The 55,073-nt window shown below is 72.0% G+C and carries 43 protein-coding genes; 26 read left to right on the top strand and 17 right to left on the bottom strand.

Going from position 1 to position 55,073, the window contains the following annotated elements; all coding sequences use genetic code 11:
- Window positions 1-337: 337 nt before the first annotated feature.
- Window positions 338-1,186: an SMP-30/gluconolactonase/LRE family protein gene (locus AB0H86_RS12825; protein ID WP_362436494.1), complete on the bottom strand. Its 849-nt coding sequence runs from the start codon at window positions 1,184-1,186 to the stop codon at window positions 338-340.
- Window positions 1,183-1,956: an IclR family transcriptional regulator gene (locus AB0H86_RS12830; RefSeq protein ID WP_362436496.1), complete on the bottom strand. Its 774-nt coding sequence runs from the start codon at window positions 1,954-1,956 to the stop codon at window positions 1,183-1,185. The genes AB0H86_RS12825 and AB0H86_RS12830 overlap by 4 nt, the downstream gene beginning before the upstream one ends.
- 248 nt (window positions 1,957-2,204) lie before the next feature.
- On the opposite strand from AB0H86_RS12830, the gene AB0H86_RS12835 reads away from it, so the two are divergent.
- Window positions 2,205-4,082: a glycine-rich protein gene (locus AB0H86_RS12835; protein ID WP_362436500.1), complete on the top strand. Its 1,878-nt coding sequence runs from the start codon at window positions 2,205-2,207 to the stop codon at window positions 4,080-4,082.
- Between the two features lie 85 nt (window positions 4,083-4,167).
- Here the strand turns inward: AB0H86_RS12835 and AB0H86_RS12840 are convergent, their stop codons facing one another.
- Window positions 4,168-5,415, bottom strand: coding sequence for a helix-turn-helix domain-containing protein (locus AB0H86_RS12840; RefSeq protein WP_362436502.1), 1,248 nt, complete (start codon window positions 5,413-5,415; stop codon window positions 4,168-4,170).
- Between the two features lie 3 nt (window positions 5,416-5,418).
- Entirely contained in the window at window positions 5,419-5,571 is a 153-nt protein-coding gene (locus AB0H86_RS12845; RefSeq protein ID WP_362436504.1) for a hypothetical protein, read from the bottom strand.
- A 176-nt stretch (window positions 5,572-5,747) separates the two neighbouring features.
- Between AB0H86_RS12845 and AB0H86_RS12850 the strand changes: the two genes are divergently transcribed.
- The 10 genes from AB0H86_RS12850 (at window position 5,748) to AB0H86_RS12895 (ending at window position 17,898) form a co-directional block, all read left to right on the top strand.
- Window positions 5,748-6,737, top strand: a complete 990-nt coding sequence (locus tag AB0H86_RS12850) for a DUF3068 domain-containing protein (protein ID WP_362436506.1) — start codon at window positions 5,748-5,750, stop codon at window positions 6,735-6,737.
- A gap of 198 nt (window positions 6,738-6,935) precedes the next feature.
- On the top strand, window positions 6,936-8,126 hold the full coding sequence (locus AB0H86_RS12855; RefSeq protein WP_362436508.1) for a glycosyltransferase family 4 protein: 1,191 nt from the start codon (window positions 6,936-6,938) through the stop codon (window positions 8,124-8,126).
- Between the two features lie 128 nt (window positions 8,127-8,254).
- Entirely contained in the window at window positions 8,255-8,980 is a 726-nt protein-coding gene (locus AB0H86_RS12860; RefSeq protein ID WP_362436510.1) for a class I SAM-dependent methyltransferase, read from the top strand.
- Window positions 8,977-13,182 (top strand): DUF3367 domain-containing protein, encoded by a 4,206-nt coding sequence (locus AB0H86_RS12865; RefSeq protein ID WP_362436512.1) that lies wholly within the window; start codon window positions 8,977-8,979, stop codon window positions 13,180-13,182. The genes AB0H86_RS12860 and AB0H86_RS12865 overlap by 4 nt, the downstream gene beginning before the upstream one ends.
- Window positions 13,183-13,262: 80 nt before the next feature.
- Entirely contained in the window at window positions 13,263-14,585 is a 1,323-nt protein-coding gene (locus tag AB0H86_RS12870) for a condensation protein (protein ID WP_362436514.1), read from the top strand.
- The gene (locus tag AB0H86_RS12875; protein WP_362436516.1) at window positions 14,582-15,334 is read left to right on the top strand and encodes a class I SAM-dependent methyltransferase; all 753 of its coding nucleotides are present in this window, start codon (window positions 14,582-14,584) and stop codon (window positions 15,332-15,334) included. Before AB0H86_RS12870 ends, AB0H86_RS12875 begins: the two co-directional genes overlap by 4 nt.
- A gap of 24 nt (window positions 15,335-15,358) precedes the next feature.
- On the top strand, window positions 15,359-16,264 hold the full coding sequence (locus AB0H86_RS12880) for a DMT family transporter (RefSeq protein ID WP_362437332.1): 906 nt from the start codon (window positions 15,359-15,361) through the stop codon (window positions 16,262-16,264).
- On the top strand, window positions 16,261-16,485 hold the full coding sequence (locus AB0H86_RS12885; RefSeq protein ID WP_362436518.1) for a Trm112 family protein: 225 nt from the start codon (window positions 16,261-16,263) through the stop codon (window positions 16,483-16,485). Before AB0H86_RS12880 ends, AB0H86_RS12885 begins: the two co-directional genes overlap by 4 nt.
- Window positions 16,482-17,315 carry an FkbM family methyltransferase gene (locus AB0H86_RS12890; RefSeq protein ID WP_362436520.1) on the top strand — a complete coding sequence of 278 codons (834 nt, stop codon included), beginning with the start codon at window positions 16,482-16,484 and terminating at the stop codon, window positions 17,313-17,315. The genes AB0H86_RS12885 and AB0H86_RS12890 overlap by 4 nt, the downstream gene beginning before the upstream one ends.
- Window positions 17,290-17,898, top strand: a complete 609-nt coding sequence (locus tag AB0H86_RS12895) for a hypothetical protein (RefSeq protein ID WP_362436522.1) — start codon at window positions 17,290-17,292, stop codon at window positions 17,896-17,898. The genes AB0H86_RS12890 and AB0H86_RS12895 overlap by 26 nt, the downstream gene beginning before the upstream one ends.
- Before the next feature lie 61 nt (window positions 17,899-17,959).
- Here AB0H86_RS12895 and AB0H86_RS12900 read toward each other — a convergent pair whose 3' ends face one another.
- Complete coding sequence (locus AB0H86_RS12900) at window positions 17,960-18,829, bottom strand: hypothetical protein (protein WP_362436524.1); 870 nt, start codon at window positions 18,827-18,829, stop codon at window positions 17,960-17,962.
- 176 nt (window positions 18,830-19,005) lie between these two features.
- Complete coding sequence (locus tag AB0H86_RS12905) at window positions 19,006-19,713, bottom strand: FadR/GntR family transcriptional regulator (RefSeq protein WP_362436526.1); 708 nt, start codon at window positions 19,711-19,713, stop codon at window positions 19,006-19,008.
- Window positions 19,714-19,906: 193 nt separating this feature from the next.
- On the opposite strand from AB0H86_RS12905, the gene AB0H86_RS12910 reads away from it, so the two are divergent.
- The 8 genes from AB0H86_RS12910 (at window position 19,907) to AB0H86_RS12945 (ending at window position 33,237) form a co-directional block, all read left to right on the top strand.
- Window positions 19,907-21,274 (top strand): SLC13 family permease, encoded by a 1,368-nt coding sequence (locus AB0H86_RS12910; protein ID WP_362436528.1) that lies wholly within the window; start codon window positions 19,907-19,909, stop codon window positions 21,272-21,274.
- Window positions 21,275-21,359: 85 nt separating this feature from the next.
- Window positions 21,360-22,826 (top strand): acyl-CoA synthetase, encoded by a 1,467-nt coding sequence (locus tag AB0H86_RS12915; protein WP_362437334.1) that lies wholly within the window; start codon window positions 21,360-21,362, stop codon window positions 22,824-22,826.
- A complete protein-coding gene (locus tag AB0H86_RS12920; RefSeq protein WP_362436530.1) occupies window positions 22,819-24,174 on the top strand; it encodes a carboxyl transferase domain-containing protein in 1,356 nt (451 codons plus the stop codon). Before AB0H86_RS12915 ends, AB0H86_RS12920 begins: the two co-directional genes overlap by 8 nt.
- 85 nt (window positions 24,175-24,259) lie before the next feature.
- The gene (locus AB0H86_RS12925; protein WP_362436532.1) at window positions 24,260-24,724 is read left to right on the top strand and encodes a CU044_2847 family protein; all 465 of its coding nucleotides are present in this window, start codon (window positions 24,260-24,262) and stop codon (window positions 24,722-24,724) included.
- Window positions 24,721-26,418 carry a trypsin-like peptidase domain-containing protein gene (locus tag AB0H86_RS12930; protein WP_362436534.1) on the top strand — a complete coding sequence of 566 codons (1,698 nt, stop codon included), beginning with the start codon at window positions 24,721-24,723 and terminating at the stop codon, window positions 26,416-26,418. The genes AB0H86_RS12925 and AB0H86_RS12930 overlap by 4 nt, the downstream gene beginning before the upstream one ends.
- Window positions 26,419-26,531: 113 nt before the next feature.
- On the top strand, window positions 26,532-27,554 hold the full coding sequence (locus AB0H86_RS12935; RefSeq protein WP_362436536.1) for a MoxR family ATPase: 1,023 nt from the start codon (window positions 26,532-26,534) through the stop codon (window positions 27,552-27,554).
- A complete protein-coding gene (locus tag AB0H86_RS12940; RefSeq protein WP_362436538.1) occupies window positions 27,544-32,034 on the top strand; it encodes an SAV_2336 N-terminal domain-related protein in 4,491 nt (1,496 codons plus the stop codon). The genes AB0H86_RS12935 and AB0H86_RS12940 overlap by 11 nt, the downstream gene beginning before the upstream one ends.
- 165 nt (window positions 32,035-32,199) lie before the next feature.
- Window positions 32,200-33,237, top strand: a complete 1,038-nt coding sequence (locus AB0H86_RS12945) for a rod shape-determining protein (protein ID WP_362436540.1) — start codon at window positions 32,200-32,202, stop codon at window positions 33,235-33,237.
- Between the two features lie 239 nt (window positions 33,238-33,476).
- On the opposite strand, the gene AB0H86_RS12950 is transcribed toward AB0H86_RS12945, so the two are convergent.
- Window positions 33,477-34,490, bottom strand: a complete 1,014-nt coding sequence (locus AB0H86_RS12950; protein WP_362436542.1) for an anti-sigma factor RsbA family regulatory protein — start codon at window positions 34,488-34,490, stop codon at window positions 33,477-33,479.
- Window positions 34,487-34,840: an STAS domain-containing protein gene (locus AB0H86_RS12955; RefSeq protein WP_362436544.1), complete on the bottom strand. Its 354-nt coding sequence runs from the start codon at window positions 34,838-34,840 to the stop codon at window positions 34,487-34,489. Before AB0H86_RS12955 ends, AB0H86_RS12950 begins: the two co-directional genes overlap by 4 nt.
- 187 nt (window positions 34,841-35,027) lie before the next feature.
- Between AB0H86_RS12955 and AB0H86_RS12960 the strand changes: the two genes are divergently transcribed.
- The gene (locus AB0H86_RS12960; RefSeq protein WP_362436546.1) at window positions 35,028-35,705 is read left to right on the top strand and encodes an ANTAR domain-containing protein; all 678 of its coding nucleotides are present in this window, start codon (window positions 35,028-35,030) and stop codon (window positions 35,703-35,705) included.
- 718 nt (window positions 35,706-36,423) lie between these two features.
- Entirely contained in the window at window positions 36,424-37,482 is a 1,059-nt protein-coding gene (locus AB0H86_RS12965) for a cellulase family glycosylhydrolase (RefSeq protein ID WP_362436548.1), read from the top strand.
- Window positions 37,483-37,597: 115 nt separating this feature from the next.
- On the opposite strand, the gene AB0H86_RS12970 is transcribed toward AB0H86_RS12965, so the two are convergent.
- The 5 genes from AB0H86_RS12970 to AB0H86_RS12990 form a co-directional block, all read right to left on the bottom strand.
- Window positions 37,598-38,890, bottom strand: coding sequence for a glycosyltransferase (locus AB0H86_RS12970; RefSeq protein WP_362436550.1), 1,293 nt, complete (start codon window positions 38,888-38,890; stop codon window positions 37,598-37,600).
- Between the two features lies 1 nt (window position 38,891).
- Complete coding sequence (locus AB0H86_RS12975) at window positions 38,892-39,056, bottom strand: hypothetical protein (RefSeq protein WP_362436552.1); 165 nt, start codon at window positions 39,054-39,056, stop codon at window positions 38,892-38,894.
- A gap of 114 nt (window positions 39,057-39,170) precedes the next feature.
- Window positions 39,171-40,442 (bottom strand): nucleotide sugar dehydrogenase, encoded by a 1,272-nt coding sequence (locus tag AB0H86_RS12980; RefSeq protein WP_362436554.1) that lies wholly within the window; start codon window positions 40,440-40,442, stop codon window positions 39,171-39,173.
- A 690-nt stretch (window positions 40,443-41,132) separates the two neighbouring features.
- Window positions 41,133-42,155, bottom strand: a complete 1,023-nt coding sequence (locus AB0H86_RS12985) for a hemolysin family protein (RefSeq protein ID WP_362436556.1) — start codon at window positions 42,153-42,155, stop codon at window positions 41,133-41,135.
- Window positions 42,152-43,486: a hemolysin family protein gene (locus AB0H86_RS12990; RefSeq protein WP_362436558.1), complete on the bottom strand. Its 1,335-nt coding sequence runs from the start codon at window positions 43,484-43,486 to the stop codon at window positions 42,152-42,154. The genes AB0H86_RS12985 and AB0H86_RS12990 overlap by 4 nt, the downstream gene beginning before the upstream one ends.
- 535 nt (window positions 43,487-44,021) lie before the next feature.
- On the opposite strand from AB0H86_RS12990, the gene AB0H86_RS12995 reads away from it, so the two are divergent.
- The 3 genes from AB0H86_RS12995 to AB0H86_RS13005 all read left to right on the top strand — a co-directional run bounded on the left by AB0H86_RS12995 (window position 44,022) and on the right by AB0H86_RS13005 (window position 47,089).
- Window positions 44,022-45,533 (top strand): UDP-N-acetylmuramoyl-L-alanyl-D-glutamate--2,6-diaminopimelate ligase, encoded by a 1,512-nt coding sequence (locus AB0H86_RS12995; RefSeq protein WP_362436560.1) that lies wholly within the window; start codon window positions 44,022-44,024, stop codon window positions 45,531-45,533.
- Window positions 45,534-45,785: 252 nt separating this feature from the next.
- Window positions 45,786-46,409 carry a chloride channel protein gene (locus AB0H86_RS13000; RefSeq protein ID WP_362436562.1) on the top strand — a complete coding sequence of 208 codons (624 nt, stop codon included), beginning with the start codon at window positions 45,786-45,788 and terminating at the stop codon, window positions 46,407-46,409.
- A complete protein-coding gene (locus AB0H86_RS13005) occupies window positions 46,376-47,089 on the top strand; it encodes a chloride channel protein (protein WP_362436564.1) in 714 nt (237 codons plus the stop codon). Before AB0H86_RS13000 ends, AB0H86_RS13005 begins: the two co-directional genes overlap by 34 nt.
- Here the strand turns inward: AB0H86_RS13005 and AB0H86_RS13010 are convergent.
- From AB0H86_RS13010 to AB0H86_RS13020, 3 genes are all read right to left on the bottom strand, one after another.
- Window positions 47,040-48,857, bottom strand: a complete 1,818-nt coding sequence (locus tag AB0H86_RS13010; RefSeq protein WP_362436566.1) for a glycoside hydrolase family 15 protein — start codon at window positions 48,855-48,857, stop codon at window positions 47,040-47,042. The genes AB0H86_RS13005 and AB0H86_RS13010 overlap by 50 nt on opposite strands.
- 133 nt (window positions 48,858-48,990) lie before the next feature.
- Entirely contained in the window at window positions 48,991-50,577 is a 1,587-nt protein-coding gene (locus AB0H86_RS13015) for a GMC family oxidoreductase (RefSeq protein ID WP_362436568.1), read from the bottom strand.
- A 168-nt stretch (window positions 50,578-50,745) separates the two neighbouring features.
- Window positions 50,746-51,678, bottom strand: a complete 933-nt coding sequence (locus AB0H86_RS13020; RefSeq protein ID WP_362436570.1) for a cyclase family protein — start codon at window positions 51,676-51,678, stop codon at window positions 50,746-50,748.
- 124 nt (window positions 51,679-51,802) lie between these two features.
- Here AB0H86_RS13020 and AB0H86_RS13025 point away from each other — a divergent pair, with 124 nt between their 5' ends.
- Window positions 51,803-52,765 carry a DUF389 domain-containing protein gene (locus tag AB0H86_RS13025; RefSeq protein ID WP_362436572.1) on the top strand — a complete coding sequence of 321 codons (963 nt, stop codon included), beginning with the start codon at window positions 51,803-51,805 and terminating at the stop codon, window positions 52,763-52,765.
- Here the strand turns inward: AB0H86_RS13025 and AB0H86_RS13030 are convergent.
- Entirely contained in the window at window positions 52,749-54,101 is a 1,353-nt protein-coding gene (locus AB0H86_RS13030; RefSeq protein WP_362436574.1) for a hypothetical protein, read from the bottom strand. The two genes, AB0H86_RS13025 and AB0H86_RS13030, sit on opposite strands and share 17 nt — an antisense overlap.
- Before the next feature lie 221 nt (window positions 54,102-54,322).
- On the opposite strand from AB0H86_RS13030, the gene AB0H86_RS13035 reads away from it, so the two are divergent.
- The gene (locus AB0H86_RS13035; protein ID WP_362436576.1) at window positions 54,323-54,709 is read left to right on the top strand and encodes a DUF6325 family protein; all 387 of its coding nucleotides are present in this window, start codon (window positions 54,323-54,325) and stop codon (window positions 54,707-54,709) included.
- Window positions 54,710-55,073 lie beyond the last annotated feature (364 nt).

A 55,073-nucleotide genomic window follows, 5' to 3' on the forward strand; every position in this document is an offset into this window, starting at 1 on the left:
CCGGCCCCCCCCCCCCGCCCCCCGGGGCGGCCGTGACACGCGGCCCGGAGCCCGCAGCGGGCGGGTCGCGTGACCCGGTGCCCGCAGCGGGCGGGGCGCACGGCCCGGTGCCCGCAGCGGGCGGGTCGCGTGACCCGGTGCCCGCAGCGGGCGGGGCGCACGGCCCGGTGCCCGCGGCGGGCGATGACGGGGCGCACGGCCCGGTGCCCGCGGCGGGCGGGGCGCACGGCCCGGTGCCTGCGGAGCGCCCGCCTTTCGCGCTCTCGGCTTTCCCGATCGGGGGGATCCCCATCGCCCCGGCGGCGCGGCTGTCCGCGGCCGGGGCGGTGTAGGTCGGTCAGCCCGCGAAGGCCGGCTGTGGCAGGCCCTTGCCCGCGCCCGGGACCACCAGCAGCGACCCCGCCACGGGGTGGGGCGCGTCCAGGCCCACCCGGGCCGTCGTGATGTACAGGTCGGTCAGGTCTGCGCCGCCGAACGCGCAGGCCGTCACCCTGGGCGTCGGGAGTTCGATCACGCGGTCGAGGTCGCCGGCGGGGGTGTAGCGGCGTACCGCAGCGCCGTCCCACAGAGCCACCCACACACAGCCGTCGGCGTCGACCGTGAGGCCGTCGGGGAAGCCCGCGCCGTCCTCGATCTCCACCAGGGGCCGGCGGCCCGCGGCCCGGCCGTCCGTGAAGTCGAAGACGTCCACGCGACGGGTCGGCGAGTCGATGTAGTACATCAGGCGGCCGTCGGGGCTCCAGCCCGTGCCGTTGCTGACGGCCACGTCGTCGAGGACCACATCGACCGTGCCGTCGCCGGTGGTACGGGACAGCGTGCCGCCGCCGGGAGCCTCGTCGTAGCGCATGGTGCCGGCCCACAGGGAGCCGTCGGGGGCGACGGCGGCGTCGTTGGCCCGGCGGCCGGGGACGGGCTCGTGGCGCAGCCAGCGGAACGTGTCGTCGGGGTCCAGGAGGCCCACGCCGTCACGGAGGTTGAGGACCAGGCCGCCCGTCGCACGTGGCTTCACCGCGCCGACGTGCTGCTCGGTCGTGCGCGTCGTGCGGTGGCCGGACACCGGATCGTACGTGTTGATCCGGGAACCCAGGATGTCGATCCAGAGCAGCCGGCCCGCCGCCGCGTCCCAGGTCGGGCCCTCGCCCAGGGTCGCTTCCGCGCGGACCGCCACCTCGTACGCGTACGTCATCCCACCCTCCGGTGACCGAGGCGCTCCGACAGTTCGACGGCGCCCTTGGCGGCGAGCTGCTCCAGCTCGACGCGGCGCTCGTCGCTCCAGCGGATCATCGGGACGGAGATGGACAGCGCGGCGACGACCCGGCCGGTGCGGTCCTGGACCGGCGCGGCCACGCAGGAGACGTCCGGGTTGGACTCCCGGCTCTCCACGGCGATCCCGCGTTGCCGGATCTCGGCGAGGGCCTCGCGCAGGGCGTCCGGGTCGGTGATGCTGTTGGCGGTCATCGCCATCAGGGCGGTGTCTTCCGGGATGCGCGCGGAGAGTTCGTGCTCGGGGAGCGAGGCCAGCAGCATCTTGCCGACGGAGGTGCAGTGGGCAGGCAGTCGCCGTCCCGCCGCGGAGACCATGCGCACGGCGTGCGTGGAGTCCACCTTGGCGATGTAGATGACGTCGGTGCCCTCCAGGATGGCCACGTGCACGGTCTCGTCGCAGGTCTCGGCGACGGAGCGGGCGACCTGCTGCCCCTCGGCGGCGAGGTCCAGCTGCTCGGCGTACCGGCTCCCGAGCTGGTACGGGCGCACTCCGAGCCGGTAGCGTCCCGGCTGGCCCGGCACCTGGACGATGTAGGACCGGGCGGCGAGTGTGGTGACCAGCTCGTGCACGGTGGTGCGCGGCAGCTGCAGTCTGCGCACGATGTCGGGGGCGGAGAGCGTCCCGTCCCCGTCGAGGAAGAGCTCAAGAATGTCGAGAGCCCGGGTCACCGCAGGTACAAGGCGTCCCACGACCGGTCCCCTCCCTTGTTTCTCAGGCGCCTGTGTTCGAGATTTCAACAGACGATCGGCATGACGAACACAGGCTAGTCATAGAGCTTTACCCGGGCAATGGGCAGGCGGGTCACTTCCGCCCCACTGGTACAACCTTTTCTCCGCTCCACGGTCTCACTCGTGGAGATGTGGTGATGGTCTTTGATCACCTTCATGAGCTCCTTGGGCGGAGCTCGCCGAGCCGTCGTCGAGCTGTGGAGTGGTTGATGAAGCGGGATTCCCTTGTACTGCGCCGGGTGCGTCTGAGACATGGCGTGGCGACGGTCGCTCTGGTGGCGCTGAGCACCGGCGGCGGCTGGGCGGCGGTGCCCGCAGCGGCCGGCACCGCGGCCGCGGGCGCGGCGTGCGAGCCGACGGCGGGCTTCGCGGGCTGCCGGCTGTTCGACTTCACCGGCGCCAAGGCGAACTTCCAGGTCCCGTCCGGTGTGAACTCCCTGGACGTGCGGGCGTGGGGACAGGGTGGCTGGGGCGGCCACAGCGTGACCGGCGGCGCGGGCGCGTACACCGCGGGCACCCTGAAGGTCGCGCCCGCTGAGACGCTGTCCGTCGCGGTCGGCGGGTACTCCTACGGAACGACGTTCGGCGACGCGCTCGGCGGTGCCGGTGGCGGCGGCGACGCCAAGGCCGGCGGCAACAGCAGCGCCATCCGCACCAGCGGCGGCGAGGCGCTCCTCATCGCCGGCGGCGGAGGCGGCTCCGGCAGCACCCTGCCGGGCCCGGCCTACGGCGGTGCCGCCGGCGGCGAGAAGGGGCAGGACGGCTCCGAGCCGGGCTTCGGCGGCAAGGGCGCCGACAAGGGCGTCGGTGGTGCGGGGGCCGGCAACGGCGCCGCGGGAGCCGACGCCACCGCGGGCGGCCGCGGCGGTGACGGCGGCAAGAGCCGTTACGGCGGTGGCGGCGGCGGGGCCGGCTACGCGGGCGGCGGCGGTGGCGCGGGCTCGGAGGACGAGAAGGCCAGCGGCAGCGGCGGTGGCGGCAACAGCTACACGAACCCCGCCCGGGTGACCGACGCGCGGCTGACGAGCGGTGTCCGCAACACGCCGCCCGCGAAGGACGACCCGTTCTGGTCGAAGGCGTCGGAGCCGGAGACCCAGGGGGTGGCCGAGGGCGGCGTCAATCTCATCGGCGGTAGCGGCCGCGTGGTGGTCCAGTGGAAGGGCGCCGTCGCACCCGCCGCGCTGAACCCGGCCTCCGCCGCGGAGCAGTCCGTGGAGCCGGGTCACGAGGTCCCGCCGGTGGCCGCGGTGGTCCGGGACAAGGACGGCGGCCCGGTCGAGGGCGTCTCGGTGAAGCTCGCGATCGACGACCCGGCGAACCTGGGCCCGAACTTCGGCGAACGCGAGAACACCAGGTCCGTCGTGCTGGCGACCGACGCCGAGGGCCGCGTACAGACGCCGCCCATCTACACCAGCGGCAAGAAGGGCGACTTCACCGTCCACGCGACGGCAGCGGGTCTGGCCACGGACTTCACCGTGCACGTGAAGAACCTGGCCGACGAGGTGGAGGCCGTCGCGGGCGACGAGCAGCAGGCCGAGGCGGGTCAGCCCTTCGCCGAGGCGCTGGAGGCCCTGGTGACCGACTCGGGCAAGCCCGCCGCCGGCGCCAAGGTCGACTTCATGGTCGAGGACGACAGCATGACGGGCCCCCGGTTCGAGAACGGCGGCATCGGCGTCCAGGCGGTCAGCGACGCCGAGGGCAGGGCCACGGCGCCGGAGCTGGTCGCCGGTGCGGCGACGGGCACGTACACCGTCACCGCGAAGGTCGGCGGCGGCGCCTCCGTCAGCTTCACCGTCGAGGTGGTGGAGAAGACCGACGACGACCCGTCCGCCTCGCCCAGCCCCAGCCCGTCCGGCTCCGCCGGCAACGGGACCGGCGGCACCGGCGGCACGGGTGACGACGGCGGCTCCGGCACCGGCGGCTCCGGCGGCGACGACTCGACGCAGTTCATCGGTGACAGCCTGGCCTCCACCGGCGCCGACGGCATCGGCCTGCTGCTGGTCGCGGCGGCCGGCCTCACCGCGCTGGGTGTCGCCGCGGTCCGTTTCTCGCCGCGGCTGCGGGTGAGGTTCCAGAACCGCCGGTGATCGGCTGACGCCGACGGTCCTACGGCGACCGGGGCGCGGGGTGCGGGGCGCGGGGTGCTCGACAACGCCCCGCACCCCGGTCGTCTCACGTACCGCCCAACGTCCCCCGCAACCGCTGTGCCCGCAGCACCAGTTCGAGTTCGAAGCGCCGGTCGGGGTCGTCGATCTCGGCGCCCCACAGCTCGCGGATCTGCCGGAGCCGGTAGCGGACCGTCTGCGGATGGACCCCCAGCCGGGCCGCCACCTCGGGCGCCCCGCCCCGCGTCTCCAGCCACGCCAGCAGGGTCTCCGCGAGCCGTCGGCCGTGGGTGGGGCCGCAGTGGGCGAGGGGGGCGAGGCAGCGCAGGGCGAGATCGTCGAGGAGTTCCTCGGGCTGGAGCAGGACCAGCGCCTCCGTGTGCTCGGTGCAGTACAGGACCTCGCCCGCCGGAAGCAGCCGCCGTTCCATCAGCCGTACGGCCGCCTCGGCCCAGTGCAGTGACTTCGCCGCGTCCGCGAGGGGCACCGGGGGGCCGATCGCTCCCGCCCACCCCGTCAGCGCCCGGTGCAGCAACTCGGGGCGGCCGGCCGCGTCCGGCTCGGGTACGACCATGCGCGGCTGCTCGTACTCCATGTCCAGCAGCACGCCCTGCCCCACCCCCTGTCCCACGGCGGGCGCCACCGCTTCCCGGGCCGGCCGCAGCAGCACGCCCACCGCGACCTTCTCCGGCAGCGGCCAGCCGATCCGGGCGGCGCGTTCGGTGAGGGCGTCGGCCGGGTCGCCCCGGTGGTGCTCGGCGAGCAGCAGCTCCATCAGGCGGCGCTGCAGACGTAATCGTTCCCCCGCCTGGCGGGCCGCCGCCTCCGCGTAGCCCCGTACGGACTGGTCGACCAGTCCGTCCAGGTACTCGTAGCCCGCGTCCACCAGTTCGTACATCGCGGGCGGCGGGATCTCGACGCGCTGGCCGATGTCGGCGAAACAGCGCCAGGCCAGCCGTACGCCCATGCGGTAGATCGCCTGGAGGGAGTCCAGGCTGCGGCCGCCCAGTCCCTCGCCCCGGCCGAACTCCTGGAAGACGCCGGGCGGGACCGTCGGACGGCCCGCCGAGTAGTCGGAGTTCTCCAGGTGCTGGACGAAGACCTCGATGGCGCGGCGGATGCCGACCAGTGCCATCGGCTCGCCCGACTCGTCGAGGACGACGGGCAGATGAGGGTACTCGTGACGGATCTCGCGCAGGATCTCCTCGGCGAGCGCGGGCGCCTCGGCCAGCGCGATCGCCGCGAACCGGCGCACCTGGGGCCGGGGGACGTCGTGCCAGGCCGAGCGGGTGACGGTTGCCGGGCGGGCCGTCACGGGTCAACTCCCTTGGTCTGTCTGCTCGTAGGTGACCAAGGGGGTGTTCGGCTGGTCCGGTGTCGCTTCGAGCAGCGCGACGATGCCGAGTGCCGCGCCCACGGCGAGGGCGGCGCCGAGCGCCATGGTCAGTGCGGCGGTGAGGAGTCTGGACATCGCAGGGTCAGCCTCTCTGTCCGGTTCGATCCGGAGGTCGGTGCCCACCCCGACGTCCCACCCTGCCTGTCGGCCCCAGTGTCGACAGGACATTGACACTCCGTCAAGGGGCGCCTACGGTCCTCGGCCCATAGAGCGGCCCGAACTCCGTCATCTCACGCCACTGGAGTGCCCGGATGCGCCGTACCGTGTCACCTCTTTCTCTGATTCCGCTGGGCCTCGGCACGTTTCTGCTGGTCCTGGCGCCTCTGCTCGTCTGGTACGTCGAGCCACGAGCGGCCGTGAACCCCCTCGACATCGACACCACCGCCGTCTACGAGGGCACCGGCAGCGTCTTCGACACCGAGGAGCTGGAGACCGTGTCCGACCAGCGGATCACCGTCACGCAGCGGGTGCGGGGCAACGTGGCCGAGAGTGAACGCAGCGGCCGGGCCGCCGTGTGGGACGTGACGACCACGGTCGACACCGACAAGTCGCTGCCGGCCGCCGATCCGCACGACGCCCTGGAGTTCGTCCCGCACCGCTGGGTGATGGACCGCAGGACCACGAAGCCGGTGCACTGCTGCCAGGAGAAGCCGTACATCGAGGGCGAGGCCTATCTGAAGTTCCCCTTCGACGTGCACAAACGCTCGTACCAGTGGTGGGACAACTCCCTTGGATCCACGGTCACTTTGCGCTACCGGGGTACCGAGAAGGTCCAGGGGTACACGGGTTACCGGTTCACCGGCACGGTCCCGCCGTCGAAGACGGGCACCAGGCTGGTGCCCGGCAGCATCGTCGACCAGCCCGGCCGACCGCAGGTGCTGGCCGAGGAGTGGTACTCCAACCACGGCATCGAGCTGGTCGTCGACCAGACCACCGGCCGGGTGATCTACGCACAGGTGGGCCCGAAGCGCACCCTGCGGGCACCCGGCGCGAAGAAGGACGCGGTGGTGCTGCTGGACAGCCCGAAGCTCGCCTTCACCACCGGCACCCAGAAGGAGGCGGTGCGGCAGGCCGAGCGGGACAGCGGTCAACTGCGCGCGGTGGGTGAGACCTTGCCGATCGGTGCGGCTGTGGCCGGATTCGTCCTGGCGGCCGTGGGGGGCGTTTTGGCGGTACGGGGACGTAAGCGCCCTGATTCCCGGGAAACACCTGATACGTCCCGAGTTCCTCTCACGATGTGATGTGACGTCAGCTCTGACAAAGCCAGAAATTGTCACCTCCGTGAGTAGCCGTGGCGAACGGCTGGGCGAAAACTGTCCACCCCACCCGAGCACAGCCCACCCACACCCTTCTCGCAGAAAACCAGGAAGCCCCCTCCACAGGAACAGCGCTTCAGCCCCCACGATCGGTTCCACACCCTCAGACGAGTTGGAGCGCTCATGCCCCAGCACGTGCCGTCTTCGCTGCGCGCCGCCCGCCCCAGGGCGTCGCAGCACCCCTCGGCGCTCCCCCCACCTCCGCGCCGAATCGTTTTCCTCGCCCATCGAGATCTGGACAACCCCGCCGCCGGCGGCTCCGAGCTGCTGGTCGACCGGCTCGCCGACGGACTGACCCGGCTCGGCCACCAGGTGACCCTGCTGTGCGGAGGACCGGCCTCCCCCACTCTCGGCTCCGCCCGAGCGGGAGGGGCCCCCGTCCGCGACTACCGGGTCGTGTCGGCGGGCGGCGAGTTCGGCCACTATCTGCGCGCCCGTTCCGCCTTCGCCCGTCAGGTCGGCGACTGCGACCTGCTGGTCGAGGTCTGCGACGGGATGCCGTACCTGGCGCCGCTCTGGCATCGCGGCCCCACCCTGTGCCTGGTCAACCACGTCCACACCGACCTGTGGAAGATGCGGTTCGGCGGCCCGCTGGCGCCCGCCGCCCGGATCGGCCGAAGACTCGAACACTGGGCGCTGACCGGTACCGCCCGGCACCAGGGCCTGCTGGTCGCCGTCTCCCCCTCCACGGCCCACGCGCTGCGCGGGATCGGCGTCGAACGCGACCGCATCCGCGTCGTGCACAACGGGGTGGAGGAGCCGGGCCCGCGATCCGAGCGCTCGCCCGAACCGCTGTTCGTCGCGGTGGGCCGGCTCGTCGAGTACAAGCGGATCGATCTGCTGCTGAGGCTGTGGGAGCGGGTGCGGCCGGTCACCGGCGGCCGGCTGCTGATCGTCGGCGACGGACCCGAGCGGCAGCGCCTGGAGCAACTCGCCGGTCCTGGCGTGGAGTTCACCGGCCATGTCTCCGAGGCGGAGAAGCACCGCCTGCTGTGCGCGGCCTGGCTGCTGCTGCATCCCTCCGCGGTGGAGGGGTGGGGCCTGGTGGTCACCGAGGCGGCGGCGCGGCAGACTCCGTCGATCGCCTTCGACGTGCCTGGTCTGCGGGACTCGGTGGTGGACGGTGAGACGGGTGTCCTCGCGCGGGGGGAGTCGTCTTTCGCGGCGGCCTGGTGCGTGTTGACTCTGTCGGTTCGGCGGCGGGAGCGGATGGGCGCGGCTGCCCTTGAGCGGGCGGGGCGCTATCGCTGGGATCGGACGGTGAGACAGTTCCGGTTTGTCGCCTCCGAGGCGGTGCGGGGTGGCGGGCCATGACGCCTATGCGGCGGAGCGGTGAGGCCGTGTCGCGAGTGCGGGGCCGTCGTGGCTGGTCGCGCCCACGCGGCGGAGCCGCAAATGTCACAGCCCCGCGCCCCTATCGGGGCGCTGTGCCGCGCCGGGGTTTGAAAGATCCCTCTGTTCGGCGTTCGGTCGCTCTCTTTCGGGCTTTTCTGCGCGAGCAGGACGAGCCCGACGCCTGTTACTCGTTGCTCGCTCGGGATGCTGTCGATCAGGTCGAGGCCTACGGCGGGGTGGTGGCCGGGCGTACGGTCGTGGATGTCGGGGGTGGTGGTGGCCACTTCACCGAGGAGTTCCGCAGTCGTGGTGCCTTTGCGCACCTCTTCGAGCCGGACGTCCGGGAGTTGGGGGAGAAGCCGCCCGCTGGGACGGTGATCGCCGACGGGTATCTGCTGCCGCTGTACGACGGGGTCGCGGATGTCACCTTCTCGTCCAACGTGTTGGAGCACGTGGCCGATCCGCAGACCTTCCTGAGCGAGCTGGTGCGGGTGACCCGGCCGGGCGGGCTGATCTATGTGTCGTTCACCAACTGGCTGTCCCCGTGGGGCGGTCACGAGTGGGCGCCCTGGCACTACCTGGGTGCCGAGCGGGCCCGCGCCCGCTATCGGCGCCGTACCGGAAGGGCCGCCAAGCACACCCTCGGCGAGAACCTGTTCGCCGTGCACATCGGCCCGACCCTGCGGCAGGTGCGCGCCCGCGACGACGTCCAGATCGTCTCGGCGCGCTCCCGCTACTGGCCGTTCCTCGCGGAGACCGTCGTGAAGGTTCCCGGGATCCGCGAGGTGGCCACCTGGAACCTCCTCCTCATCCTCCGGCGGTGTCCACCATGACGACGTCCACGGTCCAGACCCCTCCTCCGGCGGCCGTCCCCGCCACCGCGATCATGTCGGGCCCGCCTCAGGGCCCGAGGTCACGGCGCTGGCTGCTGGGGTTCTGGGCCGTGGTGTTCGTGCTGTTCCTGGCGGTCCACCCGGGCCGGCAGACCTTCGACACCAAGCTCGGCGTCACCACCGACCCGGGCCGGTTCCTGGGCGCCCTTGGCCAGTTGTGGCACGACCAGGGCTCGTTCGGCGGGATCCAGGACCAGTACGTCGGCTACGTCTGGCCGATGCTGCCGTTCTACTGGCTGGGCCACGCCGTGCGGTTGCCGGTGTGGCTGGTGGAACGGCTGTGGCTGTCGCTGATCGTGTCGGTCGCATTCTGGGGTGCGCTGCGGCTGGCCGAGCGGCTGCGCGTGGGCACCGGGGCGTCCCGACTGCTCGCAGCCGTCGCCTACGCCCTGTGGCCGGTGTTCACCATCGTCATCGGCTCCACCTCGGCCGCCGCGCTGCCCGGCGCGTTCCTGCCCTGGGTACTGCTGCCGCTGGCCGACGAGCGCCACAGCGCCCGGGTCGCCGCCCTGCGTTCGGCGCTGGTCGTCCCCTTCATGGGCGGCGTCAACGCGTCCTCGACACTGGCGGCCCTGCTCCCGGCCGGTCTCTACCTCCTGTCCCGCCCGCCCGGCCCCAGACAGCGCAAGCTGATCGCCTGGTGGGTGCCGGGCGTGATCCTGACGACGGCCTGGTGGTGGATCCCGCTGCTGCTGCTCGGCTTCTACGGCGAGAACTTCCTGCCGTACGTCGAGAGCGCCCGGACCACCACCGAGACCATGTCGGCGACGGAGGCGTTGCGCGGCGGCGGGAACTGGGTCGCCTATCTGCACCTGGTGGAGGCGTGGCTGCCGGCGGGCTGGACGGTCGCCTCCTCGGTGATCGTGATCCTCTGCTCGGCGTTCGCGGCCGGCCTTGGCCTCGCGGGACTGGCCCGGCGGGACATGCCGGAGCGGCGCTGGCTGGTGCTGACCGTGCTGACGGCCGTACTGGTGCTGCTCGCCGGGCACGGCGGCGCGTTCGGCGCGCCCTTCCACGGGGTGGTGCGGGACTGGCTGAACGGCGGGCTGGCTCCCTTCCGCAACATCTACAAGTTCCAGGTCGGTCTCGCCCTGGCACTGGTGCTGGGCCTGGCCCATGTGGTGGGCGTGGCGGGCGAGTCGCGCGGTGCCCGTCAGATCCGGGGCCGCCGGTTCGCGCCCCTGATCGCGGCGGTCCTGATCCTCCCCGGCCTCATGTGGCCGTATCTCAACGGTTCGATCCTGAACCCGGGTTCCTTCCAGCAGCTCCCCAAGTACTGGCAGGCCACGGCCGGTTGGCTGGAGAAGTACTCCCCCGACTCGCGCGCCCTGGTCGTCCCGGCGACCGCGCACGGCATCTACGCCTGGGGCTCCCCCATCGACCAGCCCCTCGACGTGCTCGCCGACTCCCGCTGGGCGCAACGCGATTACGTCCCCTTCGGCACCCCCGGAAACCGGCGCGCCATGGACGCGGTGGAGGAGTCCCTGCTGACGGGCGGTCAGGTTCCGGGGCTGGCCGACTACCTGAGCCGGGCCGGCGTGTACTACGTCGTGGTCCGTAACGACCTCGATCCGGACCAGATCGGCAACGTGCCGACGTCGACGGTGAAGCGGACCCTGGAACAGTCCGGCTACGAGCGGGTGACGGGTCTCGGCCCGCTCATGACCGGCGGCCGGATCGCCCCCGGCACCCCGCTCCAGGTGGAGGGCCTGTATCCGAGGCAGCGGGCGGTGGAGATCTACCGTCCGGCGAGCGAGGACGTGCCGCGTCCCGGGCAGGCCGGGCTGACTCCGGTCGCCGACACGGCGGTGGTCTCCGGCGGACCCGAGGCACTGCTGCCGCTGGCCTCCGAGCTGCGCGGCCGGGCGAGCGTCCTGACCGGAGACAACCACCCCGGGCTCGGCACCCCGCCGCTCCAGGTGGTCGGCGACGGGCTGCGCCGCGCGGACACCCGCTTCGGCCTGGTCAACGCCAACACGTCGTACACGTACACCCGCGACGAACGCAACGCGTCCGGTGCCGCCCAGGACGCCGGCGAGAAGCCGCACCAGATCCTGCCCACCACGGGCCTGGACCACCAGACGGTCGCCGAACTGCGCGGCGCCCGCGCGGTCACCGCCTCCTCGTACGGCAACTGGCTGTTCCACCTCCCGCAGTTCGACCCGGTGAACGCCTTCGACGGCAACCCGGACACGGCGTGGGCGGAGGGCGTGGCGGGTTCACCGGACGGGCAGTGGCTGCGGATCGCCTTCACCGACGACGCGTACGACATGCCGTCGTCCTTCAAGGTCACGCCGCTGCCGCAGGAGAGCGTGCGGTCGGCGGCGACCCGGGTGCGGGTGGAGACGGAGAGGGGGTCGCGCGACAGCTTCCTGCGGCCGGACGGCTCGACGCAGAGCGTCAAGGCGCCTCCGGGCGCGACGAGTTGGATGAAACTGACGATCACCGACTCGGTGGCCCGCCGGGCCGGTCTCGCGGGTGCGGGCTTCTCGGAGATCGACCTGCCGGACGTCCAGGTGACCCGTCTGCTCCGGCTGCCCACGGACGCCGCGCGCACGGACGCCTCCGCCGAGGTCGTCTCCCTGCACCGCACCGCCGACCCGGCCGGGTTCTCCCCGACGGGTACGGAGGCGGGCCTGCACCGCGCCTTCTCGACGGCCACGGCGGGAACGTACGAGGTGAGGGCGAGCGCGGTCCCGGTCGCCGGCGAGGAACTCGACGAGCTGCTCTACGAGGTCGCGCCCGACCAGCGCGACCGCGTCACGGCGACCGCCGACTCCACCGCGATGCTGGGCGCGGGTCTGTCGGCCCGCAACCTCACCGACGGCGACCTGACCACGGCGTGGATCGCGGGCGACCGTCCGACCGTCCATCTCCGCTGGACCGGCAAGCAGCCGATCAGTGAGATCGTCCTGGCCCCCGCGGGCGGTCTGTCCAGCCGGCCCACCGAGGTGGACATCAGCTCCCCCGACGGCGCGGCGATCGCCGGGGTCGACGAGAACGGCGCGGTCCGCTTCCCGGCGATCACCACGGACCGCCTCGACATCACGATCACCGAGACGGCCCCGATGACCCTGCACAACCCGGTCGCCGACGAGGACCTGCAACTGCCGGTCGGTCTCACGGAGGCGTATCTCCCCGCCCTCGACCGCTATCGCACACCTCAGCCGAAGGCCGACCGGACGTTCTCACTGCCGTGCGGCAAGGGGCCGGTGCTGGCGGTGGACGGTGAGCTGTACCAGACCGGCGTGAAGGGACGGGTGCGGGACCTGACGGAACGCCGACCCGTGCAGGTGACTATCTGTCAGTCAGGGGATTCTAAAGACCAGTTGGAGCTCACTTCGGGTTCGCACCGAGTCGAGGGCGGGGACGCCGGGCCCCTGGCCCTGACCGACGTGACCCTCACGCGCGGCACGGTGACGGAGCCCGCGCCGGCTAGTCGTGAGCTTCGGGTACGGGACTGGCTGGGCGACCGGCGCGAGCTGACGGTCGGCTCGGGAGCCGCGTCCTATGTGACGACGTACGAGAACTACAACGACGGCTGGCGGGCCACCCTGAACGGCAGGGAGCTCACCCCGCTGCGGCTGGACGGCTGGCAGCAGGGCTGGCGGATCCCGGCGGGAGCGGGCGGCACGGTGAAACTGTCGTACGAGCCCTCGACCACGTACGACGCCGGGCTGATCGGCAGCGGGGTGGCGCTGGCCGTCCTGCTGGGCCTGGCCCTGTGGCGGCGCCGCGCCCCCAACCCGGACGAACCGCAGCCGCTGCCGCCGCCGCCCGGCCTGTGGCTCGGCACGGTGGCGCTCACGCTGGTCGCAGCGGTGATCGCCGGGTGGTTCGCGCTGCTGGTCCCGGCCCTGGCGCTGCTGGCGCATCGTCGGCACACGCTCCTCGTCCCGATCGCGTTCGTCGCCCTCGCGGGGGCGGGGATCGCGGCGGCGACGGGAGCCGGAGAACCGGTGGGCACCGAGCAGGGGGCGTTCGGGCACACGGCCCAACTGCTGGCGTTGATCGGGCTGTTCGCGGCACTGGTGAGTGTGCGGGAGCCCAGTGACGGAGGCGGTCCGCCGCCTGAGTCGGAGGCGCCGACCCGGCAACTGCCGCCGGTCCGGGTCGAGAAGGGGAAGGCCGAACCCGTATGACGTCCCGAACCCGTACGACGTCCCGAACCCGGACGACCACATCCACGCGCACCGCGTTCCCACGCGTCCCGTTCCCGGTCGTGGACGAGGTCGCACGGCACTGTCTCCAGGAGGAGGAGCCGGAGACGGTCCACATCGAGGTGCATCTGCCGGGGCGACTGGATCCGGCGCGGCTGCGGAAGGCGTTCACTGAGGCGCTGCACCGGCATCCGCGGATCCTCATGCGGGAGGCCGCGGGGCACTGGTACCGGCGCCGGTACGAGTGGGAGCTGACGGCGGAGCCGGACCTGGAGGTGGTGAGCTTTCCCGCGCCGGGCAGGGACGCGTTGCGGGACGCGCGGACCCGGGCACTGGTGCAGGCGCCGCCGCTGTCGTTGTCGCCGCCGATCCGGCTGGAGGTGGTGGAGGGGGCGGGACGCGCGGAGGGCAGTGAGGCGACGGACGTGGTGGGCCTGACCCCGGGCAGTCGTGCGGCCGGGCCGCAGGCCGTTCCCCGGCGCGAGGCGACGGTCCTGTTCCTCACCATCAACCACACCGCCCTCGACGGCCCGGCCTGCCTCCGCGTGCTCGCCACCGCCGCCGAGCTGTACGGCGGCCGGGACAACTCCCCCGCCGCGCCCCCCACCCGAGCCCCCGAACCCCCGCGGCCTCCCGAGGACACCCCCTCCAACTGGTCCCGACCCGCTCGGGTGGCCGCCGGCGCCCCCGAACTCTCCCCCGGCAACGGCCTCCTCGTCGCCGAACTCCCGCTCCCCCACCGGCCCAAGGGCTCCCCCTACACCGTGAACGACCAGCTGATGGTCACCACGGCCCTCACCATCGCCCACTGGAACAGGGAACACGGCGCCCACCCCCGCCCCCTGCGCATCACCATGCCCGTCGACGACCGCCCCCGGGACACCACCATGCCCATCGGCAACGGCACCCGACTGGTCGAAGTCCCCTTCACCCCGGACGAGTTGACCCGGCCCACACCGGCCGACATGCCGGCGCTCCTGCACCGCACGGCGACCCGTACCCGCGCCCTCAAGTCCCTCCCCCGCCCCCAGCTCGGCCACGGCGCGTCCCTCCTCACCGCCCCGGTCACCCCCGTGGCCTGGCGCGCCGCCCTCACCCGGGGGCTGCGCAGGGCCGCCGCGCCCTGGACGTCGACGACCCTGCTCAGCAACATCGGCCGCGTCCCGTACCCGCTGGACTTCGGCGCGGAAGCGGGCCGCGCGCACGCCGTCTGGTTCTCCGCGCCGGCCCGGATGCCCCGCGGCCTCACCGTCACCACCGCCTCCACCGCGGGCCGCCTCCATCTCGCCCTGCGCTGGTCGCGCTCCCTGCTCGGCCACGGCGACGGAGCCCACCTCCGCGACCTCTTCGAGCACTACCTGCACACCACGGAGGTCAGCACATGACCACCACCGCCCGCCAACACCCCAAGGACCTACGGGACTTCTACGAGAACCCCGACGTACCCGTCGCCTCCGGCGCCCCCCGCTCACTGCGCCAGGCCCGCATGCTGGCAGCCGCCCTCGGCCCGCCCAGCGGCACCGACGCGACCCGCACGACCCGTACCGTCCTCGACATCGGCTGCGGCGACGGCACCGCCGCGGCCACCGCCGCCCCCTTCCTGGCGGGCCACCGTGTCATCGGCGTCGACTGGTCCCAGGACGCCCTCGAACGCGCCCGCGCCCACCTGACGAACCCGATCCGCGGTGAACTCACCGGCCCCGGGCTCCCGTTCGCCGCCGACTGTGCCGACGCCGTGCTGTTCAGCGAGGTGATCGAGCACCTCGTCGACCCGGACGCCGCGCTCGACGAGATCCGCCGCGTCCTGCGCCCGGGAGGCCACCTCATGCTGTCCACCCCGAACCTGGCCGCCTGGTACAACCGCGCCCTGCTGCTGGGCGGGGTGCAGCCCGTGTTCTCCGAGGTCAGCCTGCGGGCCGTGCACGGGCGGCCGGGCCGGGAGGTGGTGGGACACCTGCGGCTCTACACCGCCCGCGCCCTGCGGGAGTTCGTCACCGCCGCCGGCTTCGAGGTCGTACGGCTCGAAGGCGCCCCCTTCCACGGGGTACCGCGCCCGCTGCGCCCGCTGGACCGGCTGGCCTGTGCCAGACCCGCCCTCGCGTCGATCCTGCTGCTGCACGCGCGAAAGACCTAGGGGGCACGGGCGATGTGGTGGGGAGTGGCCGCGGCCCTGCTGGCGAACGTCCTCTACAGCACCGGATTCGTCCTGGAGAAACGGGCCCTGGCGGCCCTGCCGGAGGTGAGCGTCCGGCGACCCGCCCGGCTCCTCGGGCTGGTGCTGCGCAGCCCGCTGTGGATCGGCGGGTCGCTGGCACTCGCCTCCGGGTTCGCCGCGCAGCTCGCCGTGTACCGCACGCTGCCGATCGCCGCCGCGCAGGGCATCTTCGTCTCCGGGCTGGTCCTGCTCGTGCTGCTGTCCGCCCGGCTGCTGGGCGAGGAGACCACCGGCCGCGAGAAGTACGCGCTGGGCGCGATCCTGCTCGCGCTGCTCATGGTCGTGCTGTCGCTGAACGAGGACTCCGACCGGGTGAGCCAAGGAGCGCCGTACCCGTTGATCCTGCTGGTGTGCGTGCCGTCACTGGCGGCGGGCGTGTGGCTGTACAACGCGGCCGAGCGCCGCACCCGGCACCGCCACCGCGCGCCGACCACGGGCGTGGAGTACGGCGTGGCGGTGGGCCTGCTCTACGGCGTCAGCTCGCTCGCCATCAAGGGCGTGTCGAGCCGTCTGACGTCGAGCGGGCCCGGGGGCGCGGTCCTCGACCTGCTGCGCTCCCCGTACCCGTATCTCCTGCTCTTCACGGGCGCGTTCGGCCTGGTCATGTCGCAGGCGGCGCTGCAACGCTGCCGGGCCTCGCTGATCGTGCCGGTGTGCACGACGGTGACCTCTCTGTTCACGGCGGTGCTCGGCACGCTGTCGTTCGGCGAGGCGCTGCCGCACGACCCGCTCAGGCTCGCGCTGCGCCTCGCGGGCACCGCGCTCGCCGTCTCCGTGCTGCTGAGCATGCCGAAACACGACACGGTACGCCAAACCCCCGTCACCGCCAAGGAGTTGACCCCACCATGAAACCCGACGACCCACTCCTGAAGATCCTGGCGTGCCCCCTCGACAAGGGCCCGCTGCACCTCGTCGTACCGGACGATCCGGCCCGCGGCGAGGCCCTCTACAACCCGCGGCTGCACCGCCGTTACCCGATCGTGGACGGCATCCCGCAGCTGCTGCCCTCCTCCGGTGAGCAGGTCACGGACCACGAACACGAGGACCTGCTGAAGCGGATGGCCCCATGACGGGCCCCGCGCGCACCTGGGCGGCCCGCCTGGCCCCCCATCTGCCCACCCGGCTGGTCGCCGCGGCGGCCGGAGCCGTCTACCCGCGCTTCGAGCCGGAGCTGGCACGGCTCGCCGACCTGTGCCCGCCGGGCTGCGGCACGGCGGTGGACGTCGGCGGCTGGTACGGGCCCTGGACGCGGCGCCTGGCCGGACGCGCCCGCCGGGTGGTGACGGTGGAGCCGGTGCCGCATCTGGCGCGGCTGCTGACCTCGGCGGCCCCGGCGAACGTCCGGGTGATCCAGGCCGCGGCCTCGGACCGTCCCGGCACCGCCCGGCTGTGGCTGCCGTCGGACGACGCGGGCGACCGGGGGGTGTCGTCGCTGGTCCGCCGCGACATCCACGGCCGTGCGCTGGACGTGAGCTGTGTGGTCCTGGACGATCTGGGGCTGCGTGACGTGGGCTTCATCAAGGTCGACGTGGACGGCGGCGAGCTGCCGGTGCTGCGCGGGGCGACCGGTCTCCTGGCCCGCGACCGCCCCGCCCTCTTCGTCGAACTGGAGTCCCGTATCCAGCCGATCGCGCCGGTGGTGACGTATCTGACCCTGCTCGGCTACGACGGCTGGGTGCTGCCCCGCGACACCTGGGTGCCGCTCGCCGGGTTCCCCCTGGAGTCCCACCAGTCGACGGCCTCGTACGTGGTCACGCACGGTCTGCTGCGCCGCGTCCTGCCCTTCCGGGACCGGCCCCGGTACGTCAACTCGGTGCTGTTCCTTCCCGACGGCCGCCGTCCCGGTGAACGGCCGGTGCGCGACGATGAACGGCATGCCCTCAGGAAACAGTCCGAGTAGTCCTTTCACCCCGCTCGACTTCCAGCTGGTCCTGCTGCGCCGCATGGCCGACCACAATCCGGACCTGGTCGAGGACGCCCGCCATGAGCTGGGCGTCTCGATCGCGGACATGCGCGAGGCCAACAAACGGTGGCAGGCGATGATCCGCTCCCCGCGGACCCGCGCCGCCGCCTCTCGCTACCGCTCCATCCTCGGCGAACCGGAGTCCGTGCTCACCCGCACGGTGGGCGACCTGAAGTGCGAGGCCCGCCTTTGGCCCCTGCCCCTGTGGCCCGGCCTCCGCTTCGAGATCCTGCTCGCCCCCGACGGCACCGTCTGGAACGAGTGGCTGATCCGAGCCCCCGGCACCGAGGGCCCCGAACCGCGCACCCTCGACGACCTCACCCCCTGGTCCTGCACGGTCGACGAGACCGCCCGCGCCTTCCCCCCGGCCCGCCCCCTCCAGGGCACGGCCCCGACCCGCTGGGGCCTGGCCTTCACCGCGCCGGACGCGCGGGGCGTGCGATGGGAGTGCGCCGCCGAGTTCACCTGGGGGTTGTTGCAGCGGGTGGCGGTCAACGACCGGGCGTCGGCCGACGGCTAGGCGCGCCTGATGGCGCCACGGTAGACCACGGGCCGCCACGGTCCAGGGGCAGTTGGGACGGCTATCCGGCCGCCGTGAGGATCGCCGCCACGACCGCCGGCACGGACCGCGGATGCAGGTCCAGGAACAGGTTCGGTTCCACCAGCTCCAGCTCCATCACCCGCGGCTCCCCGTCCTCCCCGTCCACGAGGTCGACCCGGGCGTACAGCAGCTCGGGGGCGTCCGGTACGGCGGCCAGGGCGCGTTCGGCGACGGAGAGTTCGGCCGGGGTCGGGGTCCACGGCTCCAGTCCCGGGTGGGCGACCTTGTCGGCGTCGTAGGCGGTGCCGGAGGCGAGGACGGCCCGCTTGCGGCTGGCGTGCAGCAGCCGCCCGCCGTAGAACTGCAACGCACGCTCGCCGTGCCGGTCGATGCCCTTCATGTACGGCTGCACCATCGCGGTGAGCCCCTCCTCGTGCAGGTGCGCGAGATGTCGTACGGCGGTGTCGTGCTGCTCGGGCGTGTAGCGGGCGGCGAACCGGGCGCCGGCCCCGGACGTGGGCTTGACGACGTACTCGGCGTCCGCGGGGAGGTCGACGGGGTCCCCGGGAGCGAGGTACCGGGTGGGGACGACGGGCACTCCGGCCGCCGCCAGCTCCCCGATGTACCGCTTGTCGGTGTTCCACCGCACCACCTGGGCCGGGTTGGCCAGCCGCGTCAGCGCGCCGCACTTGAGCGCCCACGCCACGAACTCGGCGGCCCGCCAGCTGTAGTCCCAGGTGGACCGGATCACGGCGAGGTCGAAGCCGGCCCAGTCGACCCCGGCGTCGTCCCAGATCACGGCCTCCGCCTCGGCCCCGGCCGCCCGCAGCGCCGCCAGCAGCACCGGCAGATCACGATCCTTGCTGGGCTTCGGCCGGGGGTCGTAGGTGACGAGGGCTATGCGGGGCACGGCGGGCTCCTTCTCGTACGGTGCGCGACTGGCAGGCTATCCGCCGCCCCCGCAACCGCGACCACCCCGTTGACCTTCCCGCGGATCTCCTCGGCGGCGGCCCACAGTGCGCGAGCTGTTCCGGCGGCGGCGACCCTGGTGATCTGACCCCGCCAGGCCGCCCGCTCCCGCTCGCTCTACCGTTCCTCCTCCGGCTCCCAGTCCAGCAACCGCACCTTCGCCACCGTCCGCACATGCTGGCGCATCGCCGTCGCCGCCTGCCGCGGCTGCCGCGCGGCGATCGCGTCCAGGATGGCCTGGTGCTGGGAGAGGGACCGGGTGGGGCGGCCGGGCTGGCGGAGGGATTCGGTGCGGCTCTCGGCGATCTGGTCGGCGATGGAGCGCATGAACTCGGCGAGCAGGCTGCTGTGGGCGGCCGCCGTCACCGCCGCGTGGAAGAGGCGGTCGCCCTCGATCCCGTGGCCCTCCGACTCGATCTCCCCGGCCATGTGCGCGAGCGCGGACCGCATCGCCGCCAGGTCCTCCTCTGTGCGGCGCTCGGCGGCCAGTTCGGCGAGCTTCGTCTCCAGGGCCTCGCGGGCCTCCAGGACGTCCGGGAGACGCCGGCGCCGCTCGACCATCCGCTCGACGGGCTCGACGTCCAGGCTGTCGCGGACCAGGTAGGTGCCGCCGCCGTGCCGTGCCTCCACCAGGCCCTGTACCTCCAGGACCACGATCGCCTGCTTCACCGAGGCCCGGCTGACACCCAGCCGCTGGGCCAGGTCGCGTTCAGGTGGGAGACGGTCGCCGGCCTTCAGACCGCCCTCGGCGACGTACTGCCGCAGCCGGTCCAGCACCTGCTCGTAGAGGCGCTGTTTCGTCATGGGGCGCAGGGCGTCGGTCACGGGTCCCCCTCTCGTCGGGAGCGTAACACCGGTGCACTCGTGGCCGAGTGGCTGAGCCAATTTCCGCGCGACCCCTTGACGGGCGCCCGGAGCGCACCCACTCTGATCGCCAAACGCCCTCCAAGTGGCTCAGCCACTCAGCCACCTTTCCTGTGCCCCGCTACCGCTCCGGGACCCAACGACGGGAGCCCGTATGTCCCCCGAACTCGTCTCGATCCTTGTTCTGGTCGTGGTGTTCGTCATCGCCACCACGCGCTCCGTCAACATGGGCGCGCTGGCCTTCGCCGCCGCCTTCGCGGTCGGTGAACTCGTCGCCGACCTCGACGCGGACGGCATCTTCGCCGGCTTCCCCGGCGACCTGTTCGTCGTTCTGGTCGGCGTCACGTACCTCTTCGCCATCGCCCGCGCCAACGGCACCACCGACTGGCTGGTGCACGCCGCGATCCGGCTGGTCCGGGGACGCGTGGCGCTGATCCCCTGGGTGATGTTCGCCCTCACCGGCACGCTCACGGCGATCGGCGCGGTCAGCCCGGCCGCGGTCGCCATCGTCGCGCCGATCGCCCTCAGCTTCGCCACCCGCTACGGCATCAGCCCCCTGCTCATGGGCGCGATGGTGGTGCACGGCGCCCAGGCGGGCGGGTTCTCCCCGATCAGCATCTACGGCACGATCGTCAACGGCATCGTCGAGCGCGAGAACCTCCCCGGCAACGAGATCGCCCTCTTCCTCGCCTCGCTGTTCACCAACCTCGTCATCGCGGCTGTCGTGTTCGTCCTGTTCGGCGGACGGGCGTTGTGGGCACGGGGGGCGGTGGCGGCGGACGAGGCCTTCGGGACGCAGGACAGCGCGGAGAAGGAGAAGGGGACCGCCGGGGCCGAGAAGGGGACCGCTGGGGTCGAGAAGGGAGCAGTCGGGACCGAGAAGGGCGCAGTCGGGACCGCTGTGGACGCCCCCGACCCCGCCCGCCTCACGCCCGCCCGCATAGCGACCCTCGCCGCCCTGGTCGCCCTCGTCGTCGCCGTCCTCGTCTTCGACCTGGACGCCGGACTGACCGCGATCTCCCTCGCCGTCGTGCTCAGCGCCGCCTGGCCGGACGACAGCCGCGCCGCGGTGGGCCAGATCGCCTGGTCGACGGTGCTGCTGATCTGCGGTGTCCTGACGTACGTCGGTGTCCTGGACCAGATGGGCACCATCAAGTGGGCCGGTGAGGGCGTCGGCGGCATCGGTGTCCCGCTGCTGGCCGCGGTGCTGCTGTGCTACATCGGCGCGATCGTGTCCGCCTTCGCCTCCTCCGTCGGGATCATGGGCGCGCTGATCCCGCTGGCCGTGCCGTTCCTCGCGCAGGGTGAGATCGGGGCGGTCGGCATGGTGGCCGCGCTCGCCGTGTCGGCGACGGTCGTGGACGTGAGCCCGTTCTCGACGAACGGCGCGCTGGTCCTGGCCGCGGCCCCGGACGTCGACCGCGAGCGTTTCTTCAGGCAGTTGATGGTCTACGGAGGCATCGTGGTGGCGGTGGTACCCGCGGTGGCGTGGCTGGTGATGGTCGTGCCGGGCTGGGGGTAGGCCGACAGACCGCGACAGCCGGTGTCCGTTCAGCAGTTAAGGAGTACGACGCGTGTCCTCTCTCTTCCCGGCCCTGACCGACCGCCTGACCGGCGGCTCGACCGACGGCTCGGCCCACGGCCCGACCGACCGCCCCGCCCTGCGGTTCGGCGACCGCTCCCTGACGTACCCGGAACTCTCCGCCGCGGCCGACTCGCTGGCGCGCCGGCTCACCGGCCACGGCCGGGTGGCCGTCTGGGCGACTCCGGAACTGGAGACCGCGGTCGCCGTGGTGGCCGCGCTGCGGGCCGGTGTCGCCGCCGTACCGCTCAACCCGAAGTCCGGGGAGAAGGAGCTCGGGCACATCCTGACCGACAGCGCGCCCGCCCTGGTGCTCTCCGCGCCCGGCGACGAACTCCCCTCCGCCCTACGGGACTTGACTCGCGTCGATGTCGGCATCGACCTCGGCGCCGACGGGGCGACCGGCGGCCCGCTCCCCGACACCCACGCGTCCGACGAGGACCCCGCCCTCGTCGTCTACACCTCCGGCACCACCGGCCCGCCCAAGGGCGCGGTGATCCCCCGCCGGGCGATCGCCGCCACCCTGGACGCCCTGGCCGACGCCTGGCAGTGGACCGGCGCCGACGTGCTGGTGCACGGGCTGCCGCTGTTCCACGTCCACGGCCTGGTCCTGGGCATCCTGGGCCCGCTGCGGCGCGGCGGATCCGTGCGCCACCTCGGCCGGTTCACCACGGAAGGCGTGACGCGCGAGCTGACCGACGGCGCGACCATGCTGTTCGGCGTTCCGACGATGTACCACCGGATCGCGGAGACCCTCCCCGACGACCCCGCGCTGGCCAAGGCCCTGAGCCGGGCCCGGCTGCTCGTCTCCGGCTCCGCCGCGCTGCCGGTCCACGACCACGAGCGGATCACGACCGTGACGGGGCAGCGCGTCGTCGAGCGGTACGGCATGACCGAGACGCTCATGAACACCAGCGTCCGCGCGGACGGCGAGGCACGCGCCGGAACCGTCGGCGTCCCACTGCCGGGCGTGGAGCTGCGACTGGTGGAGGAGGACGGCTCACCGATCGCGTCGTACGACGGCGAGACCGTGGGCGAGATCCAGGTGCGCGGCCCGAACCTGTTCACCGGCTACCTCAACCGCCCCGACGCCACGGCCGCCGCGTTCACCGCCGACGGCTGGTTCCGCACCGGGGACATGGCGGTGCGCGACCCCGACGGCTACGTCCGTATCGTCGGCCGCAAAGCCACCGACCTGATCAAGAGTGGCGGTTACAAGATCGGCGCCGGGGAGATCGAGAACGCGCTGCTGGAGCATCCCGGCGTCCGGGAGGCCGCGGTCACCGGGGAACCGGACGCCGACCTGGGCGAGCGGATCGTGGCCTGGGTGGTGCCCGCCGACCCCCAATCACCCCCAGGACTCGCGGAGTTGGCCGACCATGTGGCCCGGCGCCTCGCCCCGCACAAGCGCCCCAGGGTCGTCCACCACCTGGACGCCCTCCCCCGCAACGACATGGGGAAGATCATGAAGCGGGCGCTGAGCCGTGGCTGAGCGACTGACCGCACGCGAGACCCTGACCCTCGTCACCGACCAGGGCACCTTCACCGAACTCCCGTACCCGGCACGGGATGGCGGCCCCGACGGGCCGCTCGGCTGGCAGGGCTACGACGCCTCGCGCGAGCGTGCCGCCGAACGCACCGGCGAGCAGGAGTCCGTCGTCTGCGGCACCGCGCACGTCGAGGGCGTCCGCGCCGTCCTCATCTCCTTCGAGTTCGGCTTCCTCGGCGGCTCGCTCGGCGAACGCACCGGCGACCGGCTGGAGGCGGCGTACACGTACGCGCGCGAACACCGCCTGCCGGTGGTCCCGTTGATCGCCACCGGCGGCAGCCGGATGCAGGAGGGCATGTTGGCGCTGACCCAACTCCAGCGGGTGGCACGGCAGTCGACACTCACCCGGGAGGCGGGCCTGGCGCAGATCGCGGTCCTGCGGGACCCGACGACGGGCGGCGGCTGGGCCACCCTCGGCGCGGGCGCCGACGTGATCCTCGCCCTGCCCGGCGCCCAGGTCGGCTTCGCGGGCTCCCGGGTCCGCCCCCCGGACGCGGACCCGGCGGCGTACACGGCCGAGGCGCAGGTGGCGGCGGGCTCGGCCGACGCGGTGGTGGCACCCGAGGAGCTGCGCGGCACCCTGGGCCGGTGGCTGCGCCTGCTGACGGCACCGTCCCAGGAACCCGCGCCGGTCCCCGCCCCCCTCTGCGCGACGGACCTCCCGGCCACCGGCTGGGACGCGGTACGAGGCGCCCGCGCGCCGGAACGCCCGTGCGCCGAACGCTACTTGGACGCCTACTTCACCCATCGCCTCCCGATCAGCGGCGACCGCTGCGGCGGCACCGACCCCGAGGGCGTGCGGTGCGGCTTCGGCGAGCACGCGGGCCGTACGGTCGCGTACGCCGCGCAGACCGGGACGGCGACCCGCCCGGCCGGTTACCGCACCGCCGCCCGGCTGATCCGCCTCGCGGACCGGCTCGGCATCCCCGTGCTCACCCTGGTGGACACCCCCGGCGCGGCCAACGACGCCGAGGCCGAACGGCAGGGCGCGGGCGCGGCGATCGCGGATGTGTTCGGCGCGGTGGCCGCCGCGCGCACGCCGGTCACCACGCTACTGATCGGCGAGGGCGGTTCCGGCGGCGCCCTGGCCCTGGCCGCACCCGGCAACACCTGGGCCACGCCGGACAGTTACTTCTCGGTCATCGCCCCCGAGCTCGCCGCGGCGATCCTGAAGCGTCCGGAGCGGGAGGTCGAGTCGACGGCGGACCAACTCCGCATCCGTCCACAGGACTTGGCTGAACTGGGCGTGGTCCGGCATGCGCCACGCGACAACGTCACGTACCGTCCGTAACAATGGAGGCGCTCAGCGCTGCGAGAGCGGCGCGGGCACGGTACGGGACGTACGACAGGACGACGGGGGCGCCGTGGAACGCTTAGTGGAGTTCGAGACCGCCGATGGTGCCGTGGTGTCGGTCGAGTCCGCCGAGGAACGGTCCGGCTCCCGGCTGGTGTCCCGAGGGGACGGCACGGTCCAGGCGACCCGCACCTTCGAGAACGCCCTCGAAGGGGTGCGCTCCGCCGCCTCCTCTGCGCTGCGCGTCTTCCGGGACGGCGCGCTGCGGCCGGACGGGATCGAGATCGAGTTCGGGGTGAAACTGTCCGCCGAGGCCGGCGCGATCATCGCGAAGGGGACGACGGAGGGACACCTGGTGGTGAAGCTGAGCTGGTCGCCGGGGGCGGCGGCGGAGACCGGCACGTCCGCATCCACGGCGGCGACGGTCACGTCCACGGCCGCAACCGATACGTCCGCGTCCACGGCGATCGGTTCGACCCTTCCCCCGCCCTCCTCGCCACCCTCCCGAACCTCCCCGTCCGTCCCGGAGCCCAGTACGGCCTCATGAACAGCGCCGAGTGGCACGCCCGGATCGAGTGCGGGGGCGAGGTGGCGGGGGCGGGCTTCCTGGTGTCCCCGAGCAAGGTGCTGACCTGCGCCCATGTCGTGCGGAGACAGAGCGCGGGGCTGACCGTGACGTTCACGGAGCGCCCCGGATCCCCCGCCGTCCCGGCCCGGGTGGTCGCCCACGGCGGCTGGGCGGGCGGTGACACCGACCCCGGGGACCTGGCGGTGCTTGAGCTGGACCGGGAGATGCCGATCGCCCCGGCCGCGCTCGCGCCCGTCGACACCGCACACGGCGTGACGGCCCCCCGCAAGCTCGTCGTGTACGGCTTCCCGGTCGGTTTCGACGAGGGCACCCTCGCCGAGTACCGCATCACCGCACCGCAGTTGATCAACCGGGAGTGGATCCAGCTGGAGGCCTGGCAACCGGGCGGCCAGCCGCTGGCCCCCGGGTTCAGCGGCTCGGCGGTCACGCTCGTCGACACCGGCGAGGTCGTCGGGATGGTCACGGCTCAGGGCGCACCGGGCGTGTCCAACGGGCGGATGATGCCCACCGAGGTGATGGTCCGGTACTGGCCCGACCTGGAGGGCCTGGTTCCCACCGCGGACCATGCCGCCGCCGACCGGGCGCGGCTGCGCGGGCTGGTGGAGCGGGCGGTCCGCGCGGGAGTGGAGTGCGATCCGGTACGGCTCTACACCGCGGCCGCCGACCCGTTCGACCCGCTGCCGCCCGAGGAGGGCTTCGACTCCCTCTGGTCGGCGGCGCTGTTCGTGCTGTGCGAACTCGACGGGCCCGGCGCGGCCGGCACGGTCGCCCGTTTCGCCGACCGGCTGGAAGCCCTGTTCCGGGCCCCCGTGCCCGCCGAGCCGGAGGCTGCCCCCGACTGGTCGCCCATCCTCGTCGAGCTGGCGCACAGCGGCGCCGGTGACGACCTGGTCCGCGTGGAGGTGTCCGCGTACAGCGGAGGACACCGCCACCCCGTCGACTCGGACACGGTTCCGCAGCCCAGGCTGCGCGCCTACGTCCAGGACCGGATCGAGGCCGCGTTCCGCTGCCTCACGCCCGGCGCCGACGAGTTGATCGCGTTCGCGCTGCCCCGGGACTGGCTCGACTGGCCGGTCGACCGCTGGGAGAGCGCCCCGGACGACGACACCCCGCTCGGCTGTCTCTATCCGCTGGTGGTCACCGACCACGCCCGCCGCAAGACCAGCACCCGGCATGTCCTGACCCGCGCCTGGAAGCGTCTGGACTCCTCCCCTGGCGCGCGGGTGTACCGCGTCGAGTGTGCGGGCCCGGAGGAGCCCGGCCGCCTGCGGATGCGGCTGCGCAGAGCCGACGCCTGTCTCGCCGGTTTCGCCACCGCACCGGCCGCGGCCCGCACCCGCCCGCACTTCGACACCTCGCTCACCGCCCCGGCCCCGGTGATCATGTGGTCGCGCGGCGGCTGCGGCGGCGGGCAGGACACGGACTGCGAGGGGGCCGGCGGCTGCACCGGCAAGTCGTTCCTGGACGAACTCGACGCCCACGTCGCCCATGTCCCGCCCGCCGAACTCCCCCGGCACGTCCTGGCGTTGCGTGAGGAGGCCGACGCGGAGGACGGCCACTGGGCCCGCGACATCCAGCTGCTGTGGGACGACCCGCGCTGTTTCACCGACCCGCACGACAGCACCGCGCACGTCAGATCCCCCGTGACCTGACCGGCGCTCAGTGAGCGGCTCTCGGTGAGCCGCCCCAGGTGGCCCTCTCCGCGAGCCGCCGCCACAAGAACCCCCACGGTTGCCCCCGCGAGAAGGAGCCCGGAGACCACCCCATGGCGCACTGGTCCGTCTACACCGGCAAGAGCGAGCCGCACGACGGCATCGACGAGCTGCCCGCCCCGCCCCCGTGGCGGGCCTTCGACGGCGGTCCCGCGCTGCCGCCGCCCGCCGAGGCCGACGACGAGGCCGCCGTCTCCCCTGACCGTACGCATCGCGCGAGGACGTACGTCGCCACGCCCGAGAGCGTCCAGCTCGTCAACGCCGCGCTCTGCCTGCGCCGCCCGCTGCTGGTCACCGGCCCGCCCGGCACCGGCAAGTCCTCCCTGGCGTACGCCGTCGCCCGCGAGCTGCGCCTCGGCCCGGTCCTGCGCTGGAACATCACCAGCCGCAGTTCCCTCGCCGACGGCCTCTACCAGTACGACCCCCTGTCCCGCCTGTACGCCTCCCGGCCCGGACCGGAGAGCGAGCGCCGTGGCCGGGGCGGTGTGGAGGACCATCTCCGTCTCGGCCCCCTCGGCACGGCCCTGCTCCCCTACGAGCGCCCCCGTGCCCTGCTGGTCGACGAGATCGACAAGAGCGACCTCGACCTGCCCAACGACCTCCTGAACGTCCTCGAAGAGGGCCAGTACGAGATCCCCGAACTGGTCCGCGCGGCCCGCCACTCCGCCGACGACGGCGGCGCCGAGGTCCTCGCCGACGGCACGGACAGCCCCGTCACCCTCACCCGCGGTCGGGTCCGCTGCCGTGCGTTCCCCTTCGTCGTCCTGACCAGCAACGGCGAACGCGAGTTCCCGCCCGCCTTCCTGCGCCGCTGCGTCCGCCTCCGGCTGCGCCGCCCCGACCGGGGCCGGCTGACCGACATCGTCCGCGCCCACCTCGGCACCCCGGACGGCGAGGCCGAGCCCCTGATCACCCGCTTCCTGGAGCGCGCGGGCAGCGGCGAGCTGGCCACCGACCAGCTCCTGAACGCCATCTACCTCACCGGAGTCGCCGGCCTCGACGCCGGCTCCCGGGACGAGCTGGCCGAGCAGTTGATGCCGTATCTCAGCGCGACGGCGGACGGCGATGGCTTCTGAGCGGGAGGGCTCTCGAACGGGGGCGGAAGGGTCGACCATCGGTGACACCGGTGACACGGGTGTCACGGGTGTCACGGGTGTCACCGGGGCCCCCTCCCCCGTCGCCCGGCTGTCCGCCGTACTGGCCGCCGCCGCGGGCTCGACGGAGCCGACGCCGCGCGAACTCGCGGAACTGCTCTGGCTGGCCGGGCAGTTGGACGGTGCGGAGGGCGAGCCGAGCCCGTCGGTAGGGGAGTCCCGGCCCGCGCGCCCGGCACCGGACACCCCCGCCGTCGTACCGCCGCCCCGGCCCCCGTCCGAACAACCCCCGCGACCGCCGGGCCCCTCCCCCGCCACCCACCACGACGGCCGGATCCCGCTGCTCCTGCCCACCCCGGCGGCACCAGCCCCCGGGGCGAACGGCGGCGGCAGCCACCTCCTCGCCCCCGCGCCGCCGATGCTGCATCGCCCCCTGGCGCTCCAGCGCGCCCTGCGCCCCCTCAAACGCACGGTGCCCTCGCAGCGCACCCGGGTCCTGGACGAGCGGGCGACGGCCGACCGGATCGCCCGGCTGGGCGCGCGTCCCGAGGCGTGGATGCCGGTGCTGCGGCCCGCCCCCGACCGCTGGCTGCGCCTGAACCTCGTGCACGACACCGGCCCCACCATGCCGGTCTGGCGCCCCCTGGTCCGTGAACTGCACGCCGTTCTGGCCCAGTCGGGCATCTTCCGCACGGTCAGCCTGCACCCGGCGGGCCCCGACGGCCGGGCCCACCAGGTCCCGGACCTCGACGACGGCCGTACGGTCACCCTGGTCGTCAGCGACTGCATGGGCCCGCAGTGGCGTCCGGGCGAGGCGGGCGCGCGCTGGTACGGCACCCTGCGGCACTGGGCGGCCCGCATGCCGTTGGCCGTGGTCCAGCCGCTTCCCGAACACCTCTGGTCCAGCACGGCGTTGCCCGCCGAACCGGGCCTGCTGACGCCTCCGGCCGCCGCGGCCCCCTCCCGCACGCTCACCTTCACGCCGTACGACCCCGAGACCCCGCCACCGCCCACCGCCGCCGTCCCGCTCCCGGTCCTGGAGCCGGGCGCGCCCTGGCTCGCCAACTGGGCCGCGCTGCTGGCCGACCCGGGCAGCGGACGGTTCCCGGGGGCGGCGGCCTGGCTGCCGGGCCTTCCGGGGCACCCTGCCGAACCGGCCCCGGACATCACCGAGTCGGACCCTCGGGACCTGGTGCTGCGCTTCCGCGCGACCGCGTCGCCGGAGGCGTTCCGTCTGGCCGGCCATCTCGCGCTGGCGGTGCCCTCCGTGCCGGTGATGCGCCTCGTCCAACGCGCGGTGGACCGGGACCCACGCCCGCAGCATCTCGCGGAGGTCATCCTCAGCGGCATGCTGCAGGCCGTTCCGGGCCCCGCCGGATCCTACGAATTCCGAGCGGGCGTACGGGAGTTGCTGCTGCGCTCACTGCCGCGTACCGCCCGGGGCCGGACCCGGGAGTTCCTGGCGCGGGTCGGCGGACTGATCGACGAGCGGGCGGGGCTCGCGGCCGGGGAGTTCCGGGCGGCGACGACGACGGGCGGCGAGTCCGCCGACGCCGGTTCGGTGTTCGCGACGGTCAGTGCGGAGACGGTACGGCGGCTGGGCGGGGGCGGGCCGGAGCAGTTGGTCGCGGGACGCTACCGGCTCGTCGGGCACCGGGGCCCGGGTCAGCGGATGTGGGAGGCCGTGGACGCGCGGACCGGGGAGCGGGTGGTCGTACATCTGTATCCGGAGCAGGCGGCGCGGCATCGGGAGCGGTTCCTGCGGGAGGCCGCGGCGCTGGCCGAGGTCGACAGTCCGTACGTGGTGCGGGTGCTGGACTTCGGCGTGGACGGCCAGAAGCCGTATCTGGTCGCGGAGTTCGTGGACGGCGTGACGCTGAGGGAGGTGGCGGAGGGGGACCGGACCCGGCTGCCGTTCGCGATGTTCGCGCGCCTGGCCCATCAGGGAGTGGCCGGGCTGGCGGCCCTGCACACCCGCGGACTGGTGCGCGGGCAGCGGGGCGTGCTGGGGCTGCTGCTGCGACCGGACGGCACCGTGCTGATCAGCCGGTTCGCCCTCGGCGAGCAGTCCCTGGGGATGGACCAGGATGGGGACTACCGCGCATTCGACAGCATGCTCCGGCAGACGGCCCGACGGGTGATGGCGATTCCGCCGGAGCATCGGGAGCTGGTGGAGCGGATCGGCAACGGCGACCTCGCCGAACCCGCCCGTGTCGCGGCCGAGGCGTTCGCGGACGTCGAGCCCTCCGAGTCCTACCGGTTCGCCCTGCTCGGCGACCTCCGCATCACTCACCAGGGCTCCCCCCTGACACCGCCCTCGCCCGACGTACAGGCTCTGCTGTGCATGCTGCTCCTCAGGCACGGCCGCCGCCTGACCTACGCCGAGCTGGCCGAGGGCATGTGGGACGACCCGCCCGTGGGGAGCGAGGCCGCGCGTCTCATCGACTCCCTGGCCGCGCAGGTGCGGTGGCTGGTCGCCCCCGGCACCCTCGCCGCCCTCGTCGACGGGTACGCGCTGCACTCGGCGGACCATCACATCGACGTGGACCTGTGCGAAACGCTCAGCCGGCGCGACCCCGACCAGGCCCCCGAGCACCGGCACGCCCGGATCCGCCAGGCCCTGGAGCTCTTCCACGGCGACCCCCTCGACGGCGTCCCCGGCCCCGCCGCGCGGGAAGCCCGCGTTCGCCTGCGCACTCTCCGCGACCAACTCACCGAAGAACTCACCCAGTTGGAAGCCGCCACTACTCACCGCTCCACGATCGTCTTCGAGAGCGACGACCTGAGCGGACACCCCGAGGCCCGTATCTCCCTGGAGTACGCGGTGCACGAGTTCCTGTCCCGCGGCACCCGCGTCACCCACCAGCACGAGGTGCACGTCCGCGACAACGGCTACCTCGTCCACGCCGACCCCGGGACCTATCTGCTCCCCGTCCTGGTCGCCGTGATGCGCGGACTCCCCGACGCCTTCGCGAGGCTGGCCGATCCACCGCCACTACGGGTGACGTTCTGGGACGGCCCCACCCCGCCCCCGGAGGTGGCCGCACTCCAGGAACGCGCGCCCGCCGATCTCCTGGTCGTCGTCCCGCCCGCCCTGTACGAACAGTTCGCGGCCAGTTCAGCCGCGCTCGGCACCCGGCGTTTCCAGCCGCTGCACGGCGACGGGCCACGGCCCGCCCCGCCGCTCGCCTGGTACTGCACGCTCGCCCCTTCGCAGCCACAGACCGACGACCGCGACCTGGTCCACGGCCCCCTGATCACCCACGATCTGCCCGGCCTCGGCATGCCGGCGCCCGGCCGCACCGCCATCGTCCACACGCAGCCCGACGGTCCCCTCACCCTCCTCAACCCGGCCCGGCCGCACGGCACGCACGCGCCCAGGGCGACGACGTACTACGAGGTCGACCTCACCACCCACCAGGCCTTCCACCAGGTGTCCCTGCCCAGCTCCGGCAAGGGCGCCTTCCACGCCGCCGTGGAACTGTCCTGGCATGTCGAGGACCCGGTCGAGTTCGTGCACGGCGAGGTGCCCCGGGTCTCCGAGGCCCTGCTCGAGCATCTGCTTCTCGCGGCCGGCCGGATCACCCGACGCCATCCGCTGCGCCGGGCGGGCGCGGCCCAGCGGGCGGTGAATACCGGGCTGAGTACGTCGTGGCCGGTGCCGGGGCTGGCGGTGTCGTGCTCCGTGCAGTTGACGCCGGAGGGCTCACCGCCTCCCGTGCCGCAGCGGGCGGCGCCCGCCCGGCGTCCGCTGTCCGACATCCTCGGCGAGACCGAGACCGTGCTGCTCGGCTTCGACGGGCCCCTCACCCGCCTGTACTCGGCGCGGACCGCCCGCGAGGCCGCGCTCGAACTGCTCTCCGTGGCCGTCGAGCACCGCGACCCCGAGGACGCACTGGCAGGACGTTCGCTGCCGACCCTCGGCGGCACCGGGCGAGAGGTGTTCGTGCACCCCCTGGACGTCCTGCGGGCCTTCGCCCAGGACCGGCTCGGCCCGGCGCTGCGGGACCGGCTCGACCGGATCGAGCTGCGGGCCGTCCCGGACGCGCCCACGACCCACAACTCCCCCGCCCTGGTACTCGCCCTGCACGGCGCGGGCCGCCGTGTCCTGGTGGTCACGGACGTCGGCGCACAGGCCGTCCACCGCTACCTGGAGCCATACCGTCTCCCGCTGGCCGGAGTGCACGGCCGCGCCGACGATCTCAGCCTGCTGACGCCGCACCCCGACTGCCTTCTGCGCGCCCTGCGCACCCCCGACGCTCCCGACGCCCCCGACGCCCCCGCTGCCGCGAGCGTGCTGATCGGTTCCACGGTCGCCGAGCTCAGCGCCGCCCAGCAGATCGGGCTCCGTTTCATCGGCCTGGCCCGGAACCCGACCGTGGACCAGAGTCTGCGCGAGGCCGGCTGCGAGATCACCGTCCCGTCCCTGGCGCCGCTCCTGGAAGCGGCCCGCTCTCTCTGATGCCACCCTCTGTGGCGAATTCACCACGGACAGAGCGGCCGAAACCCCCATTCAGCGGCACCCCGCCCGGCCCACCACAAGGCGCGCCTCCTCCCACGCCCCCCGCACGATGCTAAGAGACCGCCGCTCGGCGGCCCACGGTCTGTGCTCTCGGGAGGACCTGCCATGACCGCCAGTCTGGAGCAGCTGCGCCGCTGTCACTTCGCCGTGGACCTGGGTGCGGCGAGGACGCGGGTGTACGTGAAGGGGGCCGGGCTCGTCGTCGACCAGCCGTCCGCCGCCGCCGTGAACACCCGTACCGGCGCGCTGATCGCGGTCGGCGAGTTCGCGGAGAGAATGACGGGCCGTACGCCCCACTACATCCGCGTCGTCAGGCCCGTCTCCGGCGGCACGGTGGTCGACATCGAGATGGCGCAGCGCATGCTGCGGCACCTGCTCGGCGACAAGGTCCGCCGCGCCCTGCGCCGCAGGCCCCGGCTGCGGGCGGCCGCCTGCACCCCGCACGACGCCGACCCGCTGGCCCAGCGCGCCGCGATCGAGACGCTGGTCGGGCTCGGTGCGCGGCGCGTGGAGCTGGTCGACACGCTGATCGCCGCCGCCGTCGGCTGCGGACTGCCCGTGGAGCGGCCCGAGGCCACCATGATCATGGTGTGTGGGGCCGCCGCCACCCAGGTCGCCGTGCTCTCCCTCGGGTCGATCGTGACCGCCGAGCGCGTTCCCGTCGGCGGCGAGGCCGTGGATCACGCGATCGTGCAGCACCTGCGGCACGAGCACGAACTGATGCTGCCCAGCCAGTCCGTACGGCCGCTGCAACTCGCCCTCTCCGCCAACGGCCTGACCTCGCAGGGTCCGACCTCGACCGAGATCCACGGCCGGGATGTGGCCACCGGTCTTGCCCGTTCCGTCCAGGTCGACACCGCCGCCGTCCGCGACGCGATCGAGACTCCGCTGACCGCCGTGCTCGACGGCATCGGCCGGGTGCTGCGCGACTGCCCGCCCGACCTGGTGGCCGACCTCGCCGACCGCGGGATCATGATGGTCGGCGGGAGTGCGCTGATCCCCGGGTTCGACCATATGCTGCGGCAGGCCACCGGCATGCCGGTGCACATCGCCGAGCGGCCCGACGTGTGCGCCGTGCAGGGCCTCGGCTACATGCTGGAGGGCAAGATCGCGCCCCTGACCCTGGCCCCGCTGACCGGCTGAGCCACGTACGGATCCCATGCACGGACACCGCGTACGGACACTGCGTACGGACACTGCGTGCGGATCCCGAGCGCGGACGCCGCATGACCGGTGCCGCCGCCCTCCCCGGCGCCTCCCGCGCCCCTTGCCTTCCGCGCCTCCCCGCGCCTTCCGCGTCGGCTGACGGTGTACGACGACGGCGACCTGGCGGTCCGTCCGCTGGGTGAATCACCGTACCGGGCAGGTAGATTGACGTGCCGTCAGACGGCGAACCAACACCGCACAGTGGTCCCGTCCGCCCCCGTGTGCACCCGCACCAGGTCCGAGACGAGGTTGACCATGAGCAGCCCCCGGCCGCCGCGCTGATCGCGGGACGCGGGCCGGCGGCCCGCCAGCTGATCCGTCAGCCGCCCCTTGTCGCGCACCTCGCACACCACGTTCCCGTCCTGGCCCCACACCCTGAGCGTGCCCGAACCACCGCCGTGCACCACGCTGTTGGTGGTCAGCTCGGCGGTGACGAGCGCCAGGTCCTGCAGCCGTACGCCGGTCAGGCCGAGCTGGGCGGCCACGTCGGTGGCGATGTGCCGGGTGTGCGAGAGCGAGGCCGCGTCGAAGGCGAAGGACGGCACGTCCGGGACGAGCGCCAGCGGCTCGTTGTAGCGGGCGACGACATCGTCGGGGTCGTAGGCTCCGCTGCCCGACTCCGGTCCGGCCCCGGCGTGGATGACCGTGGGGTGGGTGACGTACGCGTCCGCGATCACCTGCGGGGCCAGGCGCCGGGTGTCGTAGGGACACAGGATGCTCACCGCGCGGCCTGTGAAGGCCGCGTTGATCAGCGCCTCGTGCTGGACGCAGGCCGGGTACTCGGTGTCGCTGCGGCCCGCCCAGATCGGCTCACCGATGATCCGCACCCGGCGGCCGGGCGGCTGGGCGTCGGCGAAGGCGCGCAGGACGCCGGGGATGATCCGGCCGGGGTTGCGTCCGGCCTCCCGCATGTCCATCAGGCGAACGGCGTCGGCGTCGGCGCCTAGCCCGTCCCGGATGAGGGCGAGGTTGTCCCCGGGCACGGCGACCGCCACGGGGTCGCCCGCCTCGAGTCCCGCACGGATGAAGGACACGGTGCCCGCGAGGTACTCCCGCTCGTCACCGTAGAACAACGCCGGGTGGATGAAGGGGTCTCTGGGCCCGTCGGTGTCGCTGGGCTCGTCGGAGGCGAGGGGCGCGACCGGCTCGAAGGGCTGGGTCGGCTCGAAGGGCTGGGCCACGGTACTCATGACTTCGCCACCTCGATCGACGCCAGGTCGGGCCAGAACATGTCCAGCACGCGTCGCAGGCCCGGCGGGGGCCCGTGCAGCACCATCCGCCGCCCGTCACCCAGTTCCTGGGCGGCGGCGGCCAGCGCCCCGACGCCCGCGACATCGACGAACGTCACGGCGGACAACTCCAGGTAGTACACATCCCCGTCCTCGCGCACGACCTGCTCCAGCGCACGCTCCCACACCTCGTGCGTCGCCAGGCCCACTTCTCCCGCCACGCGCAACCCGCTGCGCGTGGTCAGCGGGGACACCGTCAACTCCGGCGCCGCGGCAACGACCCCGGACGGTGTCTGGTACCGGATTCCCACACCGTCTCCCCACTCTTCCCGGACTGAGCGCACATACCCACGTATCCCCCTGACATTCCTGCGCAAGGTGTGTAGCCCACCGTACGGCGGGCAGGCGAACGGTCAGCACCCCATTGCCCTAGGGAAACACGGTGGCGACGGGGCAGGCACCGTCATGAAGACTGTCCGGAAACTATAAGGCGGGGACATGACCTCAGCGGCACACACACCTCTCGTGGGGCGAGCAGACGCCCTCGTCATCGAGAGTCGCGTGGACGCGGGCCGAGCGCTGTTCGCTCCACGAGGAGAACTGGTCCGCGGCTGCGCGGACATCCTGACCGAGAAGCTGACCGAACTGCCGGCCGGCGTCGATCTGCTGGAACTGGACATGACCGGGGTGGTCTTCATGGACACCGCGGGACTGCAGTTCCTGGAGACGCTCGGCGACTACACCCAGCTGCACGGGGTGCCGGTGGCGACCGTGAACTGGGGCGGTCAGCCGCGCCGCATCCTGGAACTGGCCGGTCTGGACACCACCGACCCGCTGCACGCCACGCGCGCCGCGATACCGCGCCCGTCGTCCTCCTCGGCGGTGGCCCTGGAGCGCGCGGAGCGGCTGCGACTTCTTGAACGGGAGGTCGAGCAGCTGCGCCAGGCCATCGCCTCCCGCCCGGTGATCGACCAGGCCCGCGGCATCCTCATGGCCACCCAGGACTGCACCCCCGACGAGGCCTGGACGATCCTGCGACAGGCCTCCCAGCTCTCCAACACCAAACTCCACGCGGTCGCCGCGGCGGTCACCGCCAGCACCGGGAGCGACGGCTCGCCGCCCCCGGAGCAGGTCCGTGCGGCATTGAAGACAGCGATCGCCCGCCGCGGGCACTGAGCCCGAGGCCGGGGCCGAGGTCGACCTCGCCGTACACCCCCGGCGGGATCAGTACGGCAGCAGCCGCCCCGAAGGCGTCCTGCGGTCGATCGTCATATCGCGCGGAGCGGCGGGCCTACGGCTGACACGCACCCTGGTCTGACGGTTCATGACGCCCTCCTCAAGCCTTCGACCGGTACGAGATGTGCCACCCCGCACCCGACGCGACCAGCCAACTCCTCGCGGATGCCGGGCACATCGTGCCCGGCGGGCCGAGGCCGGCCGTGCTTCGTCTTCGATCCCATTGCCCCCGGCATACCCGCCGCGCCCCCGGCTGACTCCTGTCCCGCGCGACGCTCCGACCGGAGGGCGGGTGATGTAACGCTCCGGAAACCTTGACGCGCACGATGCCGGATGCCACGATTCCGGCGCTGCGATGTTTACGTAAACACCGATCACTTGTTCGAATGTGTTTACGTGAACACCACAGCGCGACCGGTGGACCGAGGAGGAGGGCCCCAAGGAGGAGCGGATGGCTGGTTTCCCTGGCCGTTTCCCAGGCCGGTTCGCCGGCTGGTTCGCCCTGCCTGCACGCCCTGCTGATTCCTCGCCACGCCGCCCGGCCGAAAATCCGTCACCCCCCAGGCCCCCGGCACCCCACCGGTCCTCCCCGACGGCCGCTCCTGCACGCGCAGACTCCCCCACGCGCCGAGCCGCCATCTCCTGAAAGGGCAAGCTGATGAGCAAGACCTCCGGCAGAACCCGCTTCACCCCTCGGCTGCGTGCCGTCTTCGTGGCCGTCGCCATCGCCGCGGTCAGCGGCACCACGCTGGCCGGCAGCCCCGCCTCCGCCGCCGCGCCGCGCCTGGACCCGACCCAGTTCAAGGGTGTCAACTGGGCCGACCCGCGTGACAACTTCGCCGACGACCCGGTCGTCCTGTCCGGCCTGTCGCTCTCCGACGGCTACCGGCAGACGTACGCGAAGGCGACCCGGATCATCTCGGCGTTCCGCGCCAACCTCGGCGCCAACACCGTGCGGCTGCCCATCAACCCGTACACGGTCGACGGCTCCTACTGGAAGTCGTATCGCGGGGTCATCGACGCCGCCTCCGACCAGGGCTTCAAGGTCATCGTGTCCTACTGGGAGGGCACGGGCGCGCAGAAGGACGGCTTCATCGACGACGAGGCCACCTACTGGCCCATGTGGAAGACCGTGGTCAACGCGTACAAGAACGACAGGCGCGTCTACTTCGAGCCGATGAACGAGCCGCACGGCTACACCGAAGCCGCGTGGGCCGACATAGCCGCGAAGTGGCTCGCGACCTATCCGTCGGTCCCGCGCGACCGGGTCTTCGTCAGCGGCGCCGGCTACAACGACCACGTCACCTCGGTCTGCGCCGACCCGCGCCTCAACGGCACCTACCTGTCGCTGCACCACTACGGGTTCTGGAAGGACTACGCGACCTACGACCAGTGGGTGGACGACCTCAAGGTGCGCATCGGCGACTGCGCGAACCGGACCGTGGCGGACGAGTTCGGCGCCCCGATGACCACGGGCCTCGACTACAACAAGCCGGACGCCTCCAACAACTTCGTCAACTACGTCCAGGCCGTCACCGACACCTTCCGCGAGCTCAAGATGGGCTCCGTCTACTGGCCGGGCCTGCGTACCGACGACACGTACTCCCTGCAGACCCTCACCGGCCCCGCCTCCCGCCCGTGGCTCGCCACCACCAACCAGTCCGGCGCCGACCGCCTCGCCTGGGCCTGGGGCCGAGGCAAGCCGGTCCAGCCCTGACCGAACCGACAGACCTGTGCGCGACCTGCGCGACCTGCGCGACCTGCGCGACCTGGAGAGGCTCCGCCCCGTGGCCCGGGGCGGAGTCCTTCCCCTGTTCAGGCTGCGCCACGGCTCAGGTCTGCTCCACCGCCGGCACCGGCACGGACACCGTGCGCGTGCCCCAGTGAGTGGTGCGCGCCTGGGTGAGGGCCCAATACATGGCGGGGCGGACGACGAACAGGTTGAGCAGGGTCACCAGAGGAGTGAGAAAGAGCCAGGCGACAAGCTTCTGGCCGGCCGTCAACTCGGGGCGCATAGCCGCGTACATGCCGGTCTGGGCGTAGGTCATGATGAGCCAGTAGCCGAGTCCCTGCAAGAACAGCAGCTTGTCGTCGGTGTGGTAGGGCAGCACGAACAGCACCCAGGCGTACAGGATCGGCATGGTCGCGGTGACGACCAGACCGTAGAGGCGGAAGAACAAGGGAGCCGCCGAGAAGTTGGTCAGCTCCCAGCCGACGTAGCGCCAGTACGACTTGAACCATCGCACCCGCTGGGTGAACAGTTCGTTCAGGTCGGTGGGCATGTTGCTGTAGACCCAGGCCTCGTTGACGGCCACCACCTGGCCGCGCTGGAGCGCGTAGTGCGTCAGGCGCCGGTCGTCCCCCGCCGTACCGGAGCTGATGTAGTCGTCCAGGTTGTCCAGGACGAGTTCCTTGCGGTAGACGGCGAGAATGCCGGACGTGGGCGCGACAGCTCCGACCTGGGAGCGGGCCATGCGCGTCACCAGGCACCACGTGACGATCTCGACGTCGATCACTCGGGTCAGCAGGTTGTGCGCGCGATTGGAGACCAGCGTCAGTCCGGTGCACGCCTGCACCCGCACGTCCGACATGGCCTTCAGGCAGTGCCACAGACCCATGCGATGCACGACCGAGTCCGAGTCGACGGTCATGATGAGGTCGTACGTCGACGGGTCGACCGTCCGCAACACGTGCGCCTGGGCTTCGCGCTTGCCCGCGTTGTCCTGGCGGTGCCAGGTGACCAGGGGATGCTCGAACGGGACCACGGGAATCCTGGAACCGTCGTCGACGACATGGATCGCCTCGGGCGGACGCACCTGGTCGATGAGCGCCCACACGGTCTTGTGCAGGGCCTCGGCCGGCTCGTTGTACGCCGGGACGATGGCCAGCACCCGGCCCTCATGGGCGGGCAGGTGGGCGAAACTCCGGCCCTTGACCACCGCGGCCAGCGAGTAGACGAGTACGGCGGTGACGGCGCAGTAGAAGACCAGCGCGGTTCCCCAGGGCTGGGTGCTCCAGTACAGGTGGTAGACGAGGGTCCAGGCGGTGGCCGCCAGAGCGGCGGCCACACAGACCCAGGTCTGCCACGGGGCACGTCGGCCCCGCTTGGACTTGTGGTCGGACACGTCAGATACGTCCTCGCTGGTGCCGGGTGACGGTCCGGTAGGTGAAAGCGCCGACCAGGACGAGCGTCACCGCGATGGCGAGGATCCAGTTCAGCGAGACGCTCGCGCCGAACAGCGTGATCGCTCCCACTCCGGTTCTGGCGAGTGCTCCGTCGTCGTAACCCATGATGTTTCCTTCCTCTGGCTCACAGCCGCTTGATCGCTGTGATGGATGCGGTGCTGGGGCAGGTGGGCACGCACGGCGGTCCGCGTGCGCGGTGCCGTGCGGCGGCTGTGCCCCTCAGAGGCGCTCGATGTGCGGGGCAATCGCCATGACGCCCCGGGTGTCCAGCACGTAGGCCGATTCCGCGGCGACCTGGGCGAGGTCGAACTCGTCGTGCGGGGTGAGCAGTACGACGGCGTCGAAGTCCCCCACAGTCACGTCCGTGTCCGTGTCCGCGGCGGCGGCGGCGAAGGGGATGTCCCGGCAGCCGCCGTCCGGCAGATAGGGGTCGACGACAGTGACGTCCGCGCCCATGTCGCGCAACCGTTCGACGACCTGCACGGCCGGCGACTGACGGGCGTCCGCGGTGCCCGGCTTGTAGGCGGCGCCCAGGGCGAGGATGCGAGCGCCGTGGACGCTGCGTCGGAAGCGGCGGCTGAGCGCGTCCTGCAGGCGGCGTACGACGTAGTCGGGCTGGCTGTCGTTGATGTCCTGGGCCAGCTCGATGAGCCGGAAGGTCTGACCGTGCTGCGTCTTGACGTGGTGGCTGAGGTAGACGGGGTCGATGGGCAGGCAATGCCCGCCGACGCCCGGCCCGGGCAGGAACTTGGTGAATCCGAAGGGCTTGGTCGCGGCCAGCTCAAGGGTGTGCCACACATCCACGCCCAGCGTGTGCGCCATCCGGGACAGCTCGTTGACCAGGGCGATGTTGACGTGCCGGTAGGTGTTCTCGAAGACCTTCGCCAGCTCGGCTTCCTCCAGTCCGGAGGCGGGCACGGTGACCTCGGTGACCGAGTCGTAGAAGTCCTTCACGCGCCGCAGACAGGCTTCGGTGAGTCCGGCAACGATCTTGGGAGTGTTCTCCAGCCGCCAGAGGGCGTTCCCGGGATCGATGCGCTCGGGGCTGAAGCCGACGTGGAAGTCCCGCCCCGCCACCAGGCCCGACCCCTCCTCCAGCAGAGGAATGAGCACGTCGCGGGTCGTGCCGGGGTGCGTGGTCGACTCCAACACCACGGTCGCGCCCGGCTCCAGCCGCCCGGCCAGTTCACGGGCGGCGTCGCGCACGCAGCTCAGGTCCGGGGTGCGGTCGGTCAACGGCGTGGGCACGGTGACGACGGCGACGTCGAAGCCCTTCAGGTCCTCCGGATCCGCGGTGGGCACATAGGCGCCCGAGTCCAACAGACGGCGCAGGCGGGCGGAGTCGATGTCCTCCACGTAGGACGATCCCGCGGCCAGCTGCTCGCAGCGCCGGAGGTCGGGCTCGTAGCCGGTCACGGTGTGACCGGCCTCGGCGGCCCGGAGAGCCAGGGGCAGGCCGACATACCCCTGCCCGAGAACACATATCTGCATGGTGGTTCCTCACCTTGAGCCGGCTCGCGGACATGCGCGGGCCGGAAAACGGCGCCCCTGAATGCGGTCGCCTGTTCCTGAGGCAGGCGGCCGCGGCGTCGGGTACTGCGTGATGTGCTGTGCGGGACGGGCTTTGCTGCAACACCCCGTCGGGTTGCGGCAGCGTCCCTTTTGAGTCATCGGCGGCTCAACAACCGGTCCAGGCCCCCTGCCCGAACGTGCGTCAGACACGCACCGCGATCTTCACAAATCCCCCTCGTTTGTGGACCTTAAGCGTTCAACAAGTTCCTCGAAAGCGGAAGACCTTTTACCGATTTGATACCTACGAATCAGCCACGTGATTCACGCCACGACGTCCGACACACCGTCATGTCCAGCGAGAACAGTCGGTTCTGACACCCCATGAACCACCGCTCGCACCATGTGCGCGGTACACCCAGGGCAGGCCGGGCAAGGGCCCCCGACAAGTGAAGGAAGTGAAGGTTTGCGCTAAAGGATCTTCACAACTCTCCTCCTTGCGTGGGCTTCGCAAGGGTGCGGCAGCCCCATCAGTGGCTGGAAGGGCTGTTGCCGTTCCGCAATGTGAAGACGGTTGCACTCCGGAACAACGCGCGCCCCTCGCGAGCCCCCGTGCACCACCGGCGCACTCCAGGCGGCAGGAGCAGCGCGATGCCTCGAACGGCCCCCTGCTCAGACCCTCGCCGGAGCCGGTCCGACCAGCTCGGACAGGACGTCGTCCATGGTCACGAAGCCGAGGACCGCGCCCCTCTCGCCGGTGACCGCGGCCAGGTGGCTGCCGTCGGCACGCAGGGCGGTGAGGGTGTCGTCCAGTGGGGTGTCGATACGGACCCGGGTGACCGGGTGCGGTGCGGTGCGCGGGAACGGCTGGTCGCGGTCGGCGACGCCGAGGGTGTCCTTGATGTGGAGGTAGCCCAGCACGGTGCCGCCGGGGCCGGTGACGGGGAAGCGGGAGTAACCCGCGTCGGCCGCGGTCCGCTCCAGCTCGGCGGGGGTGACGGTGTGGCCGACGGTGCGCATCCGCTGTGCGGGGACGAGGATCTCGCCCACCGGGCGCGTGCCCAGTTCCAGGGCGTCGCGCAGCCGTTCGCCGTCGGCCGGGCTGAGCAGTCCGGCCTCGCTGGAGTCGACGACCATACGGGCGAGCTGGTAGTCGGTGAAGACGGACTCCACCTCGTCCTTCGGCTCGACCCGCAGCAGTCTCAGCAGCGAGTTGGCGAAGGCGTTGATGCCGAAGACTACGGGCTTCAGGGCCCGGGTGAGCGCCACCAGGGGCGGCCCGAGCAGCAGCGCGGTGGGGACGGGCGCGGCCAGGGCGATGTTCTTCGGGATCATCTCGCCGATCAGCATGTGCAGATACGTCGCCACGGTGAGCGCGATGACGAACGCGATCGGATGCACCAGGCCGTCAGGAACGCGGGCCGCCTCGAAGCCGGGTTCCAACAGGTGCGCGATGGCCGGTTCGGCGACCGCGCCCAGCACCAGTGAGGAGACGGTGATGCCGAGCTGGGCGGTGGCCATCATCGCGGAGATGTGCTGAAGACCCCACAGGGTCATCCGGGCCCGCTTGTTCCCCTCCTGGGCGCGCGGTTCGACCTGGCCGCGGCGCACGGAGATCATGGCGAACTCGGCGCCCACGAAGAAGGCGTTGGTCAGCAGTGTCAGGGCGCCGATGGCGAGTTGCAGGACGGTCATCGGGACTCTTCCCCCGCGTGGGCCGGCACCGAGGCCGGTTCGGTGATGCGGATCCGGTCGGCGCGATGGTGTTCGACGTCCAGGACGTCGAGCTGCCAGCCGCCGAGGTGCACGGTGTCCCCCTTGGCGGGGATGCGGGCGAGGCGGGTGGCGATTAGCCCGGCCACGGTCTCGTACGGCCCGTCGGGCGCCGTCAGTCCGATGCCGGTGAGCTGGTCGAGGCGGACGCCGCCGTCCGCCTCCCACACCGCGCGGCCCTCCGCCGTGGCGGGGGTGGGGAGCAGGTCGGGGATCTCGAGGGGGTCGTGTTCGTCGCGGACCTCGCCGACGACCTCCTCGACGATGTCCTCCATGGTCGCCACGCCCGCGGTGCCGCCGTACTCGTCGATGACGACGGCCATGGTGCGCATCGCTCGCAGCCGCTCCAGCAGCCGGTCGGCGGGCAGACTGTCGGGCACCAGCAGGGGCTCGGTGGCGAGTTCCGTGACCGGGGTGACCGCGCGCCTGTCCGGCTCCAGGGCGAGGACGTCACGGATGTGTACGGTGCCGACGACGTCGTCCAGGCTGTCGCGGTAGACCGGGAAGCGGGACAGGCCGGTGGCGTGGGTGAGGTCGGCGGCGTCCGCGGCCGTGGCGTGGGCTTCGAGCGCCTTGACGTCGACGCGCGGGGTCATCACGTTCTCGGCCGTCAGCTCGCCCAGGTGCAGGGTGCGGACGAACAGTTCGGCGGAGTCCGCCTCCAGGGCGCCCTGGGCGGCCGAGTGCCGGGCCAGCGCGATCAGTTCCTCGGGGCCGCGCGCGGAGGCCAGCTCCTCGGCGGGCTCCAGGCCGAAGCGTCGTACGAACTTGTTCGCGGTGTTGTTCAGGTGCCGGATGAACGGGCCGAAGGCGGCGGTGAATCCGCGCTGCGGTCCGGCGACCACCTTGGCGACGGCCAGCGGCCGGGAGATCGCCCAGTTCTTCGGCACCAGCTCGCCCACCACCATCAGCACGACGGTGGACAAGGCCACGCCCAGCACGCTCGCCACCGACGAGGCGGCACCGCCCAGGCCCAGTGCCGTCAGCGGGCCGCGCAGCAGCGCCGCGAGCGACGGCTCGGCGAGCATGCCGATGACCAACGAGGTGACAGTGATGCCGAGTTGGGCGCCGGAGAGCTGGACGGTCAGCCGGCGTACGGCCTTCAGCGCGCCCTCGGCGCCACGCTCACCGGCCTCGACGGCCCGCTCCAGGTCACCGCGCTCCAGGGTGGTCAGGGAGAACTCGGCCGCGACGAACACCGCGCAGACCAGCGTGAGCAGGAGGGCCAACAGGAGCAGCAGGAGCTCGGTCACCGCGCCACCCCCGATCCCTCAGTGGCCGCATGAAGCGGTCGACGGGGTGTGGCACGGCTGGTACTGGGAGGCTCACCCATTGCGGTACTACGGCTCCTTTTCGGTACGACTGGGGCACCCATAGTAAAGGACAAGCAAAGCCCGCTTCCACCCGCCCGCGGTCGAACACGCTCGAGGTGACCGAGCCCACGGCACGCCGACTGGTGCGGAATCCTTGTGGATCTTCGGTGGCGACCGCTGCCGTCGGCCGGGCGTAGACTCATGTCGCGTCGAGTCGCGTGCCGCTGAGCCGCTGAGCCCCGATCTCGCAGCCGCGTGAGTACGGCGCGCTTCCCGTACGGATCCACTCCGGGCCGCCGCTTTCGTCGCGCCGGCCGCCGACGTACCGATTCCGGATCGCGTCGGCCCTCAACAGCACGATCCCCTACCGTCGGGCGCCTGCCTCCAGGCGCCGGACTGCCAGGCCCATGGTCATCACAGCGGTTTTCGGCCCGTCCCACAGGCGCGCCGTCCGGCCGCCATCGAGGGGACACTCATGAAACTGAACGAACTGCTGGACGGGTACGCCCACGAGGTTCTCCACGGCGACACCGACACGACGATCAGTGCGGCGCCGACCTTCGACGCCCACCGCGTGACTCCCGGCTCGCTGTACATCGCGGTACCCGGCCACCGCGAAGGCGGCCCGGAGGCCATCGGGCGTGCCGTGGCGCTCGGGGCGGCGGCCGTCCTCCTGGAAGGCCCGGACGCGGACGGAGCCGAGGCCGCCGACGGCGTCTGCGTCGTACGCGTACCGGACGTCCGCGTGGTGGCCTCGGTGGTCTCGTCCCGCTACTACGGCGAACCGGGCCGCGCCATGGACGTAGTGGCCGTCACCGGCACCAACGGCAAGACCTCGGTGTCGTACATGGTCGAGTCGGTCCTGCGGATCGCCGACGGCGCGAAGGTCGGCGTCATCGGCACCTCCGGCAGCCGCGTCGGCGACGAACGGGTGCCGATGCCCCGATCGCTCCTGACCACCCCCGAATCGCCGGACCTGCAGTACCTGCTGGGCTACATGCGCGACCAGGGGACGGGCAGCGTGGTGCTGGAGGCCACATCCATGGCACTGCTCACACACCGGGTGGACGATGCCCATATCGACGTCGGCGTCTTCACCAACCTGACCCAGGACCACCTGGACGACCATGGCTCGATGGAGAGCTACGGCAAGGCCAAACTGCGGCTGTTCCAGGGGCTGTGCCGCCGTGCGGTGGTCAACGCCGACGACCCGATGGGTGCCACCATCCTGCGACTGATGCCGGGTGCGGCGACCACGTACGCAGTGGACGCGGAGGCGGACTACCGGGCGGCCGACCTGGTCATGGACTCCTCGGGCAGCCGGTTCACCCTGCACCACCAGGGGCGTACGTATCCGGCGACGATCCCCGTCCCGGGCCGGTTCTCCGTGTCGAACGCGCTCGCCACCATCGCCGCCTGCCACCTCCTCGGCCATGACCTGGGCGCGCTCGTCGCCGCCCTGCGGCTGATGCCGCCGGTCCCGGGCCGTTTCGAGCGGCACGTGACCCCGCGGGGCACCTCCGTGGTCGTGGACTACGCACACTCCCCGGACTCGCTGGAGAAGATCCTCACCGCGATCAAGGGCTTCGCCACGGCCCGGATCATCACCGTCTTCGGCTGCGGCGGCGATCGTGACACCACCAAACGTGCCGCCATGGGCGAGATCGCGGGACGGCTCTCCGACCTGTGCGTCCTCACCTCGGACAACCCGCGCACCGAATCCCCGGGAGCGATCCTCGACCAGATCGTCCCCGGTGTCACGGCGACCGGCACCCCCTTCGAGTGCATCGCCGACCGCCGGCAGGCCATCGCCTTCGCGTTGGCAGCCGCCGGGCCGGACGACATCGTCCTCGTCGCCGGAAAGGGCAGTGAGCCGCACCAGATCATCGGCGAGGAACTGATTCCCTTCAGCGACATGGCCGTCGTCCGCCAACTCGCCCACGAGGCCGCCGAGACGTTTCCGCGAGCGCTCGCCCTCGGCAGCTGAGAGCCCCCGGGAGTACGTCGGGGAATCCTTTCGCGTCCATCCGGAGTGGTTTGTGACGTTGCGTTGGTGATCAGGGCGGTATCGCGCGATCTGGTGGGTAATCTCGCGCTGCCACTGGCCGAATCACCTTCCGCGAACAGCGGACGCAGCTGACTCAGCAGACTCAGGAGAAGAGCCATCACCGAGCAGAAGCCCGGAGAGGCTGGGACCGCTCCGGGAAACCAGCCCCAAGAGGCCGACCAGTTGAGGGACATGCTGCGTCGGCCCGAGTACCGGCGGGCGTTGGTGTTCTGCGGCTTGCTCGGGATCCCGGTGTCGTTGATCGCGTTCTGGTTTCTCGTCCTGCTCCAGGAGCTGGAGAACCTGATCTGGGTGGACTGGCCGCACGACCTCGGGTGGACGGATCCGCCGTCATGGTGGCCCCTTCCCCTGGCTCTGGTGTCGGGTCTGGTCGTCGCCCAGGTCGTTCTGCGGTTCCCCGGCCGAGGAGGACACATTCCGGCGGCGGGCCTGCACTCCGGAGGGGCGTCGAAAGCCGCTGTACCCGGTGTGGTCGTCGCCGCGTTGGCCAGCCTGCCACTGGGCGCCGTTCTCGGGCCCGAGGCACCGCTGATCGCCCTCGGCGCTGGTCTGGCGCTGGTGTTCCGGGATCTCGTACGCGCTCCGGCGACCGAGGCGAGCACGGCGCTGCTCGGTGCCGCCGGCGCCGCGGCAGCCATCTCCGCGATCTTCGGCAGTCCGCTCGTGGCGGCCGTGATGCTCATGGAGGTGGCCGGAGTCGGCGGACCGCAACTGTTCACGGTGATGCTCCCGCCCTGCTGTCCAGCGGAATCGGCGCCATCGTGTTCACCGGCTTCGGCCACTGGACCGGGCTGAAGACCGGAAGCCTCAGCATCGGGCTGCCCGCTCCCCCGCTCCTCGACACCGGGGACGTGGTGTGGTCGGCGCTGATGGCGCTCGCCATCGGGGCGGCCGTCCACTGGATCATGGTGGGCGGACGGATCACGGCGCGTTTCGTGTCGGCGCACACGTTGCGCGGCACGGTGCTCTGCGCACTCGCCGCGGCGGGCTGCGCGGCGCTCTACGCGGTCGTCACCGGCCGTTCGCCGTCCGAGGTCTCCCTGTCCGGCCAGGCCACCCTGACGCAACTCGCCGGGAACCCCCATGCGTGGTCGGTCGGCAGTCTGCTGGCGGTCCTGGCGTTCAAGGGCGTCGCGTACGCGCTGTGCCTGGGCAGCCTTCGCGGCGGTCCGACCTTCCCGTCCCTGTTCCTGGGCGGAGCGGTGGGCGTCCTGCTGTCGCCCCTGCCGGGACTCGGCGTCGTGGCGGGTATGGCGGCGGGTATGGCGGCCGCGTGCGCCGCCGCGCTGCGGCTGCCCGTCAGCACGGTGGTGCTGGTCGTCCTCATCGTGGGCAACTCGGAAACGGTACCCGTGATCGTCCTTGCCACCGTGGTGTCGTTCGTGACCACGGAGCTGCTGCCACAGGGGCCGGGGATCCCCGCGTTCAGGGCGCGACCCGGTCGAGGGCCTCGTCCAGCGTCGTCGCGGCCGTGATGAGGGAGAGATGGGTGAAGGCCTGGGGGAAGTTGCCCAGTTGCTCCCCGCTGGGGCCGATCTCCTCGGCGAACAGGCCGACATGGTTGGCGTACGTCTGCATCTTCTCGAAGGTGTAGCGGGCCTGCGGGAGGCGTCCCGCGCGGGCGAGGGCGTCGACGTACAGGAACGTGCACAGGCTGAAGGTCCCTTCGCAGCCGCGCAGTCCGTCCGGGGATGCCTGGGGGTCGTAGCGGTAGACGAGGCTGTCGGAGACGAGGACGCGGTCCATGGCGTCGAGGGTGTTGAGCCAGCCGGGGCTGCGGGGGGACAGGAATCCGACCCGGGGGGCGAGCAGCAGGGAGGCGTCCAGGACGTCGCCGCCGTAGTGCTGGACCAGGGCCTGCTCCTTCTCGTTCCAGCCGCGCTCCATGACCTGTTCGAGGATGTCGTCCCGGGCCCGGGTCCAGAGCGCGGTGTTGGCCGGCCTGCTGAAATCGTGGGCCAGCTTCAGACCGCGGTCGAAGGCGGCCCAGCACATCACCCGGCTGTAGGTGAAGTCCTTGCGTCCGCCCCGGGTCTCCCAGATGCCCTCGTCGGGCCGGTCCCAGGAGTCCGCGAGCCAGTCCAGGGTGGCGGCCAGGCCCTTCCACCCGTGGTAGCCCGCCCGTTCGCCGACCTGGCGGCCCTCGGCCAGCGCGTACAGGGCCTCGCCGTAGATGTCGAGCTGCAGCTGGTCGGAGGCGGCGTTGCCGGCCCGGACCGGGAAGGAGCCGCGGTAGCCCTCGAAGTGGTCCAGGATCTCCTCGGTCAGATGAGGGTCGCCGTCGACCCGGTACATGATCTGGAGGGGTTCGTCGTCCGGTCCCTCGTGGGCGGCCAGCCGGTCGCCGAGCCAGTGGGTGAAGTGGGTCGCCTCCTCCACGAAGCCGAGGTCGAGCAGGGCCCGCACCGACAGGGAGCCGTCCCGCACCCAGGTGTACCGGTAGTCCCAGTTGCGCTCACCGCCGACCTGCTCGGGCAGACCCATGGTGGCGGCGGCGACCGGCGCGCCCGTCGGCGCGTAGGTGAGGAGTTTGAGGGTGATGGCCGAGCGGTGCACGATCTCGCTCCAGCGGCCGCGGTAGCGCGAGGTGCGCACCCACTTCTGCCAGAAGCCGATGTCCTCCCAGAGCTCTTCGGTGATCCGCTCGGTGGTGAGCGGCGGTGGCGCCTCCCCGCCCGGCGCACAGACGGTGAACACCACGGCCGCCGACTCTCCGTCGTTCAGGGTGATGGCGCCCCGGACGTCCTGCCCGTCCCGTTCGAGCGGGAAGCTGCTCTGAAGGTAGGCGGTCATTCCCGGGGCCCGGAACGTCGCGGTGCGGGGGGCCAGGTCCAGTTCGTGGGTCGCGCGCGCGTAGTCGAACCGCGGCCGGCATTCGAGGCTGTAGCGCACGGTGCCACGAACCGAGCGTACGACGCGCACCAGGCGGTGCCGGTCGGTCGCCGTCGGGCCCGACTGGACAGGCATGTGGTCGATGATCTCGCCGACTCCGTCGGGGGACATGAAGCGGGTCACCACGGCGGCGGAATCCGGGTAGTAGAGCTGCTTCCAGGTCCCCTCGGGGTGCTCGGGCGCGAGCCGGAAGTAGCCGCCGCCGTCGTGGTCGAGCAGGGCGGCGAAGATGCTGGGCGAGTCGAAGCGTGGCGCCGCGAACCAGTCGATCACGCCCTGGGATGTCACGAGAGCGGCGGTCTGCAGGTCCCCGACGAGCCCGTGGTCGGCGATGGGCGGGTAGCGGTCCATGTCGGTCTCCCTTTCAGGCTGCTTCAGCCGCTACCCGGCCGGTACGGAAGGGGTGCGGTTCCGGGTGTCGCCGAGCAGTCGGCCGGAGGTCGCCGAGCAGGTGGCCGGAGGTCGCCGAGCAGGTGGCCGGAGGTCACCGCAGTCGCTCCGCGATGTGGTCGCCGACGCGCAGGGCGTTGGCGATGGCGGTCAGCGAGGGGTTGACCGCTCCGATGCTCGGGAAGAAGCTCGTGTCGACGACGTAGAGGTTGTCGAGGTCGTGGGCCTTGCAGTTGACGTCGAGGGCCGAGTCGGCGGGGTCATGGCCGAAGCGGACCGTGCCCGCCTGATGCGCGGTGGCACCGATGGGCATGCCCTTGTGCAGGTAGATGCTGTGCGAGAGAAGACGGTGCTCGTGCATGCCCAACTGGCCCAGCATGTCCTGCAGTTTGTGCCGCAGGCGTTTCAGCCCTGCGGTGTTGTTCTTCTCGTCGAGGGCCAGGTGGATGCCGCCGTCCCGGTCCAGGGTGACGCGGTTGTCGGCGAGGGGCAGGTCCTCTCCGCACAGCCAGAAGTCGACCGCGTGGTGGGCGAGCACCTCGAACGGCATGTCGGGGGCGACGGTCCCGGCCCAGCGGGGCGCTTCTCCGTGGATCTGCTCGGAGTCGGACTTGCCGAGCATCTGGATGCCGCCGAGGGGGTATTCCCAGTCGTCGGATCCCAGGTACCAGTCGTGCAGCGCCAGGGTCTTCTGGAACCTGGTGTCGTTCGGTTCCCTGGACACGGCCATCAGGGCCAGGTTGTTGTGCCGCATGTAGTGCCGGCCCACCACGTCCGAGCTGTTGGCCAGGCCCCGCGGATGCCGGTCGTCCGCCGAACGCAGCAGCAGGACGGCGGAGTTGACGGCGCCGCAGGCGACGACCACGATGTCGGCGCTGAACTCCACGGTTGTCGGGTCCCCGTCCCCCACCGTCGCGACGACCGAGGTGACACTGCGGCCGGTCGCGTCCGTGCCGAGACTCCGTACGTCCGCGTGGGTGAGCATCTCGACGCCTGGATGTTCGAGGGCGGGGTCGACGCAGATGACCTGCGCGTCGGACTTCGCGCCGACCAGGCAGGGGAAGCCGTCGACGCGGTCGCAGCGTATGCAGGCGCTGGTGTGGGTGGCCCTGCCCCGGTCGTCCTGGGTGAGGTTCACGCCGATGGGGAGGTGGAAGGGGTGCAGGCCCCGCTTCTCCAGGTCGTGGCTGAGTTGCTGGATGCGCGGCTCGTGCTGGACCGGCGGGTAGGCGTACTGGGCGCTGGTGGGGCCCTCAGTCGGGTCTTCGCCGTGCCGGCCGTGGACGAGGTAGAGGTGTTCGGCCTGCGTGTAGTACGGCTCCAGTTCCTCGTAGCTCAGCGGCCAGGCGGGCGACACACCGTCGTGGTGGCGCAGTTCCCCGAAGTCCTCGGGGCGCATACGGAAAAGTGCGGCGCCGTAGAACTTGGTGTTGCCGCCCACGTAGTAATTGACCTCGGGCGGGAACTGGTTTCCGTCTTTGTCGTACCAGAACTCCGGGGCGCGGTATTTCCCCTTGACGAAGACCGCGGTGGATTCCCAGTTGTCGCGTTCGCGGGGCAGATAGTCACCGCGTTCGAGAAGGAGGATCCGTTTTCCGGTGGGTGCCAGCCGGTGGGCGAGAGTGCCACCGCCCGCACCGGTGCCGATGATGATGACGTCGTAGTGCCGCTCGTCGGTCATGCCGGCCACCGTCCTCGGAACGCGCTCCGGTCCTGCCGGTCGAATAGGTCGATAAGGCCGAAAAGGCGCATTCGGCCCGAGCACCAACGTATCTCCGGGGGATAGTTCCGGCGAGTTGGACTGTTCGGGTGAGCACCAGCCGGCCGCCCGGCCAGGGCTCATCGGCCGTCACAGGATCGCGAGCGGATTGACGGGGGATCCGGTCGCCGCGGGCAGCCGGAGCGGGGCGATCACGCAGAGGAACGACCAGCGGCCTTCCTGTGCGCAGATCGGCGTGAGGTCCTCGAACCGCAGATGGTCGAGCAGATGCAGTCCCATCGCGTGCACGGCGAGCACATGCACCGGGAACGCGACCCCCCGCACCGCGCTGGGGGCCGAGTCGTTGTTCCCGTCGCCGCCCAGCACGGCCACCTCCCGTTCGGCCAGGAACTCCAGGGCGGTCGGATGGAGTCCGGCACGCGCGCCGGAGACGTCCCAGGGGCCCAGCTCCTCCCGCCGCCGGCGGTGTCCGACCCGTACGAGGAGGATGTCGCCCCGGCCGACCCGGACCCCCTGCCGTGCCTCGGCGGCGGCGAGGTCCTCGGCTTTCACCTGCGCTCCGGGTTCGAGCCAGGGGACGCCGTGCAGCCGGGGGATGTCGAGGAGGACCCCGCGTCCGACGATGCCGTCGCGGGCCAGGCCGACCGACAGGGCGCTCGACCCGTCCGGTGACAGCGCCTCCGCCGCCGGTACGCCGCCGTACAGGGTTCCGTCGTAGACGACGTGGCACAGCGCGTCGAGGTGGCTGTCCACATCGCCGTGGATGTTCATGGCGAAACGGTCCCGCGCGAATTCCAGGCCGCTGGTGCCGGGTTCTCCGTCGGCCGGCGCGGTGAGCCGGTGCTGGGCCGGATCGGCGTTGTCAGGTCCGCTGTGGGTGTCCACGGGAGCGGCGAGCGACACCGTACGTCCCGTTCGCACCTCGCGAACGGCCGCCAGCACCTGTTCCTCGGTGATCGTGTCCAGGGCGCCCCGCCGCGAGCCGCCACCGGGGGCCTTGGCGCGCAGATGTCGGTGCAGGTGCCGGAAGTCGGTCTCGCTCAGCTCGCTGGGCGGCCACATGTCCCCACCTTGCGGCAGGTGGTGGGTCCTCGCATGCCGAGTTGCCGAGTTGCCGGGTTCAGGGGCCGCCCCGTTAATGGATGGGCGACCGGCCGGCGCACCGCACCGATCCGCGGAGGTCCGGATGGACATGATCCATGTCCGAGCGGTGTGCCCGCCGGACCTCACGGAACGCACCATGGCCCTGTTGAACGCCGAACCGTGCGCCCTGAACCTGATCCTGCGGACAGGCGGCGTACGCAACCCGGACGGTGACGCCATCGAGTGCGACGTCCTGACCGGAGCCGCGAACGAGGTGCTGCGCGGCCTGCGGGGCCTCGGGCTGGAACAGCGTGGCTCCATCGTCCTCGATCCGGTGGACACGGTGTTCTCGGAACCCGCGGCCAGGGCCGGGGCCGAGGAGCTCGGGGCCCGGTTGCGCGCGCCCGTGTGGGAACAGGTGGAGGCCCGGATCCGGGCCGAGGGCAGATACCCCCCGAGCTTCTATCTCTTCCTCGTCATCGCCGGACTCATCGGTGCGGTGGGCATCATCACCAACTCCCAGATCCTCATCGTCGCGGCCATGGTGGTGGGACCCGAGTACGGCGCCATCACCAGCATCGCGCTCGGCATCGACCGCCGCGCCAGGCCGAGCATCGAGCAGGGCCTCATGGCACTGCTCGTGGGGTTCTCGCTGGCCGTTGCCGCGACTCTCCTCTTCGCTCTCCTCGTCCGGGGGTTCGGGCTGCAGCCGGAGGCCTTCGAACTGGGGCTGCGACCCGTCTCGAACCTGATCAACACCCCCAACTTCTTCTCGGCCGTGGTGGCGGTGCTGGCCGGGGTCGTCGGCATCGTCTCGCTGGCCGAGGCCCGCACGAGCGCACTGCTCGGCGTCTTCATCTCGGTGACGACCATTCCGGCGGCGGCCGACATCGGGGTCTCGCTGGCGTACGCCAGCTGGGACGAGGCCTGGGGTTCGCTGCTCCAACTGCTGCTCAACATCGTCGTACTGATCGTGGTCGGTACCGGCACGCTCAGGTGCCAGCGGGCGATCTGGCGCCGGGTGGGCGCACGCCGGCACGAGCGCGCGGTCAGTCGGACGGAGTAGCGGCGGACGGCGTGTCAGGAGTGCCGCTGTCCAGGAACTCGCGGATCGCGAAGGCGATCAGCACGATCACCAGCGTCCACACCACGACCGCCACGGTCGGGTAGTCCCAGGTGAACAGGACAACCGCGGCGACCACCAGGATCACCCCGCCGATCCACTGCTTGTAGCGGTGGACGAACCGGCCGACCGCCCCCAGCGGGAGCCCCGCCGACACGGAGACGTCCCGTAGGGCGCCGATGGCCTTGCGGCAGCCCGTACGGGTGAGGACGGCGACCCTTGTCGGGCCCACCAGGAAGGCGCCGATGGCCGTCACCAGAGCCACCGCACCGACCGTCCGCACGCCCGCGCGCAGGAACTTGACCAGCGAGTCGTACACCGCGCCGGCGGCGGCGTCGGATGCCCCGGCGGGCAGATGGTCGAGGTAGACGGATCGTAGGACGCTGAGCGTGATGCCGAGCAGCAGCATGGCGGCGAACACCCCGAGCGCGACCCCGATCAGGGCCCGGCGGCGGTGTACGGCCAGGTAGACGCCCGCGGCGGCGATCAGTACGACGATGAGGGGGAGCCAGCTGCCGATGATCTCCAGTACCCGCAGGTACCACTTGATCTTGCCGACGTCTTCCGACGCGAACACCACGAACTCGGTGTGGACGGCCGGGATTTTGGCGGCCGGTTTGAAGCCGGCGCTGACCAGTCGGTCCTTGACCTGGGCCACGATCGGTCCCAGGTCGATGGCGACCTGACCGTTCTTGACCACCACCGCGCTGTCGGACTCGCCCGTGAGGGCCTTGTCGATCGCGCTGTGGGCCCTGCGGTTCGCGTTCACCCAGACGGTGTCGAAGGCCTTGCCGGCGACCACCCGCTCCACGACGTCGCTGACCAGGCTCTTCAGGCCGCTGGTGATCGGGCCCTTCAGGTCGCCGAGCAGTTCGGCCGCCTTCGGCGGGGCTCCCTTCTGCTTCGCCGCCTGCTCCAGCTCCTTGACCAGTGCGTCCACGTCGACCTGCGCCAGGACCGCCGTGGTGACCCGGTTGGTGATCGCCTTCTGTACGTCCGGGTTGCTCGCCAGCGGCCCGACGGTGGCGACGTAGCGGTCCGTGTCCCGCACGATGCTGTCCGCCCAGACCGAGACGACTGCCAGCAGCGACAACAGCGAGGCGAGAAGCAGCAGCAGGAACGACCCCGTCGACCGGAACCGGTGGTGCCGTGCGGCCGGTGACCGCTCGGTGCTCTCCAGAGCCCTCACCCGGTTCCGCAGCTCGTCCAGCTCGTCGCGTTCCCCTGCCGAGGACCGCTGCTCGCCGGACGGGCCCGATGGAGGTGTGCCGCTCGTCATGGTCACAGGAGACCCGCGCTGATCCGGTCCCGCGACCTGGACGGGGCTTACGGGTTGAATACCGCACTGAGGTGCGGCGGCTTCCGTCCGGTGATGCAATGGCATTGGCAGGCAGGGGGAATTCTCCCTGTCATGACCGGCGCAGGGGTGAAGCCATGAACGATGAATTCGCCGAAATGGGACCGATCGACTATGTGGTCGTCGAATTTCCCGGCAACTGAATGACGGGCGAGGGCTTTCCCCTCCTGGTCGACCTGGTGGATCGCGGCCTCATCCGGATTCTCGATCTGCTGTTCGTCAGAAAGGAGGAGGACGGATCCGTGGTCGGCCTGGAAACCGCCGACCTCACCGGCGACGGGGCCCTGGACCTGGCCGTCTTCGAGGGCGTCTCCTCCGGCCTGCTGGGCCAGGACGACCTCGCTGAGGCAGGTGCCGCCCTGGAACCCGGCAGCTCCGCCGGGATCCTGGTCTACGAGAACCTGTGGGCCGCGCCCTTCGCCACCGCGCTGCGACGCGGCGGTGCGCAGCTGGTCGCCTCCGGGCGGATCCCGGTGCCGGCCGTCCTGGCCGCGCTGGACGCCACCGATCCCGACGGGCCGTCGACGTAGTGCCTCCGCCACCGCGGGCCGTGTTCCCAGGGCCCCGCCGCGCGTCCCCGCGCTGATCGTGCCGCTCAGCAGGCCGTGTGCTCACCGAAGCGGTCCAGGGCGGCCCGCACGCGGGTGAGTTGTGCCGGAAGATCAGCTGTGGCGTCCGTCGACGTAGTGTCCGCCACCGCGGGCCGTGTCCCGGGGCCCCGCCGCGCCTCCCCGCGCTGATCGTGCCGCTCAACGGGCCGTGTGCTCACCGAAGCGGTCCAGGGCGGCCCCCACGCGGGTGAGTTGTACCGGGAGATCGGCTGTGGCGTCCGTCGACGTAGTGCCTCCGCCACCGCGGGCCGTGTTCCCGAGGCCCCGCTGCGCGTCCCCGCGC

The sequence above is a fragment of the Streptomyces sp. NPDC050997 genome, assembly GCF_040660135.1.
Lineage (GTDB): Bacteria > Actinomycetota > Actinomycetes > Streptomycetales > Streptomycetaceae > Streptomyces.

Bases quoted from the DNA above. Each gene is read 5' to 3' on its own strand.
- AB0H86_RS12930 (WP_362436534.1), top strand. From the start codon at position 24,721: ATGAACAGCGCCGAGTGGCACGCCCGGATCGAGTGCGGGGGCGAGGTG.
- AB0H86_RS12960 (WP_362436546.1), top strand. From the start codon at position 35,028: ATGACCTCAGCGGCACACACACCTCTCGTGGGGCGAGCAGACGCCCTC.
- AB0H86_RS12975 (WP_362436552.1), bottom strand. From the start codon at position 39,056: ATGGGTTACGACGACGGAGCACTCGCCAGAACCGGAGTGGGAGCGATC.
- AB0H86_RS12995 (WP_362436560.1), top strand. From the start codon at position 44,022: ATGAAACTGAACGAACTGCTGGACGGGTACGCCCACGAGGTTCTCCAC.
- AB0H86_RS12885 (WP_362436518.1), top strand. From the start codon at position 16,261: ATGAAACCCGACGACCCACTCCTGAAGATCCTGGCGTGCCCCCTCGAC.
- AB0H86_RS13035 (WP_362436576.1), top strand. From the start codon at position 54,323: ATGACGGGCGAGGGCTTTCCCCTCCTGGTCGACCTGGTGGATCGCGGC.
- AB0H86_RS12845 (WP_362436504.1), bottom strand. From the start codon at position 5,571: ATGTCCAGACTCCTCACCGCCGCACTGACCATGGCGCTCGGCGCCGCC.
- AB0H86_RS13020 (WP_362436570.1), bottom strand. From the start codon at position 51,678: ATGTGGCCGCCCAGCGAGCTGAGCGAGACCGACTTCCGGCACCTGCAC.
- AB0H86_RS12935 (WP_362436536.1), top strand. From the start codon at position 26,532: ATGGCGCACTGGTCCGTCTACACCGGCAAGAGCGAGCCGCACGACGGC.
- AB0H86_RS12950 (WP_362436542.1), bottom strand. From the start codon at position 34,490: ATGAGTACCGTGGCCCAGCCCTTCGAGCCGACCCAGCCCTTCGAGCCG.
- AB0H86_RS13015 (WP_362436568.1), bottom strand. From the start codon at position 50,577: ATGACCGACGAGCGGCACTACGACGTCATCATCATCGGCACCGGTGCG.
- AB0H86_RS13000 (WP_362436562.1), top strand. From the start codon at position 45,786: ATGCTGCGTCGGCCCGAGTACCGGCGGGCGTTGGTGTTCTGCGGCTTG.
- AB0H86_RS13025 (WP_362436572.1), top strand. From the start codon at position 51,803: ATGGACATGATCCATGTCCGAGCGGTGTGCCCGCCGGACCTCACGGAA.
- AB0H86_RS12940 (WP_362436538.1), top strand. From the start codon at position 27,544: ATGGCTTCTGAGCGGGAGGGCTCTCGAACGGGGGCGGAAGGGTCGACC.
- AB0H86_RS12850 (WP_362436506.1), top strand. From the start codon at position 5,748: ATGCGCCGTACCGTGTCACCTCTTTCTCTGATTCCGCTGGGCCTCGGC.
- AB0H86_RS12980 (WP_362436554.1), bottom strand. From the start codon at position 40,442: ATGCAGATATGTGTTCTCGGGCAGGGGTATGTCGGCCTGCCCCTGGCT.
- AB0H86_RS12910 (WP_362436528.1), top strand. From the start codon at position 19,907: ATGTCCCCCGAACTCGTCTCGATCCTTGTTCTGGTCGTGGTGTTCGTC.
- AB0H86_RS12865 (WP_362436512.1), top strand. From the start codon at position 8,977: ATGACGACGTCCACGGTCCAGACCCCTCCTCCGGCGGCCGTCCCCGCC.
- AB0H86_RS12965 (WP_362436548.1), top strand. From the start codon at position 36,424: ATGAGCAAGACCTCCGGCAGAACCCGCTTCACCCCTCGGCTGCGTGCC.
- AB0H86_RS13030 (WP_362436574.1), bottom strand. From the start codon at position 54,101: ATGACGAGCGGCACACCTCCATCGGGCCCGTCCGGCGAGCAGCGGTCC.
- AB0H86_RS12890 (WP_362436520.1), top strand. From the start codon at position 16,482: ATGACGGGCCCCGCGCGCACCTGGGCGGCCCGCCTGGCCCCCCATCTG.
- AB0H86_RS12895 (WP_362436522.1), top strand. From the start codon at position 17,290: ATGCCCTCAGGAAACAGTCCGAGTAGTCCTTTCACCCCGCTCGACTTC.
- AB0H86_RS12985 (WP_362436556.1), bottom strand. From the start codon at position 42,155: ATGACCGTCCTGCAACTCGCCATCGGCGCCCTGACACTGCTGACCAAC.
- AB0H86_RS13010 (WP_362436566.1), bottom strand. From the start codon at position 48,857: ATGGACCGCTACCCGCCCATCGCCGACCACGGGCTCGTCGGGGACCTG.
- AB0H86_RS12855 (WP_362436508.1), top strand. From the start codon at position 6,936: ATGCCCCAGCACGTGCCGTCTTCGCTGCGCGCCGCCCGCCCCAGGGCG.
- AB0H86_RS12945 (WP_362436540.1), top strand. From the start codon at position 32,200: ATGACCGCCAGTCTGGAGCAGCTGCGCCGCTGTCACTTCGCCGTGGAC.
- AB0H86_RS12835 (WP_362436500.1), top strand. From the start codon at position 2,205: ATGAAGCGGGATTCCCTTGTACTGCGCCGGGTGCGTCTGAGACATGGC.
- AB0H86_RS12825 (WP_362436494.1), bottom strand. From the start codon at position 1,186: ATGACGTACGCGTACGAGGTGGCGGTCCGCGCGGAAGCGACCCTGGGC.
- AB0H86_RS12875 (WP_362436516.1), top strand. From the start codon at position 14,582: ATGACCACCACCGCCCGCCAACACCCCAAGGACCTACGGGACTTCTAC.